52 protein-coding genes, 1 pseudogene and 1 riboswitch (1 of these 54 only partly in view) are annotated in these 57671 nt (G+C 41.4%); of the genes and pseudogenes, 12 read left to right on the plus strand and 41 right to left on the minus strand.

Features of this window, described 5'->3' with window-relative positions; all coding sequences use genetic code 11:
• From eutL to O0550_RS05515, 12 genes are all read right to left on the minus strand, one after another.
• On the minus strand, positions 1-570 hold the 5' portion of the coding sequence (gene eutL, locus O0550_RS05460; protein ID WP_003336176.1) for an ethanolamine utilization microcompartment protein EutL. Its footprint begins 84 nt before the window's first position; 570 of the gene's 654 nt are visible here — the first part of the coding sequence; it begins with the start codon at positions 568-570; its stop codon lies beyond the left edge, outside the window.
• A gap of 17 nt (positions 571-587) precedes the next feature.
• Entirely contained in the window at positions 588-1361 is a 774-nt protein-coding gene (gene eutC / locus O0550_RS05465) for an ethanolamine ammonia-lyase subunit EutC (protein WP_396125742.1), read from the minus strand.
• Between the two features lie 171 nt (positions 1362-1532).
• Positions 1533-2897 carry an ethanolamine ammonia-lyase subunit EutB gene (locus O0550_RS05470; protein ID WP_003336173.1) on the minus strand — a complete coding sequence of 455 codons (1365 nt, stop codon included), beginning with the start codon at positions 2895-2897 and terminating at the stop codon, positions 1533-1535.
• Between the two features lie 29 nt (positions 2898-2926).
• Complete coding sequence (gene eutA / locus O0550_RS05475) at positions 2927-4357, minus strand: ethanolamine ammonia-lyase reactivating factor EutA (RefSeq protein ID WP_003336172.1); 1431 nt, start codon at positions 4355-4357, stop codon at positions 2927-2929.
• Positions 4358-4484: 127 nt separating this feature from the next.
• Positions 4485-5906, minus strand: coding sequence for a sensor histidine kinase (locus O0550_RS05480; RefSeq protein ID WP_031309892.1), 1422 nt, complete (start codon positions 5904-5906; stop codon positions 4485-4487).
• A complete protein-coding gene (locus tag O0550_RS05485) occupies positions 5902-6474 on the minus strand; it encodes an ANTAR domain-containing response regulator (protein ID WP_003336170.1) in 573 nt (190 codons plus the stop codon). Before O0550_RS05485 ends, O0550_RS05480 begins: the two co-directional genes overlap by 5 nt.
• A gap of 46 nt (positions 6475-6520) precedes the next feature.
• Positions 6521-6958, minus strand: coding sequence for a EutP/PduV family microcompartment system protein (locus O0550_RS05490; protein ID WP_003336169.1), 438 nt, complete (start codon positions 6956-6958; stop codon positions 6521-6523).
• Between the two features lie 2 nt (positions 6959-6960).
• On the minus strand, positions 6961-7314 hold the full coding sequence (locus tag O0550_RS05495; protein WP_003336168.1) for a BMC domain-containing protein: 354 nt from the start codon (positions 7312-7314) through the stop codon (positions 6961-6963).
• 191 nt (positions 7315-7505) lie between these two features.
• The gene (locus O0550_RS05500; RefSeq protein WP_258425776.1) at positions 7506-8645 is read right to left on the minus strand and encodes a 1-propanol dehydrogenase PduQ; all 1140 of its coding nucleotides are present in this window, start codon (positions 8643-8645) and stop codon (positions 7506-7508) included.
• Positions 8646-8912: 267 nt separating this feature from the next.
• Positions 8913-9407, minus strand: coding sequence for an ECF transporter S component (locus O0550_RS05505; RefSeq protein ID WP_396125702.1), 495 nt, complete (start codon positions 9405-9407; stop codon positions 8913-8915).
• 46 nt (positions 9408-9453) lie between these two features.
• Positions 9454-9849 carry a DUF4430 domain-containing protein gene (locus O0550_RS05510; RefSeq protein WP_163244966.1) on the minus strand — a complete coding sequence of 132 codons (396 nt, stop codon included), beginning with the start codon at positions 9847-9849 and terminating at the stop codon, positions 9454-9456.
• Positions 9850-9901: 52 nt separating this feature from the next.
• A riboswitch (adenosylcobalamin (AdoCbl) riboswitch) is annotated at positions 9902-10054 on the minus strand.
• Positions 10055-10150: 96 nt separating this feature from the next.
• The gene (locus O0550_RS05515) at positions 10151-11581 is read right to left on the minus strand and encodes an NAD(P)/FAD-dependent oxidoreductase (RefSeq protein ID WP_003340300.1); all 1431 of its coding nucleotides are present in this window, start codon (positions 11579-11581) and stop codon (positions 10151-10153) included.
• A gap of 255 nt (positions 11582-11836) precedes the next feature.
• On the opposite strand from O0550_RS05515, the gene O0550_RS05520 reads away from it, so the two are divergent.
• From O0550_RS05520 to O0550_RS05530, 3 genes are all read left to right on the plus strand, one after another.
• Positions 11837-12643 carry an ABC transporter ATP-binding protein gene (locus O0550_RS05520; protein WP_258425778.1) on the plus strand — a complete coding sequence of 269 codons (807 nt, stop codon included), beginning with the start codon at positions 11837-11839 and terminating at the stop codon, positions 12641-12643.
• A gap of 625 nt (positions 12644-13268) precedes the next feature.
• Positions 13269-13955 carry a queuosine precursor transporter gene (locus O0550_RS05525; protein WP_258425779.1) on the plus strand — a complete coding sequence of 229 codons (687 nt, stop codon included), beginning with the start codon at positions 13269-13271 and terminating at the stop codon, positions 13953-13955.
• Positions 13956-14082: 127 nt separating this feature from the next.
• Positions 14083-14892 (plus strand): class I SAM-dependent methyltransferase, encoded by an 810-nt coding sequence (locus O0550_RS05530; protein WP_003340306.1) that lies wholly within the window; start codon positions 14083-14085, stop codon positions 14890-14892.
• A 290-nt stretch (positions 14893-15182) separates the two neighbouring features.
• Here the strand turns inward: O0550_RS05530 and O0550_RS05535 are convergent, their stop codons facing one another.
• The 11 genes and pseudogenes from O0550_RS05535 to O0550_RS05585 all read right to left on the minus strand — a co-directional run bounded on the left by O0550_RS05535 (position 15183) and on the right by O0550_RS05585 (position 24843).
• Positions 15183-16304 (minus strand): sensor histidine kinase, encoded by a 1122-nt coding sequence (locus tag O0550_RS05535; protein WP_258425780.1) that lies wholly within the window; start codon positions 16302-16304, stop codon positions 15183-15185.
• On the minus strand, positions 16297-16992 hold the full coding sequence (locus tag O0550_RS05540; RefSeq protein WP_258425781.1) for a response regulator transcription factor: 696 nt from the start codon (positions 16990-16992) through the stop codon (positions 16297-16299). The genes O0550_RS05535 and O0550_RS05540 overlap by 8 nt, the downstream gene beginning before the upstream one ends.
• A 199-nt stretch (positions 16993-17191) precedes the next feature.
• Positions 17192-17914: a KDGP aldolase gene (locus tag O0550_RS05545; RefSeq protein ID WP_258425782.1), complete on the minus strand. Its 723-nt coding sequence runs from the start codon at positions 17912-17914 to the stop codon at positions 17192-17194.
• Positions 17914-19029 carry a DgaE family pyridoxal phosphate-dependent ammonia lyase gene (locus tag O0550_RS05550; protein ID WP_258425783.1) on the minus strand — a complete coding sequence of 372 codons (1116 nt, stop codon included), beginning with the start codon at positions 19027-19029 and terminating at the stop codon, positions 17914-17916. The genes O0550_RS05545 and O0550_RS05550 overlap by 1 nt, the downstream gene beginning before the upstream one ends.
• 89 nt (positions 19030-19118) lie before the next feature.
• Positions 19119-19769: pseudogene (locus tag O0550_RS05555) on the minus strand (DUF4310 family protein).
• Position 19770: 1 nt separating this feature from the next.
• Positions 19771-20559 (minus strand): DUF4311 domain-containing protein, encoded by a 789-nt coding sequence (locus O0550_RS05560; RefSeq protein ID WP_003336153.1) that lies wholly within the window; start codon positions 20557-20559, stop codon positions 19771-19773.
• A 23-nt stretch (positions 20560-20582) separates the two neighbouring features.
• Positions 20583-20930: a DUF4312 family protein gene (locus O0550_RS05565; protein ID WP_096887199.1), complete on the minus strand. Its 348-nt coding sequence runs from the start codon at positions 20928-20930 to the stop codon at positions 20583-20585.
• A gap of 13 nt (positions 20931-20943) precedes the next feature.
• Entirely contained in the window at positions 20944-21303 is a 360-nt protein-coding gene (locus O0550_RS05570) for an SFCGS family glycine-rich protein (RefSeq protein ID WP_003336150.1), read from the minus strand.
• 12 nt (positions 21304-21315) lie between these two features.
• Positions 21316-21693 carry a PRD domain-containing protein gene (locus tag O0550_RS05575; protein ID WP_068792415.1) on the minus strand — a complete coding sequence of 126 codons (378 nt, stop codon included), beginning with the start codon at positions 21691-21693 and terminating at the stop codon, positions 21316-21318.
• Positions 21684-22817: an amidohydrolase/deacetylase family metallohydrolase gene (locus O0550_RS05580; RefSeq protein ID WP_258425784.1), complete on the minus strand. Its 1134-nt coding sequence runs from the start codon at positions 22815-22817 to the stop codon at positions 21684-21686. The genes O0550_RS05575 and O0550_RS05580 overlap by 10 nt, the downstream gene beginning before the upstream one ends.
• 7 nt (positions 22818-22824) lie before the next feature.
• The gene (locus O0550_RS05585) at positions 22825-24843 is read right to left on the minus strand and encodes a BglG family transcription antiterminator (RefSeq protein ID WP_258425785.1); all 2019 of its coding nucleotides are present in this window, start codon (positions 24841-24843) and stop codon (positions 22825-22827) included.
• A gap of 331 nt (positions 24844-25174) precedes the next feature.
• Here O0550_RS05585 and O0550_RS05590 point away from each other — a divergent pair, with 331 nt between their 5' ends.
• Positions 25175-27124 carry a glycosyl hydrolase family 18 protein gene (locus tag O0550_RS05590; RefSeq protein WP_258425786.1) on the plus strand — a complete coding sequence of 650 codons (1950 nt, stop codon included), beginning with the start codon at positions 25175-25177 and terminating at the stop codon, positions 27122-27124.
• A 396-nt stretch (positions 27125-27520) separates the two neighbouring features.
• A complete protein-coding gene (gene helD / locus O0550_RS05595; RefSeq protein WP_258425787.1) occupies positions 27521-29869 on the plus strand; it encodes an RNA polymerase recycling motor HelD in 2349 nt (782 codons plus the stop codon).
• A 110-nt stretch (positions 29870-29979) separates the two neighbouring features.
• Here helD and O0550_RS05600 read toward each other — a convergent pair whose 3' ends face one another.
• The 6 genes from O0550_RS05600 to O0550_RS05625 are packed head-to-tail and all read right to left on the minus strand — an operon-like array spanning position 29980 to position 34896.
• A complete protein-coding gene (locus tag O0550_RS05600; RefSeq protein ID WP_258425788.1) occupies positions 29980-30381 on the minus strand; it encodes a hypothetical protein in 402 nt (133 codons plus the stop codon).
• A gap of 30 nt (positions 30382-30411) precedes the next feature.
• Positions 30412-30597: a hypothetical protein gene (locus O0550_RS05605; protein WP_022586860.1), complete on the minus strand. Its 186-nt coding sequence runs from the start codon at positions 30595-30597 to the stop codon at positions 30412-30414.
• A complete protein-coding gene (locus O0550_RS05610) occupies positions 30587-31117 on the minus strand; it encodes a QcrA and Rieske domain-containing protein (protein WP_003340333.1) in 531 nt (176 codons plus the stop codon). The genes O0550_RS05605 and O0550_RS05610 overlap by 11 nt, the downstream gene beginning before the upstream one ends.
• Before the next feature lie 18 nt (positions 31118-31135).
• Entirely contained in the window at positions 31136-31702 is a 567-nt protein-coding gene (locus O0550_RS05615; RefSeq protein ID WP_003336142.1) for a 4Fe-4S dicluster domain-containing protein, read from the minus strand.
• 1 nt (position 31703) lies between these two features.
• Complete coding sequence (locus tag O0550_RS05620; RefSeq protein WP_068792420.1) at positions 31704-33869, minus strand: molybdopterin oxidoreductase family protein; 2166 nt, start codon at positions 33867-33869, stop codon at positions 31704-31706.
• Entirely contained in the window at positions 33856-34896 is a 1041-nt protein-coding gene (locus tag O0550_RS05625) for a hypothetical protein (RefSeq protein ID WP_003340339.1), read from the minus strand. The genes O0550_RS05620 and O0550_RS05625 overlap by 14 nt, the downstream gene beginning before the upstream one ends.
• A 221-nt stretch (positions 34897-35117) precedes the next feature.
• Between O0550_RS05625 and O0550_RS05630 the strand changes: the two genes are divergently transcribed.
• Positions 35118-35825 carry a Crp/Fnr family transcriptional regulator gene (locus O0550_RS05630; protein WP_258425789.1) on the plus strand — a complete coding sequence of 236 codons (708 nt, stop codon included), beginning with the start codon at positions 35118-35120 and terminating at the stop codon, positions 35823-35825.
• Between the two features lie 60 nt (positions 35826-35885).
• Here O0550_RS05630 and O0550_RS05635 read toward each other — a convergent pair whose 3' ends face one another.
• From O0550_RS05635 to O0550_RS05645, 3 genes are all read right to left on the minus strand, one after another.
• On the minus strand, positions 35886-37178 hold the full coding sequence (locus O0550_RS05635; RefSeq protein WP_258425790.1) for a NarK family nitrate/nitrite MFS transporter: 1293 nt from the start codon (positions 37176-37178) through the stop codon (positions 35886-35888).
• Positions 37179-37438: 260 nt separating this feature from the next.
• The gene (locus O0550_RS05640) at positions 37439-38545 is read right to left on the minus strand and encodes a TIGR04053 family radical SAM/SPASM domain-containing protein (protein ID WP_258425791.1); all 1107 of its coding nucleotides are present in this window, start codon (positions 38543-38545) and stop codon (positions 37439-37441) included.
• A 28-nt stretch (positions 38546-38573) separates the two neighbouring features.
• Positions 38574-39092, minus strand: a complete 519-nt coding sequence (locus tag O0550_RS05645; protein ID WP_003336135.1) for a hemerythrin domain-containing protein — start codon at positions 39090-39092, stop codon at positions 38574-38576.
• 135 nt (positions 39093-39227) lie between these two features.
• On the opposite strand from O0550_RS05645, the gene O0550_RS05650 reads away from it, so the two are divergent.
• Positions 39228-40403 carry a radical SAM protein gene (locus tag O0550_RS05650; RefSeq protein ID WP_096887208.1) on the plus strand — a complete coding sequence of 392 codons (1176 nt, stop codon included), beginning with the start codon at positions 39228-39230 and terminating at the stop codon, positions 40401-40403.
• Between the two features lie 44 nt (positions 40404-40447).
• Here the strand turns inward: O0550_RS05650 and O0550_RS05655 are convergent, their stop codons facing one another.
• Positions 40448-42082, minus strand: coding sequence for an MDR family MFS transporter (locus O0550_RS05655; RefSeq protein WP_258425933.1), 1635 nt, complete (start codon positions 42080-42082; stop codon positions 40448-40450).
• 153 nt (positions 42083-42235) lie between these two features.
• Here O0550_RS05655 and O0550_RS05660 point away from each other — a divergent pair, with 153 nt between their 5' ends.
• Together O0550_RS05660 and O0550_RS05665 are read left to right on the plus strand one after the other, a co-directional pair.
• Entirely contained in the window at positions 42236-43513 is a 1278-nt protein-coding gene (locus O0550_RS05660) for a glycoside hydrolase family 18 protein (RefSeq protein WP_003340348.1), read from the plus strand.
• A gap of 203 nt (positions 43514-43716) precedes the next feature.
• Positions 43717-43971 carry a hypothetical protein gene (locus O0550_RS05665; RefSeq protein WP_003340350.1) on the plus strand — a complete coding sequence of 85 codons (255 nt, stop codon included), beginning with the start codon at positions 43717-43719 and terminating at the stop codon, positions 43969-43971.
• 132 nt (positions 43972-44103) lie between these two features.
• Here O0550_RS05665 and O0550_RS05670 read toward each other — a convergent pair whose 3' ends face one another.
• Positions 44104-44565: a C40 family peptidase gene (locus tag O0550_RS05670; RefSeq protein WP_003340354.1), complete on the minus strand. Its 462-nt coding sequence runs from the start codon at positions 44563-44565 to the stop codon at positions 44104-44106.
• A gap of 186 nt (positions 44566-44751) precedes the next feature.
• On the opposite strand from O0550_RS05670, the gene O0550_RS05675 reads away from it, so the two are divergent.
• Both O0550_RS05675 and O0550_RS05680 read left to right on the plus strand, forming a co-directional pair.
• Positions 44752-45444 (plus strand): response regulator transcription factor, encoded by a 693-nt coding sequence (locus O0550_RS05675; RefSeq protein WP_003340356.1) that lies wholly within the window; start codon positions 44752-44754, stop codon positions 45442-45444.
• Positions 45445-46809, plus strand: a complete 1365-nt coding sequence (locus O0550_RS05680; protein WP_181747765.1) for a sensor histidine kinase — start codon at positions 45445-45447, stop codon at positions 46807-46809.
• 181 nt (positions 46810-46990) lie between these two features.
• Here O0550_RS05680 and O0550_RS05685 read toward each other — a convergent pair whose 3' ends face one another.
• From O0550_RS05685 to O0550_RS05710, 6 genes are all read right to left on the minus strand, one after another.
• On the minus strand, positions 46991-47422 hold the full coding sequence (locus O0550_RS05685) for a CHRD domain-containing protein (protein WP_258425792.1): 432 nt from the start codon (positions 47420-47422) through the stop codon (positions 46991-46993).
• 638 nt (positions 47423-48060) lie between these two features.
• The gene (gene yidC, locus O0550_RS05690) at positions 48061-48840 is read right to left on the minus strand and encodes a membrane protein insertase YidC (RefSeq protein ID WP_003340364.1); all 780 of its coding nucleotides are present in this window, start codon (positions 48838-48840) and stop codon (positions 48061-48063) included.
• A gap of 29 nt (positions 48841-48869) precedes the next feature.
• A complete protein-coding gene (locus O0550_RS05695) occupies positions 48870-49157 on the minus strand; it encodes a hypothetical protein (protein ID WP_003336123.1) in 288 nt (95 codons plus the stop codon).
• Positions 49158-49327: 170 nt separating this feature from the next.
• A complete protein-coding gene (locus tag O0550_RS05700; protein WP_035318313.1) occupies positions 49328-50191 on the minus strand; it encodes a divergent polysaccharide deacetylase family protein in 864 nt (287 codons plus the stop codon).
• A gap of 30 nt (positions 50192-50221) precedes the next feature.
• Positions 50222-52300 (minus strand): glycoside hydrolase family 3 protein, encoded by a 2079-nt coding sequence (locus tag O0550_RS05705; protein WP_258425793.1) that lies wholly within the window; start codon positions 52298-52300, stop codon positions 50222-50224.
• 26 nt (positions 52301-52326) lie between these two features.
• Positions 52327-54738 (minus strand): exo-beta-N-acetylmuramidase NamZ domain-containing protein, encoded by a 2412-nt coding sequence (locus O0550_RS05710; protein WP_258425794.1) that lies wholly within the window; start codon positions 54736-54738, stop codon positions 52327-52329.
• A gap of 333 nt (positions 54739-55071) precedes the next feature.
• Between O0550_RS05710 and O0550_RS05715 the strand changes: the two genes are divergently transcribed.
• On the plus strand, positions 55072-56457 hold the full coding sequence (locus O0550_RS05715) for an MFS transporter (protein WP_276564933.1): 1386 nt from the start codon (positions 55072-55074) through the stop codon (positions 56455-56457).
• A gap of 90 nt (positions 56458-56547) precedes the next feature.
• Here O0550_RS05715 and O0550_RS05720 read toward each other — a convergent pair whose 3' ends face one another.
• The gene (locus O0550_RS05720) at positions 56548-57513 is read right to left on the minus strand and encodes a YpdA family putative bacillithiol disulfide reductase (RefSeq protein WP_258425796.1); all 966 of its coding nucleotides are present in this window, start codon (positions 57511-57513) and stop codon (positions 56548-56550) included.
• Positions 57514-57671: the final 158 nt, after the last annotated feature.

Genomic DNA, 57671 nt, shown 5'->3' on the forward strand with positions numbered 1-57671 from the left:
CGTTAGTAAAGCACCACCAAAGTTGGTTTCAGATGGAGGTCCAAAGAAAGCTCCAATGCTCACATCGGCTGCTTTGAGCGCTGCATCAAGTGCGTACATTGCTTCGAGAGGAGGGGCAATCAAATAGGCAATCGCTTCGCCCTCATTTATATTAGCTACTTGAGACAAATAGCTACCTGTACGGGAAACACAATGTGCGAAATACGTAATGGAGTTATCGTCATTAGCACCTACGAAATGTGCTGAGTCTTCGATATAGGTGATAGCAGCGCTAAGTCCACTTTTCACTTCCGCTGGGCTTGGACCTGCAATAATTCCAATTACCTCACCGGCTAATTTGGTAGATGCATTAGCTGATCCTGCATACATACTTTTTGCATAAACAACATCTACATCAGCTGCTTTGGTTGCTTCGTCCAATGCTGTATATGTCACATCATCAATATCAACTGTGATGATTCCCAAGCTTTTGTGATGTGGTTTTAATTCTAGCTTCTCAGCCATATCAGGACTCACGTTGGAGATCAACTTGGTTCCTAATACTTTTGCGTAGATAGGCTCGTTTCTCATCAGACTTCCTCCCTCTCCTACAATTTCAAATCGATACCAGAAGCTTTTTTCTCAATCATGGTTTTGATTAGCTCTGCAATATGAGCCCCAGCTTCTACTGCTGGTGTACCACCTTGGTGAATATTAGAGATAACTGTTCTTTTTGCTTCTGGCATACCAACTGTTGGCTTATAAGCAACATAAGCACTCATTGATTCTGCTGTAACTAGACCAGGTCTCTCCCCTACTAGCAGACATACAACATCTGCTCCGGTAATATCACCGATGACATCCATGGACGGTACACGGCAATGTTTTACGAATAAAATATTGCCCAATTCGATTCCATACATTTTTAAACCTTGAGTAATGGATGGTAAAATGTCTCGAAGATTAGCTTCAATTGCAGCAGAGCTTAATCCATCCCCTACAACCAATTGAACTTTCGCAAATTGTGTTGTGTTCTGTTTTACATATTGGATGGTTTCTGAAGATAGCTGACGGCCTAAATCTGGTCGAGTGATATATTCGTCTTTGTCTTTGCAAAGCGTTGCAATCGATACCAAATTCATTTCTTTTACAAATTCTTCAGGTACATAGGAGAAAACTGCATCCTGTGCCGCTGCATGGTCCGCACGAAAACGTAAGGAGGTAGATGTTTTGTAACGCGGGCCTGCTCTCCAAATCCCTAAACGAGCAGGAGTTCTTTCTTTCATTTTCAGATACCCTTCTCTATCCTCAGGGTCTGGAATTAAAAGCTGCCCTTTAATGTCGATCTCTGTGATGTCGTCTAGGCATTCATCACTGATCATAGATTCCTCTTGAAGTTGTTGAGCACTTGCTGCAATTGCTTGAGTAACCATTTCCTGTGATACTACTTCCTGTGTAGCTGCTGCCTCTTTTGGGCTGTCCATCATTTGAGATAGAATGCTTTCAATCATGGATTTTAGTTCTTTTTCGTTCACTGTTGTTTCCTCCTTTCTCTACTTTAAGAACACAGAAGCGTCTCCGGCTTTTTTCGTAAGTTTTCCATTTTCAATGAAGCCCATTTTTTCCATCCATTGTTCGAATTCTTTAATTGGAGTTAAGCCTAACAGCTCACGCAATGTTGCTGTATCATGGTATCCAGTCGTTTGATAGTTCAACATTACGTCGTCACCATGCGGGATACCCATGAAGAAGTTACATCCAGCAGCCGACAATAATACTGCTAAGTTTTCAATATCATTTTGGTCCGCTTTCATATGGTTGGTGTAACAAGCATCGCATCCCATTGGAATACCTGTTAATTTACCCATGAAGTGATCCTCAAGACCTGCGCGAATAACCTGTTTTGAGTTGTAGAGATATTCAGGTCCGATGAAGCCAACAACTGTATTTACAAGGAATGGACTAAACTTCTTAGCAAAACCATAGCAACGTGCTTCCATTGTTACTTGGTCCACTCCATGATGAGCTTCAGAAGACAATTCGGAACCTTGTCCAGTTTCAAAATACATTACGTTTGGACCAGTAGCTGTACCTTCATGCAAAGCTAGGTGTTGTGCTTCTGCAATTGTTGCCGCATTAAAACCAAATGCTTCGTTTCCTTTTTCAGAACCAGCGATTGATTGGAAAATCAAATCTGTAGGAGCACCCTGACGAATAGCATCCATTTGTGTCGTTACGTGAGCTAATACGCAAGTTTGGGTAGGAATTTCCCATTTTTGCTTGAACTCTTCAAATCTTTTTAAGACACGAGCAACGCTTTCAGTGGAGTCATCTACCGGGTTCAAACCAAGTACCGCATCACCAATACCGTAGGTTAAGCCTTCCATCAAGGATGCTGTAATACCGTCTGGATCATCAGTTGGATGGTTAGGCTGTAGACGAGCAGATAGCGTTCCTGCGCGACCAATTGTTGTATTCGCATGAGCAGTAATGCGGATCTTTTTTGCTCCGTAAATCAAGTCAAGGTTGGACATGATTTTTGCTACTGCTGCGATCATCTCAGAAGTCAAACCTCTGGAAATGCGTTTGATGTCAGATTCTTTTGTGTTCTCATTTAGAATCCACTCGCGCAATTCTTCAACTGTCCAGTTTTTAATTTCAGCGTAAATTTTTTCGTTCACTTGATCCTGAATGATACGTGTTACTTCATCCTTTTCATAAGGAACAACTGGATTGTTACGCAAATCTGCTAATGTTAGTTGGGCTAGAACAACCTTAGCAGCAACGCGTTCTTCAGCAGAAGTAGCAGCAACACCGGCTAATGTATCCCCAGATTTTACTTCATTCGCTTTTGCTAGAACTTCGATGATGGATGAAAATTGATACATCCGACCAAATAATTTCGTCTTTAAGATCACAAAAGCTCCTCCTCTCATTTGTACATCTCTTAGTTGAATACGAGTGTTTTGATCACTACAGGTAATACTTTTCCATCGGCAATTGGTTTCCCAATGTCAATGTAATCGCCATTGTCTACCTGAATACTATCGATGCACACAACATCTTTTTTGTAGTCGAGTAGTGCATACAGGGTTTGTCCTAGTACCTTCGCCATGTCATGGTGAACAATCACTATGAATGGATACTCTCTTTCAAGTAGCTCAGCCATCCCCTTTTGTATTCCTTTAGCGTATATCTGAATTTCGGGGAAGCTAGGATTCTTTTTCCCTTCAATGGCAATCGCTACTTTTTGTAGATCATTATCTACTTTGAACCACTCTAATTTTTCACGAATGGCCTGTGCTAGCTTCTCTTCGTCTCCCGATTCGTCCGCGTTCGAAACTTTTAGAATCGGTACGTTTTTAATCGGAAACGATTCATCTGTATAAGTGATCGTACTACCACTTATTTCAGTAGTATGAGAACCAGCACCAACAACTGTTGCGCGAATTGTCTCTACAGAATGAAAGACTTTCATTTGTGTCATCAGTGGAGAAGCAGCAATCGCTCTTCCTAGCAAAATGCCGATATCTCCGTAATGGAACACATCCTTCTCTTCATGCTGATAGATATAATCGGCTACGCCACCTGAAAAGGAAATGCATGAAATCGGTTTGTCTAGTTTTAAACCTCTATGAGTGAGAATCGTTTCATAGAAATCACTTTTTTCTTTTAGACCCACACTTTCTTCTAGTAGCCAAACCATTTCTTGGATGATTGGTTGCAACTTCTCTGGTGTAGCGGTTTGTCCTAGCTGTATGTCGTATCCTCTTTTTTGAATCAACATGTTGATTTTAGGTGCGATATAAATGATTTCATGAGTCACGGGATTTACCTTGATCAATCGTCCACCAATATCTAAACAACCCGTATCCTGTGATTCTCCGTGGGCAAATACCGCTAAATTACTAGTACCGCCACCAATGTCAATGTTAACAATTGAAGTAGAATGCTCCTTCGAATACGTATGTGCCCCTGCTCCTTTAGCAGCAATTAGGCTTTCAAGATCAGGACCAGCTGTTGCAACTACGAAATCACCAGCAAAGCCGCTTAAGGTAAGTAATACCTCGTTTGCATTCTCTTTTCGTGCCGTCTCACCGGTTATAATCACGGCGCCAGTTTGAATCTCTTCTTTTTTAATGCCAGCTTTTTCATACTGCTCCTGTACAAACAGCTTAATTTGTTGAACATCAATTCTGTTTGCAGAAAGCAATGGTGTGAAGCAAATATCACTTCGGTATACCACTTCTTTATCGGTGATGACGATACGTGGAACAGAAAACGTTGAGGCCAAGTTTTGAATATATAGCTTTGAAAACACTATTTGGGTTGTTGATGTTCCCATATCGATACCTACGCTTAGCAATTCCTCTTTCATTTTGTCACCCCCTATAGCTAGTAGAAAAAAGAAAAGAGGCTTAAAGTTACATACATCCCCATCTACCAGGAATATATAACCTTAAGCCTCTTTGCTTATTTCATACTACGTCTTTGTAGTATCATTATTAAATTTTGAAAGAAAAAGTAACAGATGTTCCATTTTCGCTAGAAGCAATTTTCATGCTCCCTTTTAGTTTATCCTTAACATAGCTTGTTACAATAGATAAACCTAGGCTTTCTTGTGAACATTTATCAACCCTGAAACCTTTTCCATTATCAACCACTTCAAGGGTAGCATACTTCCCTTCGACACAAAGGGAAACCCTTACAATTCCCTCCTCACAATCGGAGAAAGCATGCTCGTAGCAATTCTGTAGCAACTCATTGATTATAAGAGCTATAGCAACTGTGCGATTACTATCTATACAAATTTTTTGATTGGCTTCAATACGTATATCAATCTTCTTACAATTAACAAAGCAACGTTGAATATTAGCTGCGATTAGCTCAATAACCTCAAGCAAATCTACGTTAGCTTCTATTTGTGTAGAGAGCAGTTCATGCGTGGCAGCGATAGCTAATACTCTGCTAACGCTCTCATTCAGACATTTCTTTGCTTCTTCACTCTCACATTGTCTAGATTGAATACGCAGTAAGGAAGCTACGGTTTGCAAATTATTTTTAACACGATGGTGAATCTCACGAATAGCCACGGATTTTGAGATAATTTCAGCTTCCTTATCTTTAATTTCCGTTACGTCATGCAAAATAACGACTAAACGTAAATCACGCTCATCAATCAACAATCTTTTTACCTGAAAGAAATACTTAGCAACATGTACATCTTTCTGGAATTGAGTCAGTTGGGTTTCATCAAATTCTCTCATTACCTCGACAAACAAGGTTTGATCTAGCGAGAGATTATCGTAATGTAAACCCTGTATATCTTCTAAATACCCCAGATTTTTATATTGTCTATCCGCTTTGCTATTCTTGAGTTTTAAAAAACCATCTTTATCAAAGATTAAAATAGCGTCATCTAGCTGATTGATAACGGATTCATTAAACCGGATCATAGCTGTTACGGTAGATGCTATATCTTCGTACTGGGAATCATTTTTCGTTACTTTAAAGTTCGCATTGACGTCTTCGCTTACATCTTTTTCATAGATAAGCACAGCGATGACTTTTCCATCTAAATGAATGGGATATACCGTCTGTCGAACCAATTGATTCTCTTGGGTTTTTGCAACAAGACCCACTGACATAACCCCAGTCTCTAGCGTCCGGAGTACACCAGGCTCGTTCTCTCTTAAAGCAACCTCGCCAACCACTGGACATTGATAGAGAGATTGTGCAATCCCATGAGTTTGGTGGTAGACAACAATCGCTTCGTTCGTCACTTTTGAAAGGACATCGATAAAAAGGTCCCTTCCCTCCTGCAAATCAAATAATTCGTTTGAATGAGCTACTTCAATGATTTTCTGAATTTCAGCATCAGATAAATGAGTATGTTTTTTACACAATTGTGTAATTGTCTCTTTAATCATAGGAAATCACGATTGTGGTAGCGATTTCAATCATAGGACATCGTTTATCCATACTCAATTTACGAATCGTCTGATATGCTTCTTCTTCAGAAAAACCATTTTCTTTCATCAAAATACCTTTTGCCTTCTCAATTGCAATTCGTTCTTCTAGCTTTTGAGAGACTTTTGTATAGTTTTTTTCTAGCTTGCGAAATTCTTTTCCCTTGGCGATGGTTACTTCCACCATCGGAATGAAAGACTTTTCATCAAGTGGTTTTACTAGATAACCCAAAGCACCAATACTGGAAGCCTTTTCGATACTTTCTTTATCACTAAAGGCTGTCAGCAAAACGACGCCACCAGCTAATTGCTCTGAAAGGATTCTTTTTCCCGCTTTTAATCCATCTAGGATAGGCATCTGAATGTCCATAATCACTAGATCAGGCAAATGCTTTTTACATAACTCAATGGCTTCAAAACCGTCTGAAGCTTCCCCTACCACATTGTAGTTCGCTTCTTTTAAAATCTCACGAATATCCATTCTTGTAATAGGCTCATCATCGACTACTACAATTTTTCCATTCATGGGTACCACACCTCATTGTCTAAGCAAAATAAATACTTCCCAAAACTTATTCATCATCACTTAAATAGCTTTGCAGCTCTTCTAAACCAATGTTTTCAGTAGAAGAAATCTCAAAAATGGTTGAAGCTCCAGCCGCTAGCAAATATTCTCGGGCTTTTTTCACATCCTCCGTATTTTTGGCAATGTCTACTTTTGTAATGATACCAATAACTGGCTTTGCAAATACAGAACCAAAAGAAGGTGGAAAATAACAATCTTCATTTGTGCAATCTTGCACAAGGCCTATGACATCCGCATCGACACTTGTTACAAGCAACATTCTATATAAACCTCTATTTTCTATACATTCCCCAGGTGTGTCAATGGCTTGATCGAAGGTTTCTATGGCTTGTGTTTTCTTATAGGCGATCACATGTCCGTGAAGTCGCTGGCATAAAGTGGTCTTCCCACATCCTGTATTACCGGTTAGAATAATTTTTTTCATAACTACGTTCTCGTTATCTTCGTAGCTGAAAATCCTAAAATATTCTGTAAGCCAAGCAACACTTCATTTAGCGCGGATTCCACAGAGGATACATCACCTGTAATCACCACTGATCCACTAAAACGATCCACAAAGCCGATTAGCACTCCAGCAGCTTTTGTTGCTATGTCAGCAGCGATAATCGAAGCTTCACTTGGGGTAATGGTCAAAATACCAATTGCATCCTTCGTATCGCTACCTAATCCTAGCTTTTTATAAATATCTGCATTCGGATTAGCTATGATATGAGCTAGTGTGACTTGTTTACCTGGTACATACTCCTGAATGACACGTTGTTTCTCGTTGTTTTGGCTCATAAATCTCATCCCATCTGCTTGAAAAAACATTAAAAACACATAAAGGCCCCTTAAAAAATACACTCGGCAATTTTTAAGGAGCCTCTTCGCTCTCAACTGAAATTCTTAACACGTCATTGTGTTAATTTCACTATATTTGAACTTGTAAACGATGTCAATACTTCATTAGACTAATTTCGACAAAATATTCGCTACTGAAACATTTTGTTCAAAATTCCAATAACATCTTCTTCCGTTGGCACACGTGGATTTGTTTTTGTACATCCATCCTTAAGCGCGCCTTCTGCAATCGCATTTCTCATTTCTTCCAGTTGCTTATACTCTATGCCACAATCCCGCAAATTCGTTGGCATTTTCAATTGTTTTTGCAATTGCTTGATTGCATTAATTAAGCTGCGCACTCCACTTCTCGTATTGCTTGCTGGAAGACCTAAGGTTTTAGCAATAGCTACGTATCTCTTAGCGGTCGCCTGATTTTCACTCTGACCATATCCTGTTCCACAATTCGCATTGAATTCGATGACATGTGGAAGCAGTAAGGAATTCATGCGACCATGAGGAATGTGGAACTTAGCTCCAGCTACATGGGCAATTCCGTGATTGAGGCCTAGTGATGTAACATTAAAGGCCATTCCTGCAAGGCATGAAGCATTGTGCATTTTTTCACGTGCCTCTAAATCATTACCATCCTTGTATGCTCTTACTAAATATTCAAAGACAAGCTTCATCGCCTTTTCCGCAAGAGCATCAGAAATATCATTTGCTTTTATAGACACAAACGCCTCGATAGCATGCGTCAAAACATCCATTCCCGTATCGGCTGTAATAAAATCAGGGACGCTTTTTACTAGCTCTGGGTCTAAAATAGCTTCTTCTGGCGTCATATCATTCGACACTAGAGGGTACTTAATATTTTTTTGCTGATCACTAATAACAGAAAATGCGGTTACCTCTGATCCTGTTCCACTTGTTGTCGGAATGGCAATGAAAGGAAGGTCTTTTTGATTCGACACTTGTTTCGCAAAATATTTCATTGCTTTCGCTGCATCGATAGCTGAGCCTCCTCCTAGTGCAACAATCGTATCCGTTTCAAACTCACTGAGGGCTTTCATTCCACTTACAACAACCTCGATTGGCGGGTCTGGAACGATATCACTAAAAACCAAGTGCTTATTACTCGCGTCAATCTGGTCAATGACATGCTGAATCATTCCCGATTGAACCATAAAAGGGTCTGTGACAATAAAAATGCGTTTTTCTTTCAGATCCTGCAGGCGATGTAGTGCGCCTTGTCCCATGTAAATATCTGTTTTAAAACTAACCTTATCCATGCTGACACCTCCATTTGGAATAAAAAAAGAGGCTTTTTAGAAGGGAGCATACCCTTTAAAAGCCTCTTTGCTATCTACATAAGTAACACGTCTTTGTGTAACCTGTATTCTGTTTTCTACCAATACTGTACTACTATATTTACCATATAGTCAACTATGTATTGATTGTTATTTTTAAAAACACTATACACGTCTTTGTGTATAAAAACCTTTTGCATCAAAGGTTTGATATGATTCGGCAAGCACTGCATTGTGCCTGTTCAGTTGTCAAGACTTAGCAAAATGTTGATTTATCAATTTGTACAACAATGGAAGTAAAAGAGGTGTGAGTACGAAATAAAAAACGAAATTCCCAATTGCATGCATCGTATCATAGGGGACTCCTGCTAGATAATAAGCAAGAAAATAAGTTGAATCGTAAAGCGGTACCTGACAAAGAGAGTTAACAAACCCGTAAAGCATTCCTGTAAATCCGGCGTATATGGCCATCACAAACAAGGAAAGCTTTGGAAACACAGGACGTATAAATATACCGGTTACCACGACAATTATACAGTATGCAATGATCTGCGGGATAATCCAAATCCCGATCCCTAGGACCATATTTGACAAAATCATCACAATTATCGCAAGCAACAAACCATATCGAAGTCCCATCAGAATTGTCATAAGAATGACAAATGTTGTCACGGGCTGTACGTTAGGTATGGACGACAGTGCAATCCGACCAGCAACAGACAAGGCAGCTAAGATAGCTAGCAACGTTATGCCTCTTACACTGGATAGGGATGCTTTGTGTATTTGATGGTTAGGAGGCATGTAAATCCCACTTAATGACATCGCCATCTTTGACTTTAAGATCCTTGGCTCCTGTAACCGCTGGTGCTCCGTTCACTTCGTATAACCAATACTTTTTCTCTGCTGGATTTTGCTTCACATCCTCAATTGACGTGATAAATCCATTATCGTCTTCCACTTTAAAATTGGTTTTCATCAACTCATACAAGGTTTGATCCCCTTTGAATTGAATTGTTTTTTCAGCAATTTTGGTTTTGCCCTGATCGCTTGAAACTTCCACAACGATCTTGTTTTCAACCTTTTCTTCTGCTGATGTGTTTTGCGCTACTTCATTATTTGAACAACCCACTACACTTACCAGCGCAAGTGCAATAAGTAAGGCGATTTGACAAACTCTTCTTACCATTTCCGCTCCTTTCTCCATAAAAAAAGTCTAGTGAGGCGGGAACATCACTAGACTTGGACTAACCACTTTCGCCTCGAAATGGTTAGCCTTTCAGTAGTTTTTAGGTAAAAGACCTGACTTAAGACCGGAAAACAGTCTATCACAGTGGCGGGACCGCGTTGGATTTGCACCAAACTTCCATTACCTAAAACTATTATTATTTACATGAATGAGATGTGACCCATTTGAAAATATTATAGCACAAGAAATGGACTTGACAATCATGCTGTTGTGACAAAATATAGTTGTATTCTTCCATATTTTAAGACAGGTGACGTAAAATTCCCCGAGCAATATGAACGCCGCATGCTCCTGCTTGCGCAAGTCCTCGCGTTAAACCTGCTCCATCGCCGCCTGCATATAAACCACTAATTTCTGTTTCAAAGTGCGGATTCAAATATGGACGTGCTGAATAGAATTTCGCTTCTACTCCATAAAACAGCGTGTGTTCACTTGCAATACCCGGCGTAACATGATCGAGTGCCTCTACCATTTCAATTAAGCTTTTCATTGTATTATATGGTAATACTAGGCCGAGATCACCTGGTACGGCTTCTTTTAACGTTGGCTCAATAAATCCCTCTTTCAGTCGTTTTTCTGTCGAACGCCGCCCACGTTTTATATCGCCAAAGCGCTGTACAATCACGGAGCCGTTAGAAAGATCATTCGCTCGTCTTGATACCTCTTTCGCGTATTCGTTTGGCTTATCAAATGGTTCTGTAAAGACATGAGACACAAGCAGAGCAAAGTTCGTGTTAGGGGACCCCAGCTTCTCATCCTTGTATGCATGCCCGTTAGCCGCCATTACACCGCTGTGATTTTCTACAACAACATGACCGCTTGGATTGGAACAAAAGCTTCGCACAATTTGATCCGTAGAAGATTTGAACAAGAACTTCCCTTCATATAGATGCTTATTGATTTCTTCCATGACTACATTGGTCGTTTCTACACGAACCCCCACATCTACTTGATTGTTACTCAATCGTAGGCCCTGTTTTTTCAAAATCTCACCGAACCATTGCGAGCCGTCTCGGCCAGGAGCAATAACGATTTTGTTCGCTCGGTACTCCTGACCCTTTTTACAGGTAATTCCGCGAATTTCTTTACCACCTTCCGTTTGCTCAACAATGATATCTTCCACTTCCTGCTTAAAAAGCATTGTAATTTTTGATTCTAGCTCTTCGCAGATACTCTTCAAAATCTCCAAGTTTTGTTCCGTACCTAAATGACGGACATTTGCACGCAGTAGTTTCAGTCCAACTGCTTGCCCCTTACGTTCTATATCACGGACAGCCTCCGTGGTTGGATCGGTTATATTGGGAGTTGCTCCGTGTTTTAAATTAATATCATCAACATATTTAATCAGCTCAAGCACTTCAGAAGGTGCTAAATAATCGGTCATCCAGCCACCGAATTCTGTCGTGATGTTAAATTTTCCATCTGAATAAGCTCCTGCTCCACCAAATCCGTTGGTAATTGAGCAGGCTGGCAAGCAACCACTAAAATCCTTTCGACCTGCTGGAGGCGGACATTTACTAATTTTTTTCTCAAGGATGGGACAGCGACGCGAGTAAATATTATGTCCTTTTTCAATCAACAGGATCTGTAAATCAGGTTTTTTATGGATCAATTCATATGCCGTAAAAATTCCTGCTGGACCAGCTCCGACAATGATAACATCATAATTCATAGATGTTGCCCCCTTGAAAATGTTAGGAAATTACAAGCCTTATTGATTATAACATTCCTTTTTAAATAATCAAGAAACAATCCGAACGTTTTTATTATATATTTATTTTTTGTTCGTATTATTCATTTGTAATTGTTCTTGGGAAAAAGTTCAATAAAACGATATTTCCTTCTTAATCCTTTCATTTCTAGATTGATATATAAGACAGAAAATTAGTACAATGATTAAAAAGACGAAAAAGGAGAGAACCTACTCGTGCATGCTGAACCAATTCTTACTTTAAACAAGGTAAGCTGGAAACGCGGTGATACACCTATTCTTAAAGAAATAAGCTGGAACATTCATTCTCAAGAGCATTGGTGTCTACTCGGTCTAAATGGATCAGGTAAATCAACCATCCTCCAGCTTCTAAACGGCTATATATGGCCTACTTCTGGAGAAATTGAGGTTCTTGGGAAAAAGTTCGGTACCTATGACTTGCGACAGTTACGCAAAGAAATCGGCCTTGTCAGTAGTTCTCTGCAACAACAGCTTCGAGGTGGCGATACCGCGCTAGAGATTGTATTATCTGGTAAACACGCTTCTTTAAGCCTTTACGAGCCAAAGCTTCAAGAAGAGATAGAGCAGGCAAAAGCTCTATTAGAACAATTTGGTTGTACTCATTTAGAGCATCGTCCCTATCAGGTTTTGTCACAAGGCGAACGTCAGCGTATTTTATTAGCCCGTGCCCTAATGGCATCCCCACGATTGTTGATTTTAGATGAGCCTACAACGGGTCTTGATTTTATAGCACGTGAACAATTATTACTGTACATTGAAACAATAGCGAAACAGCCTAATTCTCCTACCATTATCTACGTCACCCATCATATAGAAGAAATTTTGCCTTGTTTTACTCATACGCTCTTACTCAAGAATGGGAGCATTTTTGATTCTGGTCAGACACAAGACATGCTTGGTCCAGAGCTTTTATCCCGTTTCTTTGGGATCGAGATTCAGCTTGAACACGCTATGGGCCGACATTGGTTGTTTTGTAAAGAGCCTGTCGGCAAGCGTCCCTGATGAGCTTTATCTATCAAAAAGAAAATTTTATAGGTAAAAACAAAAAGATATCCATATAAGTAAGCAGAACGATAATAGAAGGACAAAAACAAAGGACTGATTTTATGATGTGCGGGATTAAAAACAAAGCATAAACAAAGAGACTTACTGCTTCCCATGCACCGGCAAACTATTATGAACAGAATAGAACAGGATTTGTTGAAGGATTCGAATATTTTGTCCGTGTTTTATAGAGGGTCAATTGGCAACCAAAATACCGATCTGTACTCTGACATTGATCTTGGTATCGAGCGGAAGATATGCAGCCCTCCATCTGGTTACAAGCTGAGAATTTGGAGTGGGTCGATGAGATTTTACATCTGATTCTTTAAACATATTCCATATAGGGCAGCTATTTGCTGCTCTTCTTTGCATTGGGAGAAAGAGAATTCTTTTTACTTGGTTTGTTTTTTCTAAAAAATTTTTTGATTGCTGGTTAAATGATACTCCTCCATCAAAGAATAACTACTGATGTGGAAAAAAGCATTGAACCACTGGGTGAAGCTTGTTACAATGAGTCCTTGTAACAACTTCATACACTCTTCGCGGTTCGAGATCTCCCGCGTTATCAAAACTAGGAGGATACATGTTTAATTTATGGTTTGGGATTGGCTTTGTGCTAGTCAATTTTGTCTTATTCTTATTATGCTATCGTTTTTTTGGCAAAGTAGGCTTATATGCTTGGATTGGATTTGCTACCGTGCTGGCCAACATTCAAGTAGTGAAAATCGTTGAGCTGTTTGGTTTTGCCATGACGCTTGGAAATACGATGTATGCAACTATCTATCTATGCAGTGACCTGCTCAATGAAAAATATGGGCAAGAGCAAGCGAAAAAAGCTGTCTGGTTTGGCTTCTTCACGCTTATTGCCACAACCATTATCATGCAGATGGCCCTTAGATTTGTACCTCATCCAGATGGGCTGGCGAAGCAGGATGCCTTGGCCATGATTTTTGGCATTATGCCTAGACTGGTAATTGCTAGTTTAACGTCATATTTTATTAGTCAGTTTTTAGATGTCCGTATCTATACTTTCTTAAAGAAGATATGTCCGAAACCAAATCAATTATGGATTCGAAATAACGGAAGCACTTTAATTAGCCAATTAGTTGATACCGTACTCTTCTGCACCATTGCTTTTTTAGGAGTATTACCTATGGATACTTGGTTTGACATTTTACTCACAACCTATTTAATTAAATTCGTAGTTTCGGCTGCTTCTACACCGATTATATATATAGCGCGTAATTTTACGTTTACCAAAGAAAGCTAAGTATTCATTACTAGCTATCCTCTGAAAATCAAAAGTCCGTTTGTACATGAAAATCCATGTTGCAGGCGGACTTTTGATTTAGTTCATATAATGTTATAATTTTCTGATAAAACAAGGAGGTATTAGTATGCTTGGCTTTTATAACCGTTTATCTTCAGAAGTATATGATTTGGATAAACCAATTGGTCATTCCTTTGGTGATGTAGAATTTTATAAACAACGATTACTCCTACATAAAGGAAAAATCCTTGAACCTGCTGTAGGTACAGGTCGGATACTTATTCCACTCTTGGAAAGTGGTTTACAGGTAGAAGGATATGATAGCTCCCCAGAAATGCTTCGAATCTGTCAGAATAACTGCCAAAAAAAGGGACTATCTCCAACCCTGTTTGAAGCAACGATGGAAACTTATGCATCACCTACCCTGTATCAGGCCATTATTATACCCGCTGGAACATTTTTATTGATTCATGAGAGAGAAGCATCCATTAAAGCCTTACAAAACTTTTATCACAGTCTGGAAAACGGCGGAAAATTAATCATTGATCTTTTTTTACAAACAGAGTTCAGCTTTGGAACGATCTCAACAAGAACATGGACATGTGATAACGCTGATGTGATCACATATCAAGATACTTTGGTTGAAGTAGATTATATTAATCAATATAGTATTTCTTACGGCCGATATGAAAAGTGGCGTAATGGAACTCTAGTAGAAACTGAGCTAGAACGTTTTCCCCTACGTTGGTACGGCGTAGAGGAATTTAGAATGATTCTTGAAAAAATTGGATTTCAGCAGATTATCATTTCCGCTGATTATCAGTTTCAGGCATATCCAACCAACACAACGAAAATCATTACCTTTGAAGCGATTGCTAACAAGGCGGGAAAAGCTGACAAGAATGTTAAAACTGATGCTATCAGCTATGACATGTAACACTTCGTTATTAGGAAAGCGACCGTTCGAATTCTCCCTATCGGACGGTTCTTTGCCTTTACCGTTTCGGCAAGAGGATATGAATCGACCTCATATTTTTCACAATTGATACTATCCTTTTTGTATAATCCGTATCCTGAAAGATCGTTTTATATCCTAGCAACAAAACGATGATAATAACGAAAAAACCCCACTTTTTCATACACAGCTTCCCCTTTCATCCTATAGGATAGGGACAACTGTTTAAAAAATAAGCAGGGTAAATCTAAAATAATTCTTAATTTATTCGGCTAGTCTTTAAAATCTTGGGTCTTTTGATGAAACTTCTGCGGTAAACGCACTTTAAAACATGTTTGGATCACATTACTCTCCACAGAAATAACACCATGATGCTGCTCTACAAGATTCTTCGCAATGAATAACCCCAGACCTGTGCTTCCTCCCTGATGGGTTCGTGCCTGGTCACCTGTGTAGAACATTTCAAAGATGTGCGGCAGCTCTTCTGAAGGAATGCAATTTCCATAATTGACTATCTCTACTACCACATCCTCGACATCCAGATAACAACTAATATCTACAAATTGACCATCATTTCCATAACGAATGGCATTGGTCAAGAGATTTTCAAACACCCGCGCAAGCAGTTCCCCATCTCCCCAAATATTTAGCTGCGGCGTTACGTTCAGTCTAGCTTCCAGCTGGTTTTTCTCAAAGGCTGGGTATAGTTCTTCTTTTAATTGCACGAGAAGTTCACTTAAATCGATTGGCTTCTTCTCAATGGGAAGCATTCCATAATTCATTCTCGCGATTTCAAATAATTCATCGATCAGCTTTTCTAAACGTTGAGACTTGGTAAAAGCAACGGCCATATAATGTCTGACTTGTTCTGGGGTCAAATGATCGTCTTGTAGAATGAAATCTAAATACCCTATAACAGAAGTCAGCGGAGTGCGCAAATCATGGGCTAAATTCAATACTAACTGATCCTTGCTATTTTCTGCGAAATCTCCTCTTTCGACCGCTTTTTGCAACTTCTCACTCGCCAAATTAATATCTTTTGCAATATCTCCAAACTCATCATTCGAAGGAATATGAACCCTATTTGTGAAATTACCATTGGCAAGATGATGAATGCCATTGGATATCTGTTGAAAGTAAGTGGCATAAGGCTTGGTCAAAAGAAAGAAAAACAGAATAGCAAGAGGGATAAAAATAAGCAGAAAAAAATTGATATCCCCTATATCTCTGATGAAATAGCGAATCGTAGTTAGTGGGTTTTCGAACTTGACCTGAAAACGATAATAAAGCTGAAGAGCTTTATAGAGTATGTAGGTAATCGTACCAGACAAGAGCATACTAAGACCCAATAACAGAATCATTTTAGAACGAAAGCTTCGTATCATTTTATCCATTGAACGAATACCCTACTCCCCAGACGGTTTTTATTAGTTTGTTTCGATTTTTATCTTCTCCAAGTTTTTTCCGTAAGGTACGAATATGGACCATGACGGTATTCCCTCCCTCAAAGTATGCCTCGCCCCATACCTGTTGAAAAAGGTTTTCGGCACTATACACCTTCTTGGGATGACGAGCTAGCAAATACAAAATATCAAATTCCTTTGGCGTCAGCTCAATGGTTTTGCCGTAAAGGCTTACGGTTCGCTCCTCTGGATAAATGATTAAGCCCCCCGCCTCCACAACAGGTCTGTTCGTCGCAGCTAGTTGATTTAACTGCATGGAGCGCCTGAGCTGAGCATTTATTCGAGCAACCAGTTCCATAGGGTTAAATGGTTTGGTCATATAATCATCTGCACCCATTACTAATCCTGAGATTTTATCTAAGTCGGAGTTTTTTGCACTTAAGAAAATAATCGGCATTGGATACTGTTCCCGAATAAGTCTGGTTACTTCATACCCATTCAGCTTTGGCATCATAATATCCAAAATCGCCAGATCAATAGAATGGTTCTGAACCGCATGAATTGCTTCTTGCCCATCAGACACTTTCATGCAATGGTATCCCTCTTTTTTTACATGTAACGCAATCAGCTCTGCAATCTCCGCTTCATCATCAGCTATCAAAATAGTGATACGCTTCATTGTATTCACCCTCTAAATAAAGTTAAAAACACTGTCATTATAGCAGGTTTCCGCTTATCAATGCTGCCTCGTTTATAGGAGCAAAAAGAGACTGAAAGGGATATACCCAATCAGTCTATCATTCATTATTTTATACGAATAACGTAGCCGAATCAAAGGGATCATTCGGAAAAAATTGCGCACCGAAATCAACTATAACCTATAACCACTCAGCTAATGCAGCTTTTACAGCTTGCACATCTTCTATTCTTGTCAAACCAGTCGCTTTATCCACGATAGACGTATAGATATGGGGAATCACTTCTCTAGCACCATTTTCGATACAAATGCGCACCGTTTCTGCCATATTTTCAATCGTAATTCCGCCTGTAGGCTCAAAAATGGTAATACCTGCTTCCACAGCAGCCTTTACCATGGCAGTTAACTCATCTAATCGGTTATTCAATGGATAAAATTTGACAGAAGGGATACCCATGTCCGCGATTAATGCCGCCGCCGCTTCACATGAGATGGCTTCCTCATACCTCTGACTCACAGGCCCTGTGGTTACATACACCTTCCCTACGGTTCCGCTTGGGGTAATCACCGCATTGACAATGGTATTTGCCCCACCTTCAGCCTCCAATAGTCCAATCGTGTAGCCAGCTGCTGGAAATACTTGATTCACATGCGGTGGGATCGTTTGCTTGGCTACCTCAGCTACTTTTTTCCACTGAGTGGGGTCAGCCGCTCCTAAGCCTACTGACACTGGAATCCCTGCTTTTTGATACTCCCTTACCTTTTCAACTGCCAATTCCACACTTGAAAATGACTTGACCATAAGACCAATTAATACCTGCCCATTCAATATTTCCATGATATCCTTTGCATTCTCAGGGTCTCTGACTAATAAATTGACGCGTACTTTTACATGGCTACTCATCATTTTCCTCCTTCTATGCTTGCTAATATCTCACGTAAACGCTGAGCTATCAGATTTTCTTGTTGGGGAAGCAAGGGTCTTGGGTCAATATAGATGATTCCTACATTGGCATAATGATCCCTTGTATAAATAGAGGGATTTCCTTCTTTCAATTTTTGCGCTAGCTCTAAAGCCGTCATACCAGATATGGCTGGATCGATCGTAAGTTGTGCCCGGTAAATTTCGCGGCCAGCCTCATCCTGAACAATGCGTCCTGTGATTCCTGGTACACCCTTTATCTGCTCCAAAAATGATTGCATGCGCCCCTTTTGTTCCTCGCCCGTATCACGCTTATTGGCGTAGCGCTCCAGTGCCACTGTTAAACCAATCAACGCTTCCTTCCCGACCTTCATTGCACGACCTATTCCTTTATATTGAGCATGGCACGCGTCAATGAAGTGCTGTTTGCCGCAAATAAAACCCGAGGTTGGTCCCTCGATGGCTTTACCACCACTATAAATGACCAAGTCCACGCCCATCTGAACATACTTGCGCAAATCTTCTTCAGCAGCTGCATCCACAACCACAGGGAGCTGATGACGATGTCCGATCTCTAGCATGGTCTGAAGAGATTGCATCCCCTTCTGTACGGCATGGTGGGACTTGATATAAAAGAGCGCAGCCGTTTTCTCGCTAATCGCACCCTCTATATGCTCGGCCTCCACAAAATTGGCATGACCTACCTCAATTACGTGGGCTCCTCCTAAAGCCATCATCTGTGGGACAGCTCCACCAAAATGTACAGAATGCCCCTTCTGTATAATCACTTCATTCGGAACACCTTGTAAAAATGGAATTTTCTCTAGTTTCGAAAGATTGCTTCCTGCAATAATGGCCGCAGTAGCAATTGCTATTCCTGCCGAAGCTCCGAGTGTTGGACAGCCTCCTTCTGCACCGGTTGTTTTTGCGATACGTTTCCCAACCCAAGTTAACAGCTCCTGCATATCTACATAATCCATCGAAGCTTCTGAAATAGCACGAGCCACTTCGGTATGAACAGCACTTGCACCTAGCGCCGTCATCTTTCCACTCGCATTAATGACGGCTTGAAGACCTAGCTGTTGATAGATTGACATGTTTTTCTCAGCCTTTCTGTTTCTAGCGTATGTGTAAAAAGATACAGGAATCTAAGTACACGCAAGACAACTTTCCATAAACACCTCTTTTATGCTGGAATCGGAAAAATTCCACCCATAATCATTGCCCCAATGATTGCCCCACCTGCAATGGGCTTTTTAAACGCATAGAACAGAGCCGCACCAATTGTCGCGCCAATGCCCACTGGTATTGAGGCCATAATCGCTGTGATAACAATTAACGGTCCCAAATACCGACCAGCAGCATTTCCCGCCCCCATCATGACATCTGCCCCAAAGGTTGAGGTAGAACCAGCTATAGTATAGCGCCGAATGAAAATAATAATGATCCCAATCAAGAAACCTAGACCAGCACCTACTAACAACGCGAGTGGAAACGATTCTATGGGAGCCACGATTCCGGCTCCTAGCAACAGGGCAGGTACTCCAATCCCGATGCCCGTTTGTAGAGCACCGCCGATATCCAAAATCCCTACTAGGGGGCCTTCTAAGACACGGGCAAACAAGAAGCTAGCGCCAAATGCCGCTGCAGCACCATAGCTTCCGCCTTTGATCCCTGCCTCTAACATCGCTACAATAGCAATATCATTAAATGCTCCTACATGATGCACATAATACATATGTGTACCAGCAAAAATCCCCTAGCATAAGCAGGCAACAAAGATAGGAAAAGCCCATTCAGACATCCAAAAGCCTTGTTTTTCTAACGATTGGTCCATATCATTTCACCTCTGATCCAAATAATTTGTGTACATCAATGAGCCATTGGGGAATATCCACCTGAATACTATGCAGAAACGCTACATCGAAACCACGGAAGAAACCACTTAATGTGTATAAAAGCACTACCGCAAGCACCAAGGTTTTCGTAATACGGTTCCAGCCGCTATCGTCCACACCTTTACCGATGAGAATACCAAGAACAATACCAGGGACAGCATTCCCCATGATTAAATGAGCCAATCCACCTAGTACCGTCCCCCATAAACCAGTACGCTTACCAGCATCCATTGCAGCCATCCAGAAAACGATTGGCATGATTGGGTTAATCAGCCAGTTTGCAGCCGGGACCAATACCTTAGTTGCTACTAACTGCATGGAAGATGGTATGGACGAGGCGGTAGAATTTAATAAAGTCACCACGACAACCCCTACAAACGCTCCTACAAATGCCATTTTTTTCGGATTATGTAACGTTTCGGAAACATTCCGATTTTTCCATAACAGACCAGCCGCTGCCCAGTTTGGGATAATGCGATGATCAACGTCCTGAGTCAACGCACCTGCACCTACAACAGACGCCCATGCATTAAATAAAAATCCCAAACCGAATGAAAAGTGAGATATTGGATCTCCTTCACATGCATTTAATTCACCAAAGGTACGAAAAGCACCCATCCCTTGCACATTGGGAGCGTGAAACATACGAGCTGCACCTGCTCCAACTCCAAACCCAACGAGTGCACCAATAATGATTGATTTCACAATAATGACCAAGGTGATACCCATCCGCTACTCCCTCTTTTCTGTGCTTACGTGTTAGGATTCTTCGCTAGTTTGATCTGCCTGCTAGAAGTTGATTGCATTTCTTCCGTAAACGGTATTTTGGACAGCTCAATTACACGTAAACGGACCAAAATACGCACTTCAATCGTGTATTTCGTTCTAGTACGCGGAAACAAAATCCCTAGAAAGCGCTCTTTATAGGAAAATTGCGTTGCCTTCAATACCTCAACATCCATCGGTTCAATTCGTAAAATGAGATCAGGAATTTCGCGAGCCATCTTGCTTTTAATTTGACTAAACACAAATTGAAAGGCAGCTTCTTTAGAATCACCGCTCCCGCTTAACGTCAACGTGTAATCAAGCTCTTTATACATTCCCTGCTTCCTCCTATCCTTTCATTTTTTTAAACTCTTCTGTCATCCGTCTCCCCAATTCCTCCGTATCCATAAACCCAAAGCCAATCACTTTTTTCCCTTCACGCAAGGCCGTAATGCCCGCATCTATGGAGCGTAAGCCAAATTCAATCTCATAGCCATATTTCGTTTTAGCTGTAACAGCGCCAGCTCCACCGCTTCCACAAAAAGATAGTCCAAAATCGGCATGCTCCTTATGCATGTAATCTCCGACCTTCATATCTGCTCCGACTCCCGGAATAAGGATAGGTAGGCCTCCAGCCGCTTTAATCCCTTTCGCAATATTCTGTCCTTTTCCTAGACGATCTCCAATAACCACCTTAATTTCACCCATTACAATTCCCTCCTATTTCGTCTCTTCTAATAAAGCCTTTGCTGTTTCTAAATGAACTTGCAGAAGAAAGATTTCAATTGGTTCGATCAAAAAACCATATTGCACCCCATAAGCATCCAAAACCTTTTGCGAGATTTGCTGTAACCTTACATCTCCTTCTTCCATCAAAGATAAATCCATTGCAGCTAGTCTCTCCTTATGTTGCACGCGTCTCATAAAGGCCAGCAGATGAACTCCCATCGCAATCCAGCGTTCCTCGTTAATCGTCAGCAGAATCTGGTTCGTCAACTGCTGTATGTCCTCAAGCAGCTTGGTTAACTCGGACACCTCTGTATCTTGTATGGGAGATAATTTAGCTACTTCCTCCACGATGCTTATCATCATACGCATTTCAATACCTTTCCTGATTTAATAGTGAGCTCTGGCTGCAAATAACTTGATGTGGTAAGGGTAGCTTGCTCAGAATCAGTTAGTTCCAAGGGCCCTTTTTTCATTCTCAACAGACTAATGTCAGCTCGTGTCCCTTCTGTTAAGGTGCCGATTTCATGCTCTTTTCGTAAAATCCTAGCTGGATGACATGTGCTCATCTCTACCACTTCATCGAGAGAAACACCTAACGCTAGTAATTTGTTCATTGTCATTGCTAAGCTGTGTACAGGCCCATCTATGTTCTGCCGATAAATGTCTGTACTAATGGTGTATGGCTTAATCCCAAATTCCAGCGCACGTCTCATCGTGGCAAAGCTAAAGCTAGAGGTACCATGACCGACATCAAAGATTACACCACGCTTCAATGCCCGTTCTGCTTCTGGAAGCAAGCTACCCTCCTCTGTAAAAATACCGCCTTTTTTCCCATGAAACGCATGTGTAACAACATCCCCAGCTTCTAATAATTCCAATACGTCATGTAGAGCTGGAGGTGCATTTCCTATGTGAACCATCACTGGTACCTCTAGTTCTCTTGCCACCTGTTTAGCTATATATAGGGGCTTACTTCCGTTTTCTTGTACCACAGAAGCGCTCATTCTTGCTTTAATACCACAGATACGCGAATCATTTTTCATCAAATGAGCTGTTTCTACTGGTGCCAATTGAGATAAATCAGCTAACTCTGAAAGTCCTCCACAGAGCCCTAATCGTGAAATATTGATCCAAGCAAGCACTTCCGTCTCACTGCTCGTAGCGGCTTTTTCCAGAAAAATAGGATAGGTTTCCACGCCGGCACTCCCAGCATCCACCACTGTTGTCACACCCTGCTGTACACCAATCCGATCCGTTTGAATGCCCAGCGGTGTGTAATCTGTGAATATATGCACATGCAAGTCTATTAATCCAGGCGTCACAATCAATTCCTTCGCATCAATCACCATTTTAGAGGCTGGAAGAGGCATATGATCATCTGCTTCCCAAACCCTTTGAATGTTGTTCCCTCGAATCCCAATATGAAAACGACCGTTTCGGCTGTTAGCTGGATCTATCACAAGACCATTACAAAGAAGTACATCGTAGTCCATTTTTATGTTAGCCCCTCTCTTCTGTGAAATATCGCATGATGGCAGTAAGCTCGCTGGTTGGCACTGTAAGATGCTCCTGCTCAAAAAATTGGATTAGCTCCTGCCGATAGGCCTTCATGTGACGAGATTCTTGTAATCCGCTTGTCTCATAGTTTAGATAAGAGCTGCCATGCGACAGGCGATTTACCATTAGTAGAACGTGTAGAAGCAAGCCTTGCTGCCTCTTTTCAGGTAACAGATGAGCAAATCGACTCGTTACTTTCATTCCAATCTCAAAACCTTGCAGGATAATGTCCTGTGTCATATGTTCCATTTCCTGAGCCATGGCAGATGAAGTATTTTTCACAAGTAGACTAGAATTTGTTCGCTCTCTGCTTGAGAACGGATCAGTACTGGAATCTACTGCACTTGAGAGCCGCTTAGCTGTATGTGACTTCATTTTTATTGCCTTCCATTCTCCTGCTTGGGAGGCTTCCTCCAGTTGCTTTGCCTTTACCACGTTTAAAACAGATTGTAGCTTTTCTCGATCCTGTTTCGTGGGCAGGGCATTTATTTGCACAACAGGTACTTTCGCCTGTAAGGGGATTACACTAACGATAAGGTCAACAGAGCGCCTTTGTAGGAAGCTATCAACCTCCAAGCTAGAGCAAAGGCCTACCACTTGTAATGTTTTGATTTCTTTTTCTAAATGGGTTTGGAGAAATCTTGCTACTCCTCGTCCCGTTCCACAAACAAGTAAGGTCCGCACTTGCCTATGACCTGCCAATCTTTCTTGAGCAGCTTGAAAATGAAGGACAATGTAGGCGATATCAGAATTAGAAAGTAGAATTTGATACTTTGCAAACTTTTCTAAGCAAATTTGCTTCAATACTGTAAATAAGGAAGGATATGTCCGGATGATATCATCAGTCAGTGGATTCGGGTCCAAAACACCATTTCTGTATTTCACAATTCGATCTGACAGATGCGCAAATAAATGCTCCATTAGGCCTGGATCTTCTCGAAATCGAATCTCGCATTTGTTCGTTACCGCTTGAATAAGTTCCTCAGTCAGTGCATAAATCTCTGCTTGCTCGGAGGAATCAACCGTATCCTCATAGGCATGTGGGTCCACGATCATCCCGATGGTCGGCATACAAATAAAGGCTATTTCCTTCTCAGTGATCGGAAGCGACAGTTGTTCAGACAAGACTTGCAGTTCATTTTTGAAATAGGCAAAAATAGAAAACTGATGAATAGCTGAAATCTCTAGCGTATCTAGCTGGTTGCTGTATCCGCTACGCAAGCGTTGCACGACGATCCCTATCCGTATCAATAGGCTTATAAGAACTCGGTCTGACAGATGAATCCGTAGTTCTTTCCCTATACGAAGAACGATACGGTTTAATGCTTCTTTTAATCGGTATGCTTCCTCTTCTCTTATTTTCAATCTCTGAAAAATTGGCATGATGAGAGCCATGCTATCCTGTTCTTGTGAAATGCTCTGTACTAGCTGAAACATTTGAGCGCCGTCTAGTAAATCCAGCATTAATTGCTCTAGTGCTAGCCTACGCTGAAGTTCAGTACCAACCATTCGTAAGCCAACACGTAGCTTTCGCTCAAGATGTAATTGCCAATAGCTACAGAAGCGCTCTACCTTTTCAAGGTCTGAAATGATCGTGTTGCGACTTACCAATAAGCTCTCCGTAAAATCCTTGATCCGCAAATATCGGACTTCACATAATAGCTCCAGGGCGATATAGCGGGCTCTTTCGTTTTGATGTAAAAAAATTTCATTTGCCCGGTGATTTTGTAACCAGTTGATTATTTGATTTTTGATCTGTCCTTCACATTCCAGCCAGATTCCCTTATTGGGTTGAGAGAGCAAAGGAATATTTCGTTCTTTTAGCCAAGCACGGATATGCTCCAAATCATATTTGACGGTTCGTTCACTAACTTGAAAGACCTGTGCTACTTCTTTTATTCGGAGTGGTTCTGGTGCTAACACCAACGTTTTAATAATTTCACGCGATCGCGAAGATAGCATGCCTTCCTCTCCTTCCCGTCTCACCAATGTTGTAAGCGCATCCATCACTTGTTGATTTCATTATATGTCTGTCTCCTCTTTTCTTAAAGTTCGATTCCTTTCCCTATCAGATGGTGCAAAATTCGATACTTCATAGACGAAACGATAAACGATTTGAACTTGCTGTTTTTATAAAAATATCAAATAAATAGCAACATTCGTTACAAAAAACTATTATTCATTAACAAAATATTTTTTTACAATTTCAAATTAAAAAAAGTATTGAAAAAAATCCACAAACAGGAAATAATAGGAATATAGTTGATATAAATATTAAAAAGGAGGCTGAAAAATGAAAAGATTTTTCTCATGGCTATCTACGCTTCTCGTTTTGGTAGCAATGCTTGTACCAAACACATCCTTTGCCGAGAACAGGAGCAACTCCTCGCCCTCAGATTCAAAGACGGCTGCTTCACCGTATAACAAACGGATTGTAGCGTATTATCCAGAGTGGGGGATTTATGCAGGACACAACAATTATACGCCTGCCAAAATTCCTTGGAGTAAAATTACCCATCTCAACTATGCCTTCGCAGACATTAACATGACAACGGGAACCATCGATTATTTTGACAAATATGCAGCGACAGAGGCCTTAATGGATGGAGCAACATGGGGTTCTCCTGATGCAGGTACGCTAGGTTCTATTCGCAAGCATAAGAAGCAATATCCACATGTTAAAACGATGATTTCCATCGGTGGCTGGTCTAGGTCTGCCGGATTCCATGACGTTGCTAAAACGCCAGAGGCAAGAGCCAAATTTTCCAAAAGTGTGGTCGATTTTATTCGTCAATGGCAATTCGATGGGGTAGATATCGACTGGGAATACCCCGGCTTTAAACGCGACCCTGATAAAGTAGACAATCCTAATGATCTTGGTACACCAAAAGCAGATGATACCGAAAAAGAAACCTTCACTCTTCTTTTAAAGGATCTTAGGGAAGCGCTTACAAAAGCCGGACAAGAAGATGGAAAATACTACGAGCTGACAGCAGCAGTAGGTTGCGGTTTAGACAAAATCGCCAAGACCGAGCCTGATAAATATGCCCAATACCTCGATTTCATCAATGTCATGACCTACGACATCCACGGCGCGTGGGAAAATAAAACTGGCCATCACTCCCCTCTTTTCCCAAATCCGAAAGAACCCTATGAAGAATTCGTCAAAGTGAATTACAATACGGCTCAAGCAATGAAAAACTTCGAAAAATTTGGTATCTCAAAGGACAAGCTAATTGTCGGCTCTCCTTTCTACTCGCGTGGATGGGGACAAGTGAAAAATGATGGTCCGATTCCTGAACTGCCTGGTTTGTTTGCTTCCACTGTTCCTGAAAGTGTAAAGGGAATTTGGGATGGTGGTCGAAACGCAGGCAACAATCCTTACTACCATATCAAAGAGGTGCTAGAAAAAGATCCTGCCTTTAAAAAGTATTACGACCCTGTTGCCAAAGCTCCTTATCTTTACAGCGAAAGTAAACAACAAATGTATACTTATGAGGATCCAACTTCCCTTCAAGAAAAAGTAAATTTTGTTAACCAAAATGGATATGGCGGCATCATTGTCTGGGAAGTGACAGGGGATCCAAAAGAAGAATTAATTCATGTAATCGCAAATGGCTTCAAATCTGGCACCACCCCTACAGAATATGGAGCTATTTCCTTAGAGGTTGCCAAGCAGTCCTACTCCTTCACACCTGAAATTACCTTTAATGGCGCTACCTATAACGTTGCTTTTGGGCAGAAAAAGCTAGTGGAGCAAGTGCCAACAGGTACTTACGCGATCACGGCAAAACCATTTGAGGATACCACCTACAAATACTCTCCAATCGTTAAACCAGCTACCGTTCATGTTGCCAAAGGGCAAACACATCCCGTCACAATCGAATACAAACAGGAGCCTAAAGGCCCTACCGATCCTGATCCAAGCAAAGTTCAAGCTAAGGTGGATTTTCAGATAACCTCACAGTGGGATAATGGGTACAATTTTAACCTGATTATAACCAACACAGGGAACACACCTATTACAAATTGGACCCTACAATTTGACTATACAGGTCAACTCACTTCTGTTTGGGATGCCACTCTCACTCCAGGTCAAAACAACTACACAGTTAAGCCTCCAAGCTGGGCAACGGAAATTGCACCCGGGAAATCCTATACAATCGGCGGTGCTGGTTCTGGGAAAGCCTCCGTTCCTACCAACTACAAAATAAATGGTTCACCAATTACAGGAACCTCATAGTCTCTCCTTAAAAATGAATGAACCTCAGTAGTAAACAGCATGATTGAAAAACGATTTACATTCGGTTTACTACTGACACTCAATACTATTTGTGCACAATAAAAAGAAGAGCCTGCGCTGTTCGTTTGCAGGCTCTTCTTTTTGCCGATCAAAAAACCTCCCATCCACTTTAAAGGCAGCTGGGAGGTATCGTTGACGATAACTGATCTAGAAATTATATGTAAGACCTCAAAAATGACATTGAAAAAATCCATTCATAATGATAGAATGGAAGGTGCTTCTGTAATTCACTTTTTAATAATCACAATCATATACTTAGATTTTATCATGTGAAGATTCACTTGTCAATCCCCTTCTGCACTTTTAATTCAAGTAAAAGGAGTGACTTATTTCGTTATGACAGATCAAAATTGGAAACAAGAGCAAATACGTGTTAATCAAGTCATTCATGAAATTGATCGCCGGTTAAAGCAATACGAGGCTGATGTACATGTGCTTCAATCTGATGTGGTTGAAATGCGCAAAACCTTTTGGGACGATGTGAGCGTGAATTTAGATGATCCTCATGAGGCCGTCGAAACCTATGCTAGCGTCAAGCAGCAAGCAGAAATATTATCCGAGCGGGAACGTACACATGTGCATACCCAAAACCAATTGCGTACCTTAACACGCTTACGCGAATCTCCATACTTTGGTCGAATTGATTTTGTTGATTATTCTTTGCAGAAAAAAGAGGCAGAGCGCATCTATATTGGTCTCGCATCTCTTCTTACCCAAACAGACGATGAGCTATTAATCTATGATTGGCGTGCCCCTATTGCCAGCCTTTACTACGATTATCCACCTGGAGAAGCCCAATATGATACACCAGACGGCATTGTGGTTGGATCACTTGAAGTAAAGCGACAATTTATCATTAAAACTGGTACGATCGAGGGGTTATTTGATACAGGTGTCACTATTGGAGATGAGCTGTTACAAGAGGTACTTGGCAAACAAGGAACCAATCAGATGAAGACCATCGTTTCCACCATTCAGCGTGAACAAAATCAGATCATACGTAATGAAAAAAGTCAGCTTTTAGTCGTACAAGGAGCGGCTGGGAGCGGAAAAACCTCCGCTGCTCTCCAACGTATCGCATACTTACTCTACCGCTATCGAGATCGTCTATGTGCAGATCAAATCGTTTTATTTTCACCAAATCAGATGTTTAATAGCTACATTTCTACCGTGCTGCCAGAGCTTGGCGAAGAGAATATGCAGCAAACAACCTTCCAGGATTTTTTGAGCAAGCATATTGGAAAAGCTTTTACAATAGAAGACCCCTTTTCTCAATTAGAATATGTTCAGACAGCTTCCAAGGAGTCAGATTATCAAGCAAGAGTAGAGGCCATTCGCTTCAAGGCTACCTCTGATTTTATACAGCTTATTGAATGCTACGTCCACCAATTAAGCAAGCAGGGTCTTGTGTTTCATGACATATCATTTCAAGGCAACGTGTTAATCACCCAAAAGCAAATGGCAGATAAATTCTATTCCTTTGATCCTTCTATATCCATCCCTTTGCGAATCAAACAGCTAGCTGACTGGTTACTTGCGCAAATAAAACTAGCAGCGCGCAAAGAGCAAACGAAATCTTGGGTAGAGGATGAGGTTGAGCTATTAGATAAGGATGATTTTCAAAAGGCCTATGACATGTTAGTAAAACAAAATCGCTTACGAGGAAATTCATTTGACGATCATGAGCAAGAGAAAAAAATACTAGGGCGCATGATTGTAAACAAACACTTTAAGCCATTGCGGGCTCGAATCAAACGACTTGGGTTCCTTGATCTTCCTTCCATCTACCAACAGTTGTTTACAACTGCTCTCAATACAGAAAGTGATACGATTACTCTTCCCAATCAATGGGAAAAAATTTGTTCCTTAACTCTAGAAAAGCTTAGTCATCGTGAGCTTTATTACGAAGACGCTACTCCTTATCTCTATCTGCAAGGCTTACTCAAAGGCTTCGGTATAAATACACGGGTTTTACATGTTTTCCTAGATGAAGCACAAGATTATTCACCCTTTCAGCTAGCCTTCTTTAGAAAAATGTTTCCTTTTAGTAAAATGACCTTACTTGGAGACTACAATCAAATGATCTTAGCTCATACAGCTCCCACTCACGAATGGACAGCATTTACGTCCACATTTTCTACTGCCACTAGCGAAATCATTCAACTGACTCGTAGCTACCGTTCCACTCGACAAATCGTTTTGTTTACACGTGAACTTGTTGAAGGTGGCCGAGATATTATTCCTTTCAATCGGGACGGCAGAAAACCTACCCTGACAATAGCAGGAAACATTACCAAGCTTACCCGTGATATCTCAAAACACCTTCAAGAATTACAGCAAGCGGGGCATCGTACCATTGCCGTCATTTGTAAAACGATGAAAGAAAGCAAGGAAGCATATGAGCTTCTACGAGCAGAGCTATCCGTACGGCTAGTGGAGCAAGACACAGCTAGCTTTGAGCCGGGCGTGCTTGTCGTTCCTGCCTCTCTTTCAAAAGGCGTTGAGTTTGATGCCGTCCTTATCTACAACGCCTCGGCAGATCAATATGGAAAAGAAAACGATCGAAAGCTACTGTATACAGCATGTACCCGGGCTATGCACGAATTGCATCTCTACTGCCTTCAGAACATAAGTCCATTTATTTCGTCAGTTTCTTCTGAGACGTATGAACTGCATCAGGAGTAGTATTCCTTTTTTTAGTCTACACAAAAATCCCGTTCCTCTAACTATGAGCTTCCATCATTTTTAGAGGAACGGGATAAATTTTTACCTTTTATCTAAAAGCTATAAGTATCTTACATAGTGGGTCTGTGAAACATAATGTGATAGATTAATTGACGCTCACTATCATTTATCTGAAGCATGGTATGTTGTTCATCTTTCCTCTGATCATTCTCCCAATCCCTACAGCTTTCCGGTTTTTCTTGGTTATTTTGTTGCACCTGTGCCGCCAACTGCTTTAAGCTAATCCCAACTCCAACCACAGGAATTGCGATAAACTGACAGGAATTAAAATACAAACGAACCATGGTATCATTTTCAATCAATTCCCATTTAGCCAAATGACGATGAATCGGAGGTGCCACCTCTTTTTCTGCATCCTCGGCAACATCAATGATCTGAATCTCCATAGCGCAAGCCACAAAATCAGGCAGTATTTTTTGCAAAAACGAACCAGCCTGCTTTTCTGCGTTCATCGTCACTTCTCCTTTCCAATCGTCCCTCAACTATCGGCGTTTATCAAGTGAATAGAGTAAGAAGGCTACCGGTACACAAATGATAGCCAGGCCGCTATATAGCAACACCTCCATATAACGCTGGGCATAAAACATATCGACGCACAGTTGCACAAACGTAATACTCGCCAACAAAAGCAAGCTCATGCAAACAACTCTCCATTGGCTAGATTTCATATGGCTTCACTCCTGTCGCATAAATGGCTCCACCTTCAATTTTGAGCTTAATTTCGGGTAAAGCACGTTTAGGTGGGCCAGCGATCGGATCTCCTGTTATAACGCTAAATTTACCATGATGGCACGGACATAATAATTCTTGTTGCTCCTTATTCCAAAACACAGGGCATTTCAAATGAGGACAGGAGTTCTGATAAGCTCTATATTCGTCCTTCCCTATACGTACTAGCAATGCTGGATCATGCTTGCTTGGATAAGCAAAATTGACTGCTTCGCCGATCCCGATCTGAGCTATATCCGCTATCTTTAGCAGGTTATCTTCCTGCTTAGGTGCAAGCCCAAGCAGCTCGCGGGCAGCCAGTGTTCCCCAGGGTAATGAGGCTACGGCAAATACTCCTACAGCTCCTGCCATCGTTTTCATGAATCCGCGCCGATCCAACTTACGTTCATTATCTCGATGAATATTATGTGTATAGTTATCATCCTGCTTTGGGACTATCATTTTTTGTTTATTTTCCATATCGTATGACACCCTCCCTTAGAATAGCTTCTGTTTTCCTTGTAAGATGCCAGGCAGACTGATCTTGACATTCGTTTCCCCTTCTAAGGCGCCAAGCATGCTGGCGGTCCATTTACCATTGGCCAGCTTTACCTGAGAATCCTTCTGGGCTAGCTCTTCTTCTGTTAGCCATTGCAATGTATTGGTAGGGCAAACAGAAGCACACATTGGAGGAATCCCGTCCTTTGATCGATCGTAGCAAAGATCGCATTTGTACATCAGGTTCTGTTCTTCATCAAATTTTGGGATACCATACGGACAAGCAATCGTACAGTTTTGACAGCCTATGCATTTTTCTACTAAAGCTGATAAAACCGCTCCATTATCGGCTATCTGAATCGCTTGAGCAGGACAACTTCTAGCACAAGCCGGATTAACACAGTGCAGGCACATTAGTGGAATCGTCTGACGACTGACAAACGGGTCGGTCTCCAACACATAGTTGCGATTGCGCATATCATGGCCACCACACTGCGTACAGGCTGCTAGACAGCTCCGGCACCCGATGCAATTTTCCATTTCAATATATAAAGTGTGCTTAGCCATGTTATTTCCCTCCCTTGTCTAGCTTGACGATCTCCGCTGCACATGCCTTAAATTCTGGCATCCGACTATAAGGATCAAGCGCTGGATTTGTCAGCAGGTTAATGCATTCGTCCTTTCCCCAATGGTAGGGTACAAAAACAGTATCAGGTCGAATCGCTTCAATAATTTTCACCTTGTACTTCGCTTGACCGCGGCGGGTTTTTAATACAACAACCTCATCATGCTTGATGCCATATGCCTCTGCTGTTTCAGGATGAACCTCTAGCAATGGATCGGGATACATTTCTTTCAAAAAAGGAATCCGGCGTGTCTGATTACCAGAAAGATAATGAAAGACTACACGCCCCGTCGTTAAGCGCAACGGATATTCCTCGCATGGCTCTTCTGCTGGCGGGCGATAAGGCAGAGCACAAATCTTCGCCTTGCCATCAGGATGATAAAATTGTTTATCTAAAAACAAATGCGGCTGTCCTTGATCCTCATCTGATGTACAGGGCCAAAAAACGCCATTATTTTGTTCAATTTTTTCATACGTAATGCCCGAATAATCTGCAACAGCGCCCCGAGACAGCTCCGTTAGCTCAGTAAATATATCGCGTGGAGATTGTAAATGTCCAAAATATTCTCCCCGTCCCATTCGTTTGGCAATTTCAATTTGAATCCACCAATCAGGCTTAGATTCCGCATACCAGTTTTGAGCTTGGTTGTGACGAATTACACGTCCTTCAAGATTTGTGGTCGTGCCTTCATCCTCTGCCCATGTTGTAGTTGGTAAAATCACATCTGCATATTCAGCCGATTCCGATAAATAAAAATCCACACAAACCATAAAATCAAGTTGCTTAAGTGCTGACCGTACATGATTCTGGTTAGGCGCACTTACCGCGGGATTCGAACATAACAAATAGAGAGAACGGATGGTTTTATCTAGCATCAGTTGGAACATTTCGTAGGCAGATACCCCTTTTTTCGGCATCTCACAAACAGGTACCCCCCAGCGCTCTGCTACTAGCTTTACATCCTCGGGATTATCCATTTTACGATAGCCCGGTAATTGGTCCGCTTTCTGTCCGTGTTCACGTCCACCTTGTCCGTTACCTTGGCCTGTTAATGTTGCTACCCCTGATTTGGGACGTCCAATTTTTCCTGTTACTAACGCCATATTTGTATAAGCTGATACATTATCTGTTCCTTTCGATTGCTGTTCCACACCCCGACAGAACATAACGATCGCATTTGGAGCCTTCCCATATATCTCGGCAGCACGAATGATTTTCTGGATGTCACATCCTGTAATCTCACTCACATATTCTGGTGTAAAGTCCTTTACCAATTCCTTTGTTTCCTCAAAACCATTTGTGTGGTTTTTCACAAATTCTTCATCGACATACCCTTTTTCAATCAACAGATGAACAATTCCATTTGCTAAGGCTAAATCGGTCCCCGGACGAATATCTAAATGAATATCGGCTCGTCGTGCTAACGGTGTTTCACGTGGATCGACGACAATTAGGTACCCCCCTCGATTCTGAACCTCCCAAATACGAAACATGCTCGTGGGATGGCACTCCGCAGCATTTGATCCCGTGATAAACAAACAATCCGTCTGATGAATATCTGTCCATGGAACCGTGGAGCCTCGATCAATTCCCAGGCTACGATTTAAGCCTGCTGCCGCTGATGACATGCAAAAGCGACCATTGTAGTCAATATAGCGTGTTTGTAAAGCAATCCGAGCAAATTTCCCGGTTAAATAACATTTTTCATTGGTCATCGAAACCCCAGAATAAACAGACAGGGTATCCTTTCCATACTTCTCTTGCAGTTCCTGATACTTTCGGACAATAAGGTCTAAAGCTTCGTCCCAGCTAGCTTCTCGAAAGCCTTCTGATGTTCCTTTTAACGCTGCATTATCACGAATTAACGGACGTTTGATCCGATCAGGATGATTCACCTGCTGATAAGCTGTTGTTCCTTTAGGACACAGCTTGCCTAGATTAACGGGAAAATCATAGCGAGGTTCTACCCCGATGATCTTGTTAGAGGCAATGTCCACTCGCAATTTCATGCCACATTGCATACCGCAGTAGCTACAGTGAGTATCAACAAGCCTTTCACCTGGATGAATTTTGTTGGGAATCTGTTTTTGAAATTTATCCGTTGGCATGCTGGTTGCCCTCCTCCTTCAAAGTTTGATGTGTTGGTTTACCTGTAAAACGGAACATCCGATATTTGCGGCGACATGGAAGGCAAAGCTCTGCTAAGTGAAAGCCCTCCTGCATTTCAAATGCCATTTGATTTTTTTGTAGCACCTCGATAACATCGTTCGATTGCTCTACGGAGACGAATTCTGCACCGCATAGCTTACAGGTTTTCATCGATTGTTCACTGTAATGAAGTCGATAATTGCGTGCAAACACACTCATTGGACGGAATGGCACATGCGCAAGCTTACCAAACGGCAGATAAATTAATGTAATAATAACAAAGAACTGATGAATCATTTTTAATACAGGATGACCAAAGCCTGCCAAAAAGACATTAGATGCGGTTAAGAATAGACCTGTGATACTGATAGCCATTAATAAATATAGCGGTAAAAAATCATAAACAAAGCTTTGTTCTGCACGTGCTTGCATATCCTTATACCGTCGATACAAGGCCATTGAAACACCAGCAATCACCATAAAGGCGCTAATGTTTAAAGCATTATAAAAACAATAAGCTAAGATTCCATCTGCCTGAATCGTCATTAAATCAATTCCCATAAATACAACCGTGTACATTCCGTTTATCGGCATCGTAAAATACATCCAGCCAAAAACAAGCGGGAAGGTTACGAAAGCGGCAAGCATACAGCCCCATCCTATCAGGATATGCTGCGTCCAACGATACCAATGGCGATTCCAGATGAAGCGATACGTTACCAGTTGTTCGGTAGCTGTTTTAGGGCTATTTTTACGAAAAAGTAATTTTATCCCCTTTTTAATGATAAGCTTAGTAGGTGGACGTTCTGCCCACGCGCCAAATCGATATAAAAATCCGCCAATAAACACGATTGTGCCAACCATATACCCGTATAAGGCTAAATCCATATGTGTAAATGATCTTGAGCCTACATATGATAAGAAAAACAGCACCAAGATTATGCAAAAGGCTCTCTTGGCAAATTTGGATGCAAAAGCACGATCCATGATCTACTACCCCCCTGTAATTTTTCGTTTGTTTTGCCCTATTTTTTCTTTTTTAGGTGATGATCGATTGTCATTGTACTTAATTCAATTCTTGCTCATTGTGATGAGCATCACTTATTCCTGCACAAATTTTTAACATTGTGAAATAGTGCCTTTCATTTCTAGTTATTCATCGCTATAATAAAACGCAAGAAAACGTCAATTTGCATGGAGGTCTCGTTGTGGGCAATCAAGGATTTACATTCATTCAACAAGTCTCCCCTGACTTTACCCAGCATCTAAAAGAGATTTCTATTTCTAAAAAATTTGCTGCTGGCTCCGTGCTTTTTATGGATGGAGACAAGGCTGATCATTTATACCTGATTGAATCCGGACAATTGAAACTGACAAAGACGACGACGGACGGAAAAGAATTAACTCTGCAAGTCTTCAGCGATGGCGAACTAGTAGGGGTACCCGGATTGTTCGAAGAGAGCTTAAGCTACAACACTACCGCCAGCATGTTGCAAGCGGGTGAAGTCAACATTATCCCCCGCCAATCCTTAGAACGCCTTCTCTTGAAAAATGGGATGTTCTGTGCTGAGTTTTTGCGGTGGATGGGTATCATGAATCGCCGTATCCAATCCAAATTCCGTGATTTGTTGTTAAATGGCAAAATCGGAGCACTATACTCCACGCTTATCCGGCTGAGTAACAGCTACGGAGAGCCACATGAAAAAGGGATTTACATTACGCTTGCTCTTACTAATCGAGATTTGGCTCAATTTATTGGGCTAACCAGAGAAAGCGTAAACCGCATGCTGTCCGATTTAAAGAAACAAGATGTCATCGAGCAAAATTCCCAAGGAAATATTTTAATTAAGGACCTTACCTTTTTAAAAGATGCCATCTGCTGTGATGATTGTCCCAATGAAATATGTCAGATTTAAAAGAGAGTCTTGGTCACTGGCAACCAAGACTCTTTTGTTTGAATCAAGCCGGGTTATACTCTAGCACTTTACCTCGGCATTTTTACGTGCATAGAAGTACCACAGCAAGATCAAAGCTACTGCATAAAACACCAAGAACCCATATAAAGCGATATCTGGAGCACCCGTAGCCTTAATCGACATACTAAATGATTTTGGAATAAAGAATTGCCCGTAAGCCGCAATAGCCGATGTAAAGCCGATGACTGGCGCCGCTTCCTTTGGAGGAAAGATCGTAGGCATCATACGTGTAACGGAGCCATTGCATATCCCCGTCGTAAAGAAAATCACGATGAAACAGGCGAAAAATGCCCAGAATTCCTTAGCATTCATGAAGTAGATAACACCAGCCGTAGCAGCGATCAGCAGAATCACATTGTAGAGAGTTACCCTTGCCCCACCAAGCTTATCTGCCAGCATACCACCAATCGGCCGAACTAATGCTCCTAATAAAGGACCAATAAAGGCATATTGCAACGGATTCACATCAGGAAATTGGTGCTGTGTTAGCAATGGAAATGCTGTTGCAAAGCCGATAAAGGACCCGAAGCTCATCGTGTAGAGAAACGAACAAATCCACATATGCTTGCGTTTAAAAATAACCAATTGATCTGTAATCGATTGCTTCATCGGAAGATTATTCATTCCAAACATAGCTGCAATTGTAGTCAGTAAAATCGGGATTACCCAAATAAATCCAGCATTTTGCAGCCATAGTTGCGTTGTATCGCTCGTTTGTGGTCCACCAGCGATATTTCCAAATACGCTAATTCCAACTACGATTGGTACTAGAAATTGTGCTACGCTTACACCAAGATTCCCAAGTCCCGCGTTTAACCCCAAGGCAGAGCCCTTCTTCGCTTGTGGAAAAAAGAAACTAATATTTGCCATGGAAGAAGCGAAATTACCACCACCAAAGCCGCACAAAATGGCGAGCAATGCCATTGTCTCATAGGAGGTAGACGGATCTTGTACAGCAAATCCAATCCAAATGGCTGGAATTAACAAAGTCGCTGTACTGAATACGGTCCAATTACGCCCCCCAAAGATCGGAACAACAAAGGCATATAAAATACGCAGTGTAGCACCTGAGAGACCTGGAAGAGCAGCTAAGCTAAATAGTTCATCTGCTGTAAATTGAAACCCGACTTTATTCAGATTCACAGCAACAACCGACCAAATGGACCAAATACTAAAAGCAAGTAAAAGAGCTGGAATAGATATCCAAAGGTTACGGTTGGCCACTTTTTTGCCTGTAGATTCCCAAAATTCTGGATTCTCAGGCTCCCATTTCATTACTCCTTTTGTTGACATAGGTTACCTCCTCTAATAAGTTCAAACGCTCAACCTATTTTTTTAAACGAAATTGAACTTTTTTATATATACAACCTTTTTTACATCACAAATCATACCCAACTCTTATATAGTGCTTTGTGATTTTAATCACATGGTTTTGCTTTTTCACATTTTGTACAAAAATATATTAATATATATAAAATTAAAAATGACATACAAAAAAAGCAAGCCATGTCAACCTAACATTTCTTGCTTCTTTTCCAATGTTCTATTTATGGTCATTTTGTTGTATTAAAAGTGGCCCAATGATCTTGTCCATAGCCTTCTTCCCATTTTGGCGGGATATACATGCATGAAGGATCGCTTGCCAAATAATCCTTTGTCATGGCATAAGCACGGGCGCGTGATCCGCCACATACCTGATTGAAGTTACAGACGCCACATTTACCCGAATAGCCATCCGGGTAGCGTAACGATTGAAAGACTGCGTGATTACGATATAAATCAGCCAAAGGTGTTTGGCGTACATTTCCGCAATTAATTGGTAAAAATCCGCTTGGCTGAACATCCCCTACATGAGAAATAAACACAAAGCCTTTGCCGTCCGTAACGCCTCCAGCTGAACGTCCTAAATGATCCATTCTTTTCACTTTCTCAGGTTGGGTATTCAGGCCCTTTTGTGTTGCAAAGTATAGTGCTCTCCGATAGGCAGGGGCCGCTGTTGTTTTGATGCTGTAGCTAGCAGTCTGACTCTTCTCGATCAGCCAGCGATAAATGCGCTCCTGCTCCATTGGGGATACCGCATCACTTGCCTGCCCTCTTCCTGTAGGAATTAAAAAGAAAACACTCCATAGAACTGCGCCCCATTCTTCCACCATCTGGGACATTTCTTCTAGTAAATGCGCATTATAAACAGAAATCGTTGTATTTAATTGAACAGGTAACCCATGTTTTTTCAATATAGCCAACGATTTTACGGTAATATCATACGAGCCTGGTGTTCCGCGGAAATAATCATGCACCTCTGCGGTAGGACCATCTAGGCTAAAAGCCCAGCGTGATAGCCCAGCCTCTTTTGCTTTTACGATCGCTTTTTCTGTTACACGCGGCGTAGCGCTAGGTGACATAGAGACACGTAATCCAATTTTTACTGCATAATCGATTAATTCATATAAATCTTCCCGCATTAATGGATCGCCGCCAGTAAAAACAAGAAGAGGATTACCCATTTCTTTGATCTGATCTAACAATTCCTTCCCTTCATCTGTACTCAGCTCGTCGGGATGACGATTGGGCTGCGCTACGGCTCGACAATGCAAACAACGCAATGCACACGCACGCGTCACTTCCCAAATCACGATAAAAGGATTCTGGTCGTAATTCATCTAGTTCACTCCATTGGCATGATGGTATCTATTTATAATGTTTGGAGATTGTCTGATACAGACTATCCTTTTCAGCTAATGTCAGCAGTTTATTGGCCATCGGGTACAATACCCGATCCTCCTTGATCGTATGCTCTTCAAATAGCTCATCAAATTGCTTCAGTAAACAAACCATCGTCGAGGTTTTTTGTTCCAGCTGCACACACTGATTCAATTCGGTCCCAATTCGATCTGAGATCTCTAATAATCGGTCATGTTCTGATTTAATGAGCAGTAATGGCTCCTCTAATGTTGCCAGTCGACTCGTCAACGTAAAAAATAAAATATCGTCCTCCACCATAATGTGCCGACGGAAATCTGTTTGAAGGAATTGAAGGAAACGATGTAAATCTTCATGCAATGCTTCGTTCCATTTTGTGCCATAACGAATCAGAGACAGAATGTGCTTTAGTTTTCCATCCAGCTCGCTGTGGTCATTGTATAAATAGGAAAGCAAAATGTGTTCATGTTTCTTTTTCATAGCGAAATCGCTCTCGTATTCCAGCATACCAATCCCTCCTTGCTCTTTTTGATTGTAACCAAGTTGGCTATTCCAAGAAGTGATATTCCTCACAAAATCTTTTCCAGCTATTTGCTAGAATTAGGCCGTGAAAGTTTGTACAAAGGCTTAGGGGAGGATATAATGATTGGACTTTCCAGTTTACTAGAAACAACTACGACCTTCGGAGATAAATTGCGATATTCAGAGGCTTCTCGAAATCAAAAAACAGGAACCCATCATGGGCATGGACCCGTTGTTGCTTGGAATATTACAAAAACTTGCAATCTTCATTGCTTACATTGCTACTCCAGCTCCGAAAATAAGAAATATGAAGGAGAGCTAAGCACAGAGGAAGCCCACGATGTAATTAATCAGCTAGCGGATATGAAGGTACCCGTTATCCTGTTTTCGGGCGGTGAACCTCTCATTCGACCAGATATTTTTGAGCTAGCCGAGCATGCTATTTCTCGGGGTATTCGCATTACATTCTCAACCAATGGCACGCTTATTGATGAAAAAAAGGCCAAGCGCTTAAAGGACTTAGGGATTAGCTATGTTGGCATAAGCTTGGATGGGATGCAAAAGACGCATGATTTTTTCCGTCAAAAAGAAGGTGCCTTTGATTTAGCCATTCGTGGAATTCGAAACTGTATGGCAGTGGGTCAAAAGGTTGGCCTTCGTTTTACAATGAACAAACACAACATTGAAGCGTTGCCAGATATTTTTGACCTGATTGAAAGAGAGAATATTCCGCGTGTCTGTTTCTATCATCTCGTCTATGCAGGCCGTGGAGGAGTCGAGGATGATATTACTCATCAGCAAACACGTGAGGCTTTAGACTTTATCATTGAAAAAATTCATTATTTCCAAAAATCAGGACAACCTCGCGAAATTTTAACAGTTGACAACCATGCAGATGCAATCTATCTCTACCTAAAAGTAATGGAAACCGATCCTGAGCTAGCAGGACGCATATGGGAAAAGCTGCAACGCAATGGTGGCAATCGTTCTGGTATCGCTTTCTGCAATATTGATCATCGCGGAATTGTGCATCCTGATCAATTTAGTCAAAACATCGCACTTGGAAATCTGCGGGAACAGTCCTTCGCAGAGATATGGCAGGGCGATCATCCTATTCTTCTTGGGTTGCGTGATCGGAAAAGCAAGATTCATGGGCGCTGTGCGACCTGTCAATACTTCTCCGTCTGTAACGGAAACTTCCGGCCTCGCGCACAGGGATTCTATGGAGATTTCTGGGCATCCGATCCACAATGTTATTTAACAGAGGATGAAATTCACTTGGCCACATCAGTATAACGAAAGAAAAAGAGCTTTGCCGTATGCAAAGCTCTTTTCTTTTGCTACTCCTGCTCATTCAATCTCTTTTTACTCCCCCATGAAGCTTTTTTGGTAGCTACCTGCCGGGTATCACCTTCACTACGCAACGGTATTTCTCGTAGAAAAAACGTAAGAAGTAAAGCAAATACAAGCAACCAGGTGGAAGTAAGAAAAACTCCTGCTAATGCATACTGCAAGGCATCTCGTAAATTGGCAATTACATGATTAAACAGCTCGTGTAGCACTGGTGGAAGGCTTTTTTCTATTTGATCCAGCCGCTGTAGGTCCAGTAAAATTTGTGGGTTATGCAATGCGCTGATTTTCTGGACAAGTTCTGGCGGAATGTTAGGCAGATGACTAATACCTAATTGTGCCGTCGACTCACTCATTTTTGAGCCAATACGTACGGAAAGAATGGTTCCCATAATAGCTACGCCAATTGTCCCGCCTAAGGAACGAAATAACTGTGATGAAGCTGTAGCAACTCCTAAATCCTTACTCTTCACTGCATTTTGGACAGTGATCGTAAATACTGGCATAGCTACTCCCAGCCCTAATCCAAATACAATGAGATTGAACACAATCGAGCTACCCGTAGTTCCTTGATCCATTCGGGCTAGTAAATACATCCCTACAAGCATGAGCACTAAGCCACCCAAGGCAAATTTCTTATAAGTACCTGTCTTCGTCATCAATTGACCGCATACTGCACTCCCTACAACCAAGCTAAGCGTCATTGGCATTGTTAGATAGCTAGAATGAGTAGCCGAATATCCAAGTACCCCCTGAATAAAAAATGGCATGTACATAATTGATGCATACATCCCTGCTCCAACAATAAAGCCAATTACATTTGAGATCGTGAAAATATCATTACGAAATAAATGTAATGGAATCACAGGATTTCTCGCTTGCTTTTCGACATAAATAAATAAAAGGAATGAAACCAGAGTAAAGGCAAACAAACCGAAAATCGTCAGGGACGTCCATTCATATTTTGTGCCCGCCCATGAAAATGCTAGTAGAAAAGGTACCATCGTTGTCGTAATAAGTAGCGAACCCCAGTAATCGACGGTTTGCTTCTCTCGATGAACTGCACGTGGAAACAGCCAATAAATCATTCCAATTGCAATGATTCCAAACGGTAAGAACACCCAAAACACCCAGTGCCAATCTGCATTATCAACAATATATCCACCTAGCACAGGTCCAAAAACACTAGCTAATCCAAACACCGATGACATTAAGCCCTGCCATCTCCCTCGCTCCCTTGGAGCAAATAGGTCAGCTATGGAGGTAAAAGCCGTGGACATGATTACCCCTGCGCCAGCACCCTGAATACCTCGATACAAAATCAGTTCAAAAATAGTGCGAGATGTTCCACACAAAAAGGCACCTACAACAAATACTCCTAATCCGATCAAAATGAAAGGCTTGCGGCCATACATGTCAGAGAGCTTTCCTACTAATATGGTTGCGATGCTTGAGGTGAGCATATAGATCGTAAACACCCAACTGTAATAATCCATGCCACCCAATTTAGCAATAATTTTAGGGAGCGCTGTCCCCACAATTGTTTGATTAATGGAAGCAAACAATAACGCCGCCATAATAGCAAGCATAACTGTCACTTTTCGCCTGTAGTCCAATTCCTGCATACATTTCATTCCTTTCTCATTCGCCTCCTTATTATGCCCGTGTTAAAAAACATGCATCACATAATTCCCTCCAGATACATCAAGAAAAATAGCACCTAAATTGGCTTCCTCTTGAATATGAGTAAAAGAGATAAACAACAAGGAGGTGGCCTCATGATCATTTATGTTGTCCGACCCGGTGACAGTTTATATAAAATCGCCAATCGTTATAAAACCTCTGTAGAACAAATCGCCAACGATAATGATCTTACGCCCCAACAAACCCTGGTAGTAGGTCAATCGCTAGTAATCGTTACTCCTAAGCAGTACACGGTCCAGCCAGGGGATTCACTTTATGAGATTGCATTGAGATTCAATGTCTCTGTTCAACAATTAGCAGCAGCAAACAATCTTTCTGTTTCAAGGCCCATTTATCCTGGCATGGTTTTAACCATTCCCCAAGCACCTAAGCCCACGATTGAAGTGAATGCCTACATAGAGCCACGCAGAAACATCGCCATGACTGAACAAATTGCTCAAGAATCAGTACCCTATCTAACCTACCTTGCCCCATTCAGCTATCAAATCAAGCGAGATGGGAGTCTTACCTCACTGGAGCTGGGCGATCTGCCTAGGATCGCTTCATCAAATGGAGCAACCTTGATGATGGTGATTACAAACATAGAAAATAATCAATTCAGTGCGGAATTAGGTCAGGAAATTCTAAACGATGAGCAAAAGCAAAATCGCATGCTTGATGAAATCATACAAAGAGCCAAAAGATATGGATTTAGTGACATTCATTTTGATATTGAGCACCTATATCCCAAAGATCGCGAAGCCTATAATCAATTTTTACGAAAAGCAAGGGATCGTCTGCATGCAAATGGATTAATGATCTCAACTGCTCTTGCCCCGAAAACCAGCGCTACCCAACAAGGTCAATGGTACGAGGCTCATGACTACCGTGCCCATGGAGAGATCGTTGATTTTGTCATTATTATGACCTATGAATGGGGATATAGCGGAGGGCCTCCAATGGCTGTCTCGCCAATCGGGCCAGTGCGGCGTGTACTTGAATATGCATTAACGGAGATTCCCGCTAAAAAAATTATGATGGGACAAAATTTATATGGCTATGACTGGACACTCCCCTATCGTCCCGGAGGTAAATTTGCGAAAGTAGTGAGTCCTAAAGAGGCGGTTAACCTAGCACGACGTTACCAGCAATCCATTCAATTTGACCCGGTAGCACAAGCACCGCATTTTCGGTATTTCGATGAACAAGGTCGTGAGCATGAAGTCTGGTTTGAGGATGCACGTTCGATGCGGGCTAAGTTTTCATTATTAAAAGAGTTACATTTACGAGGAATTAGCTATTGGAGACTAGGCATTCCCTTTAAACAAAACTGGGTGCTGTTGGATCAAACCTTTAAAATTAAAAAATCTTGATGGATCTCCCCCCAAAAAATCTGGTGAAACTGTCGTGTATTTCGACGGTCTCACCCCGTCTAAAACTATGCATAATTTATGCCAGTTTTACTCACCTCAAGCTGTCGAAGCCTACCTATGAACTGCCTTCTATACAAGGAAAGCTGCAAAAGCTCGCGAAGGAGCATAATTCCTTTGACAAGCTTGTCCAACATGATCCTTTGATGCAAAAGCTCCAAAAGGAAATAGCACAAGAAGGCTATAAGCTCACTTGGAAGAGTAAAAACATTCTGCCTGCTGTTCCCTATGAGGAATTAGCCGCCTATTATAGCTATCTGTCTAAGCATGAAGATTGGAGCTTATCATCAGAACAAGAAGATGGTATATGCTCAGCCATTCATCATTTTTACAATGGTCTGGAAACAAGCATCGCTCCTTTATCACAGGGACGTATAACTGGGGGATTTTCTAAAACGTAGCAGATCCGCTTTCCTGAGAATGCTTCTTTTTCCATGGGTAACGATCTGATTTTTGCTTTACTGATCTTTTTCATCGTGTCAAAAAGCTCTCCCGTTGGTCATTATTTCACCTTACGAGAGAGCTTCTTCTGTTTATTCTCTGTATAAGTAACGCGCTGCTCTTTCATAGTGGTTATTCCACCAGCCCTTAGACATATTGCTGTACTTAACACCTTCCTTTCCATATATATGTAGAACCTGATTGTTTCCAGCGTAAATTCCTACGTGACCAATACGGTTAATGGATTTTTTGGGATATTTCATGGTTTTCTTTGTCGAAAAAAATACGAGATCACCGACTCGCAATTTACTTCGAGGAATGGGAGTTCCTTGTTTATATTGGGAGCGTGCCCCGCCTGCGCCTAAGTTAATCCCTGCTCCTTCTTTATAAGCCCACATTGTAAAACCAGAGCAATCCATCGTTGTCTTTTCTTTACGGCTAGAACAATATTTGTATGGTATCCCCAAATATTGTTCTGCTGTTGCAATAATATTTCGACCAATTATACAACCGGTAGGCTGATTATTCCTTTTCGATGTTATTTTTTTATTCATCTGTCATCCTCCCGTGAAATGAAATATTTCCTTGCAATACATTTCTTACAAATCATCTCTAGAACTAAAAGAGAATTTAAGTTTTTCGTGAGAATTGGTAAAAGGGGGATCAATTGGTTACACTACAACAGATATACCTGTTTTGAAGCAACAGCTTTACATACAAAGCGGGGGGATGACAGCAGTATGAGTCCGACAGATAGCAAAGGGAGCTTTCTCTTAGTTGAAGATGAAAAAAATCTTGCACGTTATTTACAATTGGAATTAATGAATGAAGGATATAATGTAGAGATTTGCTATGATGGGGCGACCGGGCTTGAAAAAGCATTACATAATGAATACGACCTCATTCTGTTGGATGTCATGATTCCCCAAATTTCCGGCATTGAAGTGTGTCGGCGTATCCGAGATACAGGAAGTGAGGTACCGATCATCATGCTTACGGCACGTAATGAGGTTCAGGATATTGTAGCTGGACTAGACAGTGGTGCTAATGATTATTTAACTAAGCCCTTTGCTATCGAGGAGTTATTTGCTCGTATCCGTGCTAATCTTCGCCCGGTTGTTTCCAAGAATCAGGAAATACTACACATCGGTTCACTGGAAATTCAAGTACAGAACCGGCGTGTATTCCGTGAAACGAAGGAAATTTTATTAACCCCACGAGAATTTGATTTATTGCTGTACTTAGCTAATCATCAAGGTCAAGCTTTAACACGCGAACAATTATTGACGGCAGTTTGGGGATTCGACTTTATGGGCAATACCAATGTAGTCGATGTGTATATCCGCTATCTACGCAATAAGATTGAACGAAAACGAGCCAAAAAATTAATCCATACCATTCGTGGAGTTGGCTACAGTTTACGGGTGGAATAAATGCGAAAACAAGTTACTAGACGCCTGCCAACTTCTTTAACTTGGCGATTAACCGTTATTTTAACCACTGCAATGACTCTGTTTTTGTTATTTATGAATTTGTTTGTCTACATATCTACTAGTAATTTGGTTTATCAATATGAACAAAAGCAATTGCAAAAGAAGGTTGTTACCATTTTAAATGAGTTGCAAAAAGCTACTTTGGGTCATAAAACCACTAACCTTCAAGTTGTAAAGGATGTACTGTTGAAATATGCTGATGTTCATCAAGCAATTCTATTAGAAACCTCCACTAACAAAACCCTAGCATCTGTGATTGGTACTGGCTGGACGGAAGAAGATTTACGTAATCAAGAAAATGTAATTAGCTCAATGCAAACGGTTCAATTACCTGGTTTTCCAGATGTCCTTTTGCTAACCATCATTCAGGATAATGAACAACTCCGTCCCATTTTTCGCATCCTGATCCAAATTCTCTGCTGGTCTGCTGTTGCTACCTTTATCATTTCAGCCATCGGTGTCTATCAATTGACCCAAATTGGATTACAGCCGTTAACCCAACTAATTGAGCAAATTCGTAAAAAAGAAGCTGAGGATTTACGCTCACGCCTTCCCGTCATCACAAATGATGCTGAAATCAAAGATTTAGTCCTAGCTTTCAACTCTCTATTGGATCGTGTTGAGGATGCCTTCAGTAAACAACAACAATTTATTGCAGATGCATCTCATGAATTTAAAACGCCACTTGCTATCATCGAAGGCTATGCACGCCTTTTGCAACGCTGGGGAAAGCATAATCCTGAGGTAAGGGATGAGGCGCTTTCTGCCATGCTTCAAGAATGCTCGCGTCTTTTTGAGCTGATTGAAGATCTACTATCGCTTGCTAAATTACAAGATAATCCCTCTAAGGAAGCCTTATTTGCCACACAGGATATGGTTCCCTTGTTAGAAGAAATCCGTACAACATGGACAACGCTATTTCCTAAACACCTTTCGCTTCACTTTTCATGGAATGCACCACTAACATTACCCATGAATCCAGGTAAAATCCGTCAACTTTTTGATATTTTATTAGATAATGCCAAGAAATACACAGAGGAGGGCTTTGTTGAAGTCCATGTCTTTTCCACTGACGCCTGGGTTGAGATACATATAAAAGACACTGGTGTAGGAATTCCTGATGCAGAACTTGCAAACGTATTTCAACGGTTTTATCGAGTAGATAAATCTCGGACTCGTGAAAAAGGTGGTAGCGGATTAGGCTTATCAATCGCCAAATCAATTGTTGATTTACATCATGGACGAATTGAGATGCGAAGAACGCCTACAGGCGGAACGGAGGTTGTGGTTTGGCTCCCCTGTTAACTAAAGAAACTGGTCTATGAAAAAGTCGCTTCTTTAATAAAATAGGAAACGACTTTTCCATGCAGGCTAGTAACACCTTCACGCCATTTTTGCTACATTTTTCTATACAAATAGCCATTTAAAAAGTGCTGTAAAGAATATATTCTGAATTTCATCCTGTACATGAGGATGAGTACTTATCCTAGCATTTACAAATACAAACTTTTTCAACTCTGCGAACCTGACCACGTATTTCCCCACCAGGGTGTTGAGTGGTATGGGCATTTACATAGGTTTCTCCTCTTAGCATCAGCTGGATTAATTCCGCAAGTGTTCTTCCTTGGAGCGGACCAACCAAATCTGCACTAGTAATGGATCCAGTCACAACGGCATCACATACACTAATTCCACGTTGTACCGGTCCAAAAAGAAATACCACTATCGGCCCATTAACACCTCTAACCCCAATATGAATATGGGCTTGGGTCAGGTCACGTAAATCATGTAACGATAAACGGAAATCAAGTCTGCTATTATCTGCACTAAGCTGGAACGTAGCGGTCCCAGAAGCATTTGTGAGAACAGGTGGGACTTCCTCAGAGCCTCGTAGCTTAGCCTGGAATTGTATTATCATCTCTACACCTCCTTATAATACTTTATTAGGAAAATTAAAAATGGCTTGTATGTTCAACTACTCAAAGGATATAGAAAAATATTTTGTTTTCTTGTACCTCTTTTTGAAGGAAAACATAAAATCGTAAGCCTTAGGCAAAATTCGAACAGCCCCCTAACGGCTCTATCCCGTCAGAGGGCTGTCATCTATGCTTCTAATGAAAATGGGAGGTAAGGTTTTACAAGCATAATTATCAGACATATTATAGCACTCTTTGCTTAACTCTACTTTTTACCAGAAATCTTGTGTCAATGCCTTTTTAGATCAACAAACACATAAATCGGAGAAGGGCCTTGAGCTTGAATCCAGTCATTTAATTTCTCCACGTTTGCTTGCCTCAGCTTTTGTCTACGATATTCAGGGACTACATATCATTCATCCATTTGCCAAAGCAGTAATCTTGGATTAGATCTTTTTTTAAAGAAGCGAGACCATAGCCTACTAACCTTGAAGTTTGGTAAAAATGAATAGGTTTCACTCACATAAATATTGCTGTCTACTAGTTCATATGCTGGTTTTGCTTTGCAGCATTTTTAGTAAAAAAGAGGACAGTTATCCCCTTTAAGTGGACAACTATCCTCTTTCATGATCATTTATATTTATTTTGCACTTGTAGAAGAAGTTAGCGGTACATGATAAACCTTATTTAAAAAATAGGTTTGCACGAGCGAAAATACTCCACCCACGACCCAATATAATGGAAGGGCTGCTGGCAAGTTCATTCCAGCCATAAAGATCATGATTGGCATCATGTAATAGAACATTTTCATATTATTAGCTCCCATGGTAGGAGTCATTTTCATTGACAGCATCGTTTGGAAAAAGGTTGTCGCTGCTGCTAGTAAAGGCAAGATATAAAATGGGTCGGCATGTCCTAAGTTAAACCACATAAATGAATGGTCAGCAATCTCTGGTGTACGACGAATCGCGAAGTAAAATGCCATTAGGATCGGCATTTGAACCAGAGCAGGGAGACAGCCCGCCATTGGATTAACTCCGCTTGCTTTGTACAATTCCATCATTTCCATTTGCATTTTTTGGGCTTGTTTAGGGTCCTGATTGGAATTACTATACTTTTTTTTCAGTTTATCAATCTGCGGTTGCAGCTTTTTCATGGCAGCTCCACTTTTCATTTGCTTCATCATGAGAGGCAATAAAAGTGTTCGAATCAACAGCGTCATAATGACAATCGCTAACCCAAAATTCCCATCTGTTAAGCTAGCAACGTTTTGGATTAACCATGAAAATGGATAAACAAAAAAGTGATCCCAGATACCAGGACTATCTGATGTTATCGGAGCTGTATTGCTACATCCGCTCAGCAATAACACCACAGCACCAAATAAAAATACAGGTAATGATTTACGTACAGCTTTCATGAACAAATCCTCCTCATTGTTTGCAAACTCTATAAACAAACAAGGAGAAGATTTGGGAGTGTATCATCAGATGACGTGGTTGCTCGCTTCTCTTTTCGCATAGGTACTCGTCGATATAATTTAATAAAAGACGAACGTATTGGCATTGTCACAAGCTGTTGACGCCATTCAAAACGTTCTTCGTATTGCATTGACTGACGTTTACCAACGATGTGAGTAAATAATAATTGACAGCATGGAACTACAATTACAGATACCCAGAAGAGCAACCAAACATAAGGTAATGACAAACCAATTAATTCATCCACCACGTGCATCTCACCTCCCTATCTGTACATAAATAGCAAGTACAGTTCCTATTGTAACATACTGTCCATTCCTTGTGGGAGATGTTATGAATTGTTACTTTTAATAGGAAGGTAAAGACAGTTTTTGATCAAAAAAGCAGTGAATCGCTCACAAATGGGTAACAGTTATAGCTTTTACTTTATTTTTTCGTTTTCTTGTCTGTCTTTGTTGGTGTCGCTTGTTTTTCTTTTACCATTCTGGATACCTGCATAATTGTGGCTTCTTTTTGTAATTGAGGTAAATAGTTGCGGATTGCTTGAGCAACCTTTTTACCTCCAGGCCCCACATGGCCGATAGCAACACATACTTCATTTTGTTTTACTTTTTCACTAATGAGTCTCAGTTGCTTCGTAATATGTGAGGACGTATGCACATCATCTAAAAAGACCATGTTTTCAATATAAGGAACCTGTAAATCGTGAGCGACCTGTCCCACAATGCTTCTATAAGAGGTTTTACTGTCAATGTAAAAAAGTCCTCGCTCTTTACATACCTGTAATACAATCCGCATAATACGTGGATTTTGGGTAATTTTAGACCCCATATGATTATTCATACCGATTGCGTGCGGAACATCGTCAATCGCTTTGTTCACTCGATTGCGGATTTCCTCATCACTTAAATTACTCATAAGGGCTCCGGGCCCGAGCCAGCTTTTAGCCCCTCTCATTGGTTCCATTGGCATGTGAACAATTACGTCATGTTTCTTTTGATGGGCCAACTCAGCATCTTTTTTTGTACTTGGTAAAAATGGCATGACTGCAATAGTTAATGGAATTGGTAAATTAAGAATTTCCTCTGTTCCCCTCATATTATTGCCAAAGTCGTCTATAATGAGGGCCACTTTGCGTGTTTTCATGGGATCGGGAATCTTTTGTTCAGAAGCGGTGACTGAGGAACTGACAAGCGCTCCACAAAGCATCAAGACTATTCCAAGTTTAGAAGCAATCCACATACCTAAACCTACCTTTACAACGTTTTTTGTTAGTATGTGCAACGGCATCCGCTTTCACTCCATTTGAAAACACACAGTTTACAGTCCATGACCGTAGGAATACAAAATGTTGCCTTTCGTATCATAGATTGTAACGGGTAGCTTCCCTTTAGATTTCCCTTCACCAAACAGAATCGTTGCTGTGGCTTGAAAGCTTGCATCTGCATTTCCATATTGCGCCACATACGTAGGGACCTTTTGAAAATCAGTAAGCTGATATGGGTTTCGTGTAGAAATCATAATTACCGGCTTTTGCTTCTGGTCAATCAGCTTTTTTATGAGTTGATTTACCGGCTGTAAGCCTCCTGCGAATGAGTCTGGTAAAACCATCAATATGTCGGCACGATCTATTTGTTGTTGTTGCTCAGCTTTGAGCACATGGTTGAGCTTAATGGCTACTGTATTTTGATGATATTTCTGGATTGCCCTAGTCATTTCACTCGTATATCGTGACCCAATCACCGCTATTCTTTGTCCAGGAGAAGGATGGAGCGGCAGTATCCGATCATTTTTAACCACTGTGATTGATTGCTCAGCAATAACTCGCTCCACTTGTTTGTGAGCTGGTGAAGTAATTGATTTCTCTGCGATTTGTTGAAGACTAGGAACATGTGGCATCTGTTCCTGCGCAAAAACTCCTCTTCTCATCTTTACTGTTAGGATACGTCTAACTGCTTCATCCAAACGTTCCTTCTTAATTGTTCCCGACTTGACTGCCTTCTGCATTCCTAAACTAACCTTTTCAACATCTGGGGGCATTAAAATAATGTCTGCACCAGCATTCATTGCACGAATACTGGCATCTACAGTCTCGAAATGCTGTGTAATCCCTCCCATATCCATAGCATCCGTAATAACTAAGCCATCATAACCAAACTCTTTTCGTAATAACCCTTGGACGAGCTTAGGTGAGAGCGTAGCTGGTAGATAAATGGATTTGTCCTTTTGATGAGATTCTACCTTTGTAGGCTCTAGCTGTGGAAAAGCTATATGAGCGACTAAAACAGAATCTACTCCTTGCTTGATTGCTTGTCGAAATGGAATAAACTCTACTTGCTCCAACTGCTTTTTCCCATACGAAATAACGGGTAAACCAACATGGGAATCTACCGATGTATTGCCATGTCCGGGAAAGTGCTTTGCGCTTGCCACAACTCCCGCATCCTGCATACCTGCAATAAAGGAAGTACCCATTTCGGCTACTAATTGTGGGTTTTCACCATAAGAACGTACCCCAATCACTGGGTTCTTAGAATTATTATTGACGTCTATGGTTGGTGCAAAATCTAAATTAATCCCGAGTGAAAGGAGTTCATCTGCCATTACTTGTCCAGCCTGATAGGCAAGCTTAGGATTTCGTGTTGCACCTAATGCCATATTTCCTGGCATATTCGTCCCTTGCTTCAGTCGTGAAACAATTCCACCTTCCTGATCTGTACCGATAAGTAAGCCAAATTTATGCTGGCTTTGCTGTAGAGCAGTTGTCAATTGAACAATTTGTTTGGTCTCATTTAAGCTGTCCTTAAATAAAATGATTCCTCCTAGCTGGAGTCTCTTTATCATATTTGCAATCTCTGGCGTCAACTCCTGAAAAGGCTTGCCGCCATACATACTAAAACTTGGCATTAATGTCTGTCCTACTTTTTCAGCCACGCTCATGGTAGCGAGCAGCCGAGAAATAACATCGTATTTGGCCCGTGGCTCAGTAATGACTTTCACAGTCTTCTTGTCCGTTTTTTCAAGCACCAATCGGTCATGGTAGGTCCCATCTGACACTAAAACGACTGTTTGACCTAATTTATCCTGTATGGTTAAAAGTCCTTCTCTCGTAACGGTTGCTACCTGTGGATTGCTAGAGCTCCAGCTTATATTAGCTTGCACCTTTGATAGGTGACCATCGGCATACGTATGCAACGCTTGTAATTGAATCTGCGTGGCGGGATATGTCTTGGGCGTTTCAGGCAGATTTTGCGCCAACAATAAATCTGTAGGGTGGGTCGTGGACACAGTTGTTGTCCGCATCGTATCTGCCCTGTCCTTTGATACGAAGGGAATGAAAAAACAAGCAAGAAGAATCAAGCTAACTGACGTATAAGCAAAAATATGCTTCCGTTTCATGAACATAAGCCTCCGTCACATGTTGATTACTCCCCTTCTATTGCAGCCAAGGTAGCAATTTTTTGGCGCAACGCATTAAGGGAAGGTTTTTCTCTGGTCGGATGCACTCGATTCGTTAATAACAACACGATTGACTGTTGTTGTTGATTGATTAACAATGAAGTGCCCGTAAATCCAGTATGTCCCACGCTAGGCGTGACAAAACCATGCCCCATGTACCAGGCTTGATTCCGCTCAAATCCAAGCCCCATTTGTTTCGGACAAGTGTCTGATAATTGATTCGCAAGCATTTCTTGTACACTCTCAGCCTTAAGTATCCGTTTTCCCCTTACTTTTCCATTGTGAAGAATCATCGTAGCAAATCGTACTAGATCATCTGCATTGCTAAACAATCCAGCATGTCCAGCCACGCCATCTAAGGCCCAAGCCTTTTCATCATGAACGCTGCCCCAAATGATGTCGCGCTTTGTCCAAGGTTGCTGTTCAGTAGCTACGATTTTCTGCCTATGTACTTTTGGACAAAACCCTGTGTGCTTCATTCCCAATGGTTGAAATAGATTCTCTTGCATATATTGATCCAACCGTTTCCCTGTTAGCTGTTCAATCAGATACCCCAGTACAATATAATTGAGATCACTATACACCATTTTTTCACCGGGATGATTTTTAAGACCAAGCATGAGTACAGCCTTCATCCTTTGCTCACGGTCACTCGGGATTCTGTACAGCCGCATAGTTGGAGCTAATCCAGAGGTATGAGTCAAAAGCTGCCGAATCGTAATATCCTGCTTTCCCTTACACGCAAAAGTGGGAAGATAGGCAGCTACTGGCTTATCTAGCTGCAACATTTGTTTTTCTGCTAATTGCATAATGGCCACAGCTGTGAATAGCTTTGTCAGAGAAGCGATGTCAAATAAATGTGTTTCCGTCATTTTGATCGGCATTTCTGCTAATTTGCCAGCTTTGTTTTGATATAGATAGGCATGTCCATAGGCTTGCTCTATTTTTCTTTTTCCTCTTGTAACAATGGCTACGACGGCACCCGGGATAATCTTGTCTTTAATGGCCTGTTCGATCGCCTGATTCACTTCATCACGCATCCCCTCACCACGTTTCCCTGATCCACGTTCACGATACAGCAGATATTTTTGACGCACCTTTACAAATGGTTGTAGAGTTGCCCTCCATTTTTGAATCATCTGCTGGGGATTATGGGCTTGTAAGGTTTGATTTTGCTGATCAACTGCTTCCTGCAAGGAGCGCGTACCTGCCATATAATGAATCCAGCCGTCGTCTCTCCATTTAAAATGCTGGGGATAACGCTTTTTAATAAGCTGCAGCAAGGTGAGTCCCGTCAAGGTGCTATGATAAGCTGTTCGATCTGTTACATACAATTGCACACCATGAATGGCTTGTCCCTTATATTTACCGTACATCGGTTCCATATGTGTTTCACGAATTGCTATCCCAGGAAGATTTGCCCCAACAAGATCTGCTCGCAAGCGATGAGCATGAATAAAAGGTGCACCAACCCATTCGAATGGATGAGTAGTCCCTCTTCCCTCTGAAAGATTGGTTCCTTCTAGCAATCCTGTAGCAGCATATAACCAAGCAGACTCTACTGTGGGTAGATTAGGAGAAGGAGCTACCCATAACAATCCAGTTTGATCCCAAGTCATTTCTCGTTTCCAGCCTTGCATTCGAATTACTCGTAGGTCTGCTTTTCCTCCACGCTTGTGAGGCATAACTTCTTCATTATAAAAGAGAGCAAGTTCCCCCATCGTCATTGCATGGCGTAGAGGAATAGGCATCATTCCGATAAATGAGCTCCACCCCTTCTCCAGTAGAGGTCCCTCTATCCTAACCCCGCCTAAGGGATTGGGACGATCTAGCACCATGACCGGCTTATCAGCTAATTTAGCAGCCTCCAATACATAAGCCAATGTAGAAGCATAAGTATAATAGCGTACACCCACATCCTGTAGATCAAACAAAAGAATATCCGTGCCAGCAAATAGCGTCGCAATCTGTTCCGGTTTCTTTTGATATAGCTCAAATACTGGAATGGAATGTTGTTTTACCTGTGGCGATACAGAAGGAAAAACAGTTGGCTCTCCATCCTGCTTTACCCCCCATATTCCATGCTCTGGACCATAAAGGGCAACTACGTTTAGACCTTTTTGCTGTAAGGCGTCCAAATCAGTAACCAAATCCTTAGTGACTCCAGTCTGATTCGTGATAAGTCCAATCTTCTTACCATGTAACAGCTCAGGATGTGATAAAAGAACATCAATCCCAGCAAGGACATGCTTTTCCTTTGTTTCATCAGCTAAGATAGAGGAGCTCCCTTGAAAGAAGCTGACCCACAAAAGCAAGCAAGTGAGCACACAGACACTTCTGCCCTGAAGACGTAAAGCTCGTATGTTTTGGCTACCCACTTCCATCACCTCGCCTTGTAGTCTGCCCTCACGGCTAAAATAAATGACAAAAATTAGATGAAAAGCGCACCTAAATGAAGGAACGATAGCGAATAAGACTTTGGTACTCTTTAGATAAATGTAATAAAGTAAGACAATTCAAAAATTAGCTGTGATATAATCTTGCATATATCTTTTAGGAGGCGTTTGTATGAAGTACACAGGAATAATTCGGGCGCAAAACATTCAAGGGGAAAACGCATTAATTGCCCTGTAACCTGCGCGATTCCCCTTTACTTAGGGAAGGGGCATCTATTTGTGAAAAAAGATGAAAGAGAAATAAGAAGCAACGCAATGGCTGACTTAGAAGCTGATCGACCAAGCCACTCTTTTCAGAACGTAAAAACAATACTTCTGTGGCTTAGCTTTCTTGCTTTTTTTAGCGTTTTTAATGAGACAGTGTTTAATGTATCGCTCCCTGATATTGCCCAGCAATATGGTTTACAGCCCGCTTATGTAAACTGGATCAATACAAGCTTCATGATCGCTTTTGCTATCGGATCTGCCGTATATGGCAAAATATCTGATACCTATGGGGTTAAGAAATTACTTGTGATTGGCCTTTTGATTTACAGTGGGGGTTCACTCTTTGGTATCCTTGCACAAGCTTATTTTCCTGCTGTTCTTGTTGCTCGTGCTATTCAAGGGGCTGGAGCATCTGCGGTACCGGCTATCTTCATGGTAATTGTGGCAAAGTATATCAATGCAGAAAGCCGGGGCAAGGCTTTTGGTATGATCGGATCAATGGTTGCCTTTGGTGAGGGAATTGGGCCTGCTATCGGTGGAATCATTTCACATCATTTCCACTGGTCCCTCCTGTTTGTTCTACCCATTATCACACTGATCTCTCTCCCGTTCTTTATACGAGTGCTGCCAAACGAGCCCGCTCGCAAGGGAAAAGTCGATATATTTGGAGCAGCATTGCTTTCCATTGGGATTGTATTGTTTACCTTATATGCAACGGGAGATAACTGGTTCTATATACTGTTCAGCCTTGTCGTGCTACTGATATTTTCTCTGTATATCCGTCGTGCAAAACAACCATTTATTGAACCTGCTCTGTTTCAAAATCGAATGTTTGTAATGGGTGTTTTGGCGGGAAGCATCTTATTAGGAACAGTTGCTGGCTTCATTTCAATGGTTCCTTATATGATGAGGGATGTCTATCATTTGTCAACAGGAATGATCGGTGGCGGCATCCTGTTTCCCGGTACACTCAGCGTTATTTTCTTCGGTATTATGGGCGGAAGTCTTGTGGACAAAAGAGGAAATACGTTTGTCATGTACCTTGGAGCCTTTTTGATTGTGCTAAGCTTCCTCGTTATTTCGTTGTTCGTAGAGAAGTCACCGTGGATAACATCCATTATGCTGATCATGACTTTTGGAGGCCTCTCATTTGTTAAAACCGTGATCTCCTCCAGCGTTGCAGACACACTCGCATCTGAGGAAGCTGGTGCGGGAATGGGAATGCTTAACCTTTCGTGCTTTTTATCAGAAGGAATTGGGGTAGCGATTGTGGGCGGTCTGTTATCGAAGCACGTACTTGATTTTCCTATACTTCCTACTCTGTCTGTTCCTACTGCTTTTTTATATAGCAATGTATCGCTCGTTTTAATCGTTGCTATTATGCTTGGAGTCGCAATATACACATGGACTTACAAACGAAAGGAACGATTCTAGCATGACTAATGAGCCGATATCCTACCAAAGGATATCGGCTCATTTGCTATTACAACAGCTAGAGGAAGATTAATAACGATCCTTCATTCATTATGTAGTCAAGCTCTTAGCAAGCACTTCGCCATGGAACCTGCCGTTTTCAATAAAAATTTCATTGGCGTGCGCAGAAGAGACAATCACTCCTGCAACAAATACACCGGGAACATTCGTCTCCATCGTAGTTGGATTAAATATCGGCGCTCCGGTTTCTTGATCGAGCTCTACTCCCAGGCTTTGTAGTAGCTGACGATCAGGTCGATAACCAATTAGGCTAAAGACAAAATCATTCGGAATCTCCGTAATCCCCTCAGGATTTTTTATAATCACCATTCTATCCGTAATCTCTTGGATTTCAGAAGAATAGTACACCTTGATACGACCTTTTTCACACAAGCCCTCAAAAATAGGACGAGTCCATGCTTTCACACGAGAAGAAAGCTTCTCGCCACGACAGATCACCGTGACGTGAGCTCCCGCCCGCTCTAAATCCATCGCTGCATCCACCGCAGAGTTATTACCACCTACAATAGCCACTTGCATTCCTGCATAAGGATGTGCCTCCGTATAAAACGAGCTTACTTTTGGCAGTTCTTCCCCTGGAATACCTAGACGGTTAGGATTATCAAAATAACCCGTAGCAATCACAACACGCTTTGTTTCATATTGCTTAGCGGTACCAAAACGATCCGTGCTAGATACAACGAAATGCTTGTCAACTTGTTCGATCCTTCCCACCACTTCAAAGGTCTGCACGCGAATATCATACCTCTTAGCAACCATCCGATAGTAATGAAGGGCCTCTAAGCGGGTTGGTTTCTCATTCGGAGTCGTGAAGGGAACCTGCCCAATTTCCAATAACTCTGGCGTACTATGAAATATCATATAGGTAGGATACCGATAGATAGAATGTACCAGGCTTCCTTTATCCAGCACGAGCGGATCGATTCCGCGTTTTTTTAATGCTACAGCCGCTGACAAGCCGCATGGGCCAGCTCCAATAATGATGATTTCCTCCATAGATGAACTCTCCTTCCAGTTAAATCCATGCCTCTCTTTTTTCTTGTTTCTTTTATTATAAGTCATGTAAACGAAAGAATGTGCTTTGCAAGTGTATTTCTGGAAAACAAAAACCCCCAAGCACCGCCTTACATTAGGAGACACTCAAGGGTTTCTTG

Origin of the sequence: Brevibacillus halotolerans (assembly GCF_026891775.1) — a bacterium.
GTDB classification, from domain to species: domain Bacteria; phylum Bacillota; class Bacilli; order Brevibacillales; family Brevibacillaceae; genus Brevibacillus_B; species Brevibacillus_B halotolerans.

Coding starts and splice junctions, on each gene's coding strand:
- O0550_RS05565 (WP_096887199.1), bottom strand. CDS start 20,930: ATGTATAAAGAGCTTGATTACACGTTGACGTTAAGCGGGAGCGGTGAT.
- O0550_RS05695 (WP_003336123.1), bottom strand. CDS start 49,157: ATGCACGTGGTGGATGAATTAATTGGTTTGTCATTACCTTATGTTTGG.
- O0550_RS05645 (WP_003336135.1), bottom strand. CDS start 39,092: ATGCTGGAATACGAGAGCGATTTCGCTATGAAAAAGAAACATGAACAC.
- O0550_RS05575 (WP_068792415.1), bottom strand. CDS start 21,693: ATGCGTATGATGATAAGCATCGTGGAGGAAGTAGCTAAATTATCTCCC.
- O0550_RS05585 (WP_258425785.1), bottom strand. CDS start 24,843: ATGCTATCTTCGCGATCGCGTGAAATTATTAAAACGTTGGTGTTAGCA.
- O0550_RS05525 (WP_258425779.1), top strand. CDS start 13,269: ATGTTTAATTTATGGTTTGGGATTGGCTTTGTGCTAGTCAATTTTGTC.
- eutC (WP_396125742.1), bottom strand. CDS start 1,361: ATGATCAGTGATGAATGCCTAGACGACATCACAGAGATCGACATTAAA.
- helD (WP_258425787.1), top strand. CDS start 27,521: ATGACAGATCAAAATTGGAAACAAGAGCAAATACGTGTTAATCAAGTC.
- O0550_RS05560 (WP_003336153.1), bottom strand. CDS start 20,559: ATGGGTATCACCTTGGTCATTATTGTGAAATCAATCATTATTGGTGCA.
- O0550_RS05580 (WP_258425784.1), bottom strand. CDS start 22,817: ATGGACTACGATGTACTTCTTTGTAATGGTCTTGTGATAGATCCAGCT.
- O0550_RS05715 (WP_276564933.1), top strand. CDS start 55,072: ATGGCTGACTTAGAAGCTGATCGACCAAGCCACTCTTTTCAGAACGTA.
- O0550_RS05545 (WP_258425782.1), bottom strand. CDS start 17,914: ATGAGTAGCCATGTAAAAGTACGCGTCAATTTATTAGTCAGAGACCCT.
- O0550_RS05700 (WP_035318313.1), bottom strand. CDS start 50,191: ATGCCGTTGCACATACTAACAAAAAACGTTGTAAAGGTAGGTTTAGGT.
- O0550_RS05515 (WP_003340300.1), bottom strand. CDS start 11,581: ATGAATTATGATGTTATCATTGTCGGAGCTGGTCCAGCAGGAATTTTT.
- O0550_RS05490 (WP_003336169.1), bottom strand. CDS start 6,958: ATGAAAAAAATTATTCTAACCGGTAATACAGGATGTGGGAAGACCACT.
- O0550_RS05640 (WP_258425791.1), bottom strand. CDS start 38,545: ATGAATTACGACCAGAATCCTTTTATCGTGATTTGGGAAGTGACGCGT.
- O0550_RS05540 (WP_258425781.1), bottom strand. CDS start 16,992: ATGAAGCGTATCACTATTTTGATAGCTGATGATGAAGCGGAGATTGCA.
- O0550_RS05570 (WP_003336150.1), bottom strand. CDS start 21,303: ATGGGTGAAATTAAGGTGGTTATTGGAGATCGTCTAGGAAAAGGACAG.
- O0550_RS05670 (WP_003340354.1), bottom strand. CDS start 44,565: ATGAATAAAAAAATAACATCGAAAAGGAATAATCAGCCTACCGGTTGT.
- eutA (WP_003336172.1), bottom strand. CDS start 4,357: ATGAAAGAGGAATTGCTAAGCGTAGGTATCGATATGGGAACATCAACA.
- O0550_RS05675 (WP_003340356.1), top strand. CDS start 44,752: ATGAGTCCGACAGATAGCAAAGGGAGCTTTCTCTTAGTTGAAGATGAA.
- O0550_RS05530 (WP_003340306.1), top strand. CDS start 14,083: ATGCTTGGCTTTTATAACCGTTTATCTTCAGAAGTATATGATTTGGAT.
- O0550_RS05665 (WP_003340350.1), top strand. CDS start 43,717: ATGCAAAAGCTCCAAAAGGAAATAGCACAAGAAGGCTATAAGCTCACT.
- O0550_RS05680 (WP_181747765.1), top strand. CDS start 45,445: ATGCGAAAACAAGTTACTAGACGCCTGCCAACTTCTTTAACTTGGCGA.
- O0550_RS05660 (WP_003340348.1), top strand. CDS start 42,236: ATGATCATTTATGTTGTCCGACCCGGTGACAGTTTATATAAAATCGCC.
- O0550_RS05620 (WP_068792420.1), bottom strand. CDS start 33,869: ATGCCAACGGATAAATTTCAAAAACAGATTCCCAACAAAATTCATCCA.
- O0550_RS05615 (WP_003336142.1), bottom strand. CDS start 31,702: ATGGCTAAGCACACTTTATATATTGAAATGGAAAATTGCATCGGGTGC.
- O0550_RS05720 (WP_258425796.1), bottom strand. CDS start 57,513: ATGGAGGAAATCATCATTATTGGAGCTGGCCCATGCGGCTTGTCAGCG.
- O0550_RS05495 (WP_003336168.1), bottom strand. CDS start 7,314: ATGAGCCAAAACAACGAGAAACAACGTGTCATTCAGGAGTATGTACCA.
- O0550_RS05605 (WP_022586860.1), bottom strand. CDS start 30,597: ATGAAATCTAGCCAATGGAGAGTTGTTTGCATGAGCTTGCTTTTGTTG.
- O0550_RS05600 (WP_258425788.1), bottom strand. CDS start 30,381: ATGAACGCAGAAAAGCAGGCTGGTTCGTTTTTGCAAAAAATACTGCCT.
- O0550_RS05500 (WP_258425776.1), bottom strand. CDS start 8,645: ATGGATAAGGTTAGTTTTAAAACAGATATTTACATGGGACAAGGCGCA.
- O0550_RS05485 (WP_003336170.1), bottom strand. CDS start 6,474: ATGAATGGAAAAATTGTAGTAGTCGATGATGAGCCTATTACAAGAATG.
- O0550_RS05685 (WP_258425792.1), bottom strand. CDS start 47,422: ATGATAATACAATTCCAGGCTAAGCTACGAGGCTCTGAGGAAGTCCCA.
- yidC (WP_003340364.1), bottom strand. CDS start 48,840: ATGAAAGCTGTACGTAAATCATTACCTGTATTTTTATTTGGTGCTGTG.
- O0550_RS05635 (WP_258425790.1), bottom strand. CDS start 37,178: ATGTCAACAAAAGGAGTAATGAAATGGGAGCCTGAGAATCCAGAATTT.
- O0550_RS05655 (WP_258425933.1), bottom strand. CDS start 42,082: ATGCAGGAATTGGACTACAGGCGAAAAGTGACAGTTATGCTTGCTATT.
- O0550_RS05510 (WP_163244966.1), bottom strand. CDS start 9,849: ATGGTAAGAAGAGTTTGTCAAATCGCCTTACTTATTGCACTTGCGCTG.
- O0550_RS05625 (WP_003340339.1), bottom strand. CDS start 34,896: ATGGATCGTGCTTTTGCATCCAAATTTGCCAAGAGAGCCTTTTGCATA.
- O0550_RS05650 (WP_096887208.1), top strand. CDS start 39,228: ATGATTGGACTTTCCAGTTTACTAGAAACAACTACGACCTTCGGAGAT.
- O0550_RS05590 (WP_258425786.1), top strand. CDS start 25,175: ATGAAAAGATTTTTCTCATGGCTATCTACGCTTCTCGTTTTGGTAGCA.
- O0550_RS05610 (WP_003340333.1), bottom strand. CDS start 31,117: ATGGAAAATAAACAAAAAATGATAGTCCCAAAGCAGGATGATAACTAT.
- O0550_RS05705 (WP_258425793.1), bottom strand. CDS start 52,300: ATGAAACGGAAGCATATTTTTGCTTATACGTCAGTTAGCTTGATTCTT.
- O0550_RS05550 (WP_258425783.1), bottom strand. CDS start 19,029: ATGTCAATCTATCAACAGCTAGGTCTTCAAGCCGTCATTAATGCGAGT.
- O0550_RS05535 (WP_258425780.1), bottom strand. CDS start 16,304: ATGGATAAAATGATACGAAGCTTTCGTTCTAAAATGATTCTGTTATTG.